The organism is Desulfovibrionales bacterium (assembly GCA_028715605.1).
GTDB lineage: Bacteria > Desulfobacterota > QYQD01 > QYQD01 > QYQD01 > QYQD01.
Window position 1 is genome coordinate 1 of sequence record JAQURM010000014.1, and the last position, 45,910, is coordinate 45,910.

General features: G+C 49.7%; 45 protein-coding genes. 26 read left to right on the forward strand and 19 right to left on the reverse strand.

Annotated elements, in window-relative coordinates; translation table 11 throughout:
* The 12 genes from PHT49_10825 to nadC all read left to right on the forward strand — a co-directional run.
* On the forward strand, window positions 1-496 hold a 496-nt coding region (locus PHT49_10825; protein MDD5452375.1), incomplete at its 5' end, for an IS3 family transposase.
* Window positions 497-665: 169 nt separating this feature from the next.
* Entirely contained in the window at window positions 666-2,324 is a 1,659-nt protein-coding gene (locus PHT49_10830) for a putative DNA binding domain-containing protein (GenBank protein ID MDD5452376.1), read from the forward strand.
* Between the two features lie 104 nt (window positions 2,325-2,428).
* On the forward strand, window positions 2,429-2,605 hold the full coding sequence (locus PHT49_10835; GenBank protein MDD5452377.1) for a hypothetical protein: 177 nt from the start codon (window positions 2,429-2,431) through the stop codon (window positions 2,603-2,605).
* 72 nt (window positions 2,606-2,677) lie between these two features.
* Window positions 2,678-3,187, forward strand: coding sequence for a hypothetical protein (locus PHT49_10840; protein MDD5452378.1), 510 nt, complete (start codon window positions 2,678-2,680; stop codon window positions 3,185-3,187).
* Window positions 3,180-3,365 carry a hypothetical protein gene (locus tag PHT49_10845; GenBank protein ID MDD5452379.1) on the forward strand — a complete coding sequence of 62 codons (186 nt, stop codon included), beginning with the start codon at window positions 3,180-3,182 and terminating at the stop codon, window positions 3,363-3,365. The genes PHT49_10840 and PHT49_10845 overlap by 8 nt, the downstream gene beginning before the upstream one ends.
* 63 nt (window positions 3,366-3,428) lie before the next feature.
* Window positions 3,429-3,566, forward strand: a complete 138-nt coding sequence (locus PHT49_10850) for a hypothetical protein (protein ID MDD5452380.1) — start codon at window positions 3,429-3,431, stop codon at window positions 3,564-3,566.
* Between the two features lie 88 nt (window positions 3,567-3,654).
* Window positions 3,655-3,888, forward strand: a complete 234-nt coding sequence (locus PHT49_10855; GenBank protein ID MDD5452381.1) for a ribbon-helix-helix protein, CopG family — start codon at window positions 3,655-3,657, stop codon at window positions 3,886-3,888.
* Window positions 3,875-4,108 (forward strand): type II toxin-antitoxin system RelE/ParE family toxin, encoded by a 234-nt coding sequence (locus PHT49_10860; protein MDD5452382.1) that lies wholly within the window; start codon window positions 3,875-3,877, stop codon window positions 4,106-4,108. Before PHT49_10855 ends, PHT49_10860 begins: the two co-directional genes overlap by 14 nt.
* A gap of 115 nt (window positions 4,109-4,223) precedes the next feature.
* Window positions 4,224-4,571, forward strand: a complete 348-nt coding sequence (locus PHT49_10865) for a DUF3024 domain-containing protein (GenBank protein MDD5452383.1) — start codon at window positions 4,224-4,226, stop codon at window positions 4,569-4,571.
* 88 nt (window positions 4,572-4,659) lie between these two features.
* On the forward strand, window positions 4,660-5,208 hold the full coding sequence (locus PHT49_10870) for a nucleotidyltransferase (protein ID MDD5452384.1): 549 nt from the start codon (window positions 4,660-4,662) through the stop codon (window positions 5,206-5,208).
* Window positions 5,209-5,459: 251 nt separating this feature from the next.
* Window positions 5,460-6,236, forward strand: coding sequence for an MBL fold metallo-hydrolase (locus PHT49_10875; protein ID MDD5452385.1), 777 nt, complete (start codon window positions 5,460-5,462; stop codon window positions 6,234-6,236).
* A gap of 20 nt (window positions 6,237-6,256) precedes the next feature.
* The gene (gene nadC, locus PHT49_10880) at window positions 6,257-7,132 is read left to right on the forward strand and encodes a carboxylating nicotinate-nucleotide diphosphorylase (GenBank protein ID MDD5452386.1); all 876 of its coding nucleotides are present in this window, start codon (window positions 6,257-6,259) and stop codon (window positions 7,130-7,132) included.
* Here nadC and PHT49_10885 read toward each other — a convergent pair.
* The 3 genes from PHT49_10885 to PHT49_10895 all read right to left on the reverse strand — a co-directional run bounded on the left by PHT49_10885 (window position 7,086) and on the right by PHT49_10895 (window position 11,343).
* Window positions 7,086-9,956: an OmpA family protein gene (locus PHT49_10885; GenBank protein ID MDD5452387.1), complete on the reverse strand. Its 2,871-nt coding sequence runs from the start codon at window positions 9,954-9,956 to the stop codon at window positions 7,086-7,088. The two genes, nadC and PHT49_10885, sit on opposite strands and share 47 nt — an antisense overlap.
* A 219-nt stretch (window positions 9,957-10,175) precedes the next feature.
* Complete coding sequence (locus PHT49_10890; protein ID MDD5452388.1) at window positions 10,176-11,036, reverse strand: site-2 protease family protein; 861 nt, start codon at window positions 11,034-11,036, stop codon at window positions 10,176-10,178.
* A gap of 22 nt (window positions 11,037-11,058) precedes the next feature.
* A complete protein-coding gene (locus tag PHT49_10895) occupies window positions 11,059-11,343 on the reverse strand; it encodes an integration host factor subunit beta (protein MDD5452389.1) in 285 nt (94 codons plus the stop codon).
* 340 nt (window positions 11,344-11,683) lie between these two features.
* Here PHT49_10895 and PHT49_10900 point away from each other — a divergent pair, with 340 nt between their 5' ends.
* From PHT49_10900 to PHT49_10915, 4 genes are read left to right on the forward strand one after another with little or no spacing between them, the layout of a single operon-like run.
* Window positions 11,684-12,316, forward strand: a complete 633-nt coding sequence (locus PHT49_10900) for a CerR family C-terminal domain-containing protein (GenBank protein MDD5452390.1) — start codon at window positions 11,684-11,686, stop codon at window positions 12,314-12,316.
* A 1-nt stretch (window position 12,317) separates the two neighbouring features.
* Entirely contained in the window at window positions 12,318-13,781 is a 1,464-nt protein-coding gene (locus PHT49_10905) for an efflux transporter outer membrane subunit (protein ID MDD5452391.1), read from the forward strand.
* A gap of 38 nt (window positions 13,782-13,819) precedes the next feature.
* Window positions 13,820-14,965 (forward strand): efflux RND transporter periplasmic adaptor subunit, encoded by a 1,146-nt coding sequence (locus tag PHT49_10910; protein MDD5452392.1) that lies wholly within the window; start codon window positions 13,820-13,822, stop codon window positions 14,963-14,965.
* A gap of 45 nt (window positions 14,966-15,010) precedes the next feature.
* On the forward strand, window positions 15,011-18,139 hold the full coding sequence (locus PHT49_10915) for an efflux RND transporter permease subunit (GenBank protein ID MDD5452393.1): 3,129 nt from the start codon (window positions 15,011-15,013) through the stop codon (window positions 18,137-18,139).
* Between the two features lie 93 nt (window positions 18,140-18,232).
* On the opposite strand, the gene PHT49_10920 is transcribed toward PHT49_10915, so the two are convergent.
* The 6 genes from PHT49_10920 to PHT49_10945 all read right to left on the reverse strand — a co-directional run bounded on the left by PHT49_10920 (window position 18,233) and on the right by PHT49_10945 (window position 27,308).
* A complete protein-coding gene (locus PHT49_10920; GenBank protein ID MDD5452394.1) occupies window positions 18,233-18,988 on the reverse strand; it encodes a pseudouridine synthase in 756 nt (251 codons plus the stop codon).
* Between the two features lie 29 nt (window positions 18,989-19,017).
* Window positions 19,018-19,611, reverse strand: coding sequence for an SMC-Scp complex subunit ScpB (scpB, locus tag PHT49_10925; GenBank protein ID MDD5452395.1), 594 nt, complete (start codon window positions 19,609-19,611; stop codon window positions 19,018-19,020).
* Window positions 19,612-19,613: 2 nt separating this feature from the next.
* Window positions 19,614-23,096 (reverse strand): DNA polymerase III subunit alpha, encoded by a 3,483-nt coding sequence (gene dnaE / locus PHT49_10930; protein ID MDD5452396.1) that lies wholly within the window; start codon window positions 23,094-23,096, stop codon window positions 19,614-19,616.
* Between the two features lie 17 nt (window positions 23,097-23,113).
* Window positions 23,114-24,676: a glutamine-hydrolyzing GMP synthase gene (gene guaA, locus PHT49_10935; GenBank protein MDD5452397.1), complete on the reverse strand. Its 1,563-nt coding sequence runs from the start codon at window positions 24,674-24,676 to the stop codon at window positions 23,114-23,116.
* Window positions 24,677-24,897: 221 nt separating this feature from the next.
* The gene (gene guaB, locus PHT49_10940) at window positions 24,898-26,361 is read right to left on the reverse strand and encodes an IMP dehydrogenase (GenBank protein ID MDD5452398.1); all 1,464 of its coding nucleotides are present in this window, start codon (window positions 26,359-26,361) and stop codon (window positions 24,898-24,900) included.
* The gene (locus PHT49_10945; GenBank protein ID MDD5452399.1) at window positions 26,346-27,308 is read right to left on the reverse strand and encodes a hypothetical protein; all 963 of its coding nucleotides are present in this window, start codon (window positions 27,306-27,308) and stop codon (window positions 26,346-26,348) included. The genes guaB and PHT49_10945 overlap by 16 nt, the downstream gene beginning before the upstream one ends.
* A gap of 80 nt (window positions 27,309-27,388) precedes the next feature.
* Between PHT49_10945 and PHT49_10950 the strand changes: the two genes are divergently transcribed.
* A complete protein-coding gene (locus PHT49_10950; GenBank protein ID MDD5452400.1) occupies window positions 27,389-28,000 on the forward strand; it encodes an L-threonylcarbamoyladenylate synthase in 612 nt (203 codons plus the stop codon).
* Here PHT49_10950 and PHT49_10955 read toward each other — a convergent pair.
* The 5 genes from PHT49_10955 to hisC all read right to left on the reverse strand — a co-directional run bounded on the left by PHT49_10955 (window position 27,989) and on the right by hisC (window position 32,928).
* Window positions 27,989-28,267, reverse strand: coding sequence for an integration host factor subunit beta (locus PHT49_10955; protein MDD5452401.1), 279 nt, complete (start codon window positions 28,265-28,267; stop codon window positions 27,989-27,991). The genes PHT49_10950 and PHT49_10955 overlap by 12 nt on opposite strands.
* A gap of 51 nt (window positions 28,268-28,318) precedes the next feature.
* The gene (sppA, locus tag PHT49_10960; GenBank protein MDD5452402.1) at window positions 28,319-29,209 is read right to left on the reverse strand and encodes a signal peptide peptidase SppA; all 891 of its coding nucleotides are present in this window, start codon (window positions 29,207-29,209) and stop codon (window positions 28,319-28,321) included.
* 16 nt (window positions 29,210-29,225) lie between these two features.
* Window positions 29,226-31,001, reverse strand: a complete 1,776-nt coding sequence (locus PHT49_10965; protein MDD5452403.1) for a 30S ribosomal protein S1 — start codon at window positions 30,999-31,001, stop codon at window positions 29,226-29,228.
* 108 nt (window positions 31,002-31,109) lie between these two features.
* Window positions 31,110-31,835 (reverse strand): (d)CMP kinase, encoded by a 726-nt coding sequence (gene cmk, locus PHT49_10970; GenBank protein MDD5452404.1) that lies wholly within the window; start codon window positions 31,833-31,835, stop codon window positions 31,110-31,112.
* Window positions 31,828-32,928, reverse strand: coding sequence for a histidinol-phosphate transaminase (hisC, locus tag PHT49_10975; protein MDD5452405.1), 1,101 nt, complete (start codon window positions 32,926-32,928; stop codon window positions 31,828-31,830). The genes cmk and hisC overlap by 8 nt, the downstream gene beginning before the upstream one ends.
* 387 nt (window positions 32,929-33,315) lie before the next feature.
* Here hisC and PHT49_10980 point away from each other — a divergent pair, with 387 nt between their 5' ends.
* Window positions 33,316-33,462, forward strand: a complete 147-nt coding sequence (locus PHT49_10980; GenBank protein MDD5452406.1) for a hypothetical protein — start codon at window positions 33,316-33,318, stop codon at window positions 33,460-33,462.
* A gap of 178 nt (window positions 33,463-33,640) precedes the next feature.
* Here PHT49_10980 and PHT49_10985 read toward each other — a convergent pair whose 3' ends face one another.
* Entirely contained in the window at window positions 33,641-35,473 is a 1,833-nt protein-coding gene (locus tag PHT49_10985; GenBank protein MDD5452407.1) for an ATP-binding protein, read from the reverse strand.
* A complete protein-coding gene (locus PHT49_10990; protein ID MDD5452408.1) occupies window positions 35,473-36,330 on the reverse strand; it encodes an HDOD domain-containing protein in 858 nt (285 codons plus the stop codon). The genes PHT49_10985 and PHT49_10990 overlap by 1 nt, the downstream gene beginning before the upstream one ends.
* Window positions 36,331-36,592: 262 nt before the next feature.
* Between PHT49_10990 and PHT49_10995 the strand changes: the two genes are divergently transcribed.
* From PHT49_10995 to pgsA, 5 genes are all read left to right on the forward strand, one after another.
* A complete protein-coding gene (locus PHT49_10995; GenBank protein MDD5452409.1) occupies window positions 36,593-37,762 on the forward strand; it encodes an NAD(P)/FAD-dependent oxidoreductase in 1,170 nt (389 codons plus the stop codon).
* A gap of 2 nt (window positions 37,763-37,764) precedes the next feature.
* Window positions 37,765-38,097: a septum formation initiator family protein gene (locus PHT49_11000; protein ID MDD5452410.1), complete on the forward strand. Its 333-nt coding sequence runs from the start codon at window positions 37,765-37,767 to the stop codon at window positions 38,095-38,097.
* Between the two features lie 8 nt (window positions 38,098-38,105).
* Complete coding sequence (efp, locus tag PHT49_11005; GenBank protein ID MDD5452411.1) at window positions 38,106-38,669, forward strand: elongation factor P; 564 nt, start codon at window positions 38,106-38,108, stop codon at window positions 38,667-38,669.
* 146 nt (window positions 38,670-38,815) lie between these two features.
* Window positions 38,816-39,649, forward strand: coding sequence for a YihY/virulence factor BrkB family protein (locus tag PHT49_11010; protein ID MDD5452412.1), 834 nt, complete (start codon window positions 38,816-38,818; stop codon window positions 39,647-39,649).
* 6 nt (window positions 39,650-39,655) lie between these two features.
* Window positions 39,656-40,195: a CDP-diacylglycerol--glycerol-3-phosphate 3-phosphatidyltransferase gene (gene pgsA / locus PHT49_11015; GenBank protein MDD5452413.1), complete on the forward strand. Its 540-nt coding sequence runs from the start codon at window positions 39,656-39,658 to the stop codon at window positions 40,193-40,195.
* 9 nt (window positions 40,196-40,204) lie between these two features.
* Here pgsA and PHT49_11020 read toward each other — a convergent pair whose 3' ends face one another.
* Window positions 40,205-41,614 carry a mannose-1-phosphate guanylyltransferase/mannose-6-phosphate isomerase gene (locus PHT49_11020; protein ID MDD5452414.1) on the reverse strand — a complete coding sequence of 470 codons (1,410 nt, stop codon included), beginning with the start codon at window positions 41,612-41,614 and terminating at the stop codon, window positions 40,205-40,207.
* Between the two features lie 285 nt (window positions 41,615-41,899).
* Between PHT49_11020 and fabL the strand changes: the two genes are divergently transcribed.
* Both fabL and PHT49_11030 read left to right on the forward strand, forming a co-directional pair.
* Window positions 41,900-42,652: an enoyl-[acyl-carrier-protein] reductase FabL gene (gene fabL, locus PHT49_11025; protein MDD5452415.1), complete on the forward strand. Its 753-nt coding sequence runs from the start codon at window positions 41,900-41,902 to the stop codon at window positions 42,650-42,652.
* A gap of 126 nt (window positions 42,653-42,778) precedes the next feature.
* Entirely contained in the window at window positions 42,779-43,564 is a 786-nt protein-coding gene (locus PHT49_11030; protein ID MDD5452416.1) for a DUF3108 domain-containing protein, read from the forward strand.
* 11 nt (window positions 43,565-43,575) lie between these two features.
* Here PHT49_11030 and PHT49_11035 read toward each other — a convergent pair whose 3' ends face one another.
* Entirely contained in the window at window positions 43,576-44,202 is a 627-nt protein-coding gene (locus tag PHT49_11035) for a hypothetical protein (GenBank protein MDD5452417.1), read from the reverse strand.
* 225 nt (window positions 44,203-44,427) lie between these two features.
* Entirely contained in the window at window positions 44,428-45,156 is a 729-nt protein-coding gene (gene rph / locus PHT49_11040; GenBank protein MDD5452418.1) for a ribonuclease PH, read from the reverse strand.
* Window positions 45,157-45,306: 150 nt separating this feature from the next.
* On the opposite strand from rph, the gene PHT49_11045 reads away from it, so the two are divergent.
* The coding region (locus PHT49_11045) for a response regulator (protein ID MDD5452419.1) at window positions 45,307-45,910 on the forward strand (604 nt) is incomplete at its 3' end.

The window sequence follows — 45,910 nt, forward strand, 5'->3', positions numbered from 1 at the left end:
AGAGGTCTGGGGTGCTGATATTACCTATATCTCAACCGATGAGGGCTGGCTGTATCTGGCTTCAGTAAAAGACTTTCACACAAAGGAGGCCGTTGGGCAGGCCATGGGCCCCAGGATGACAAAAGGCCTGGTTCTGGATGCGCTTAGAAAGGCCCTCAAATATCGTCGACCTCTCCCAGGATGTATTATGCATACTGACCGGGGAAGCCAGTATTGCTCGGCAGATTACCAGGAAATGGTAAAGGCTGCCGGAATGCGTCCTTCTATGTCACGTCGCGGCAACTGCTATGACAATGCCCCGACTGAAAGTCTATGGAGTACCTTAAAAATGGAGTTGGTGTATCAGCGCAAGTTTGCAACACGAATGGAGGCTGAAGCAGCGATCAAAGAATACATTGAAATATTTTACAACCGTATCCGGAGACACTCAGCTATAGGCAACGTTGCTCCGGCTGTATTCGCACAGAAATATTTTATTAAAAGGAGAGCTGCCTAAAGTGGCCCTGTCCACTATTGACAGTACACCCCAAAGAGTTATGGGGTTAAGAAGTGCTCCGGGACGCCCTTAAGTAATGCAATAACTCAACATCGACAGGCGGGAAGAGGGGAGATGAATAAAATTCTTCTATTAAAACTTTCGTGGAAGGGATGGATTTTAAGACGATATGAACGAAAAGGAATTGCAAGATAAACTGAACGAACTCCGCAGGCTGCCCTCTGAAACAGAGGTGTTTGAATTTAAAGAGGCGAAGAATGATTTTGGCTTCGGCAAACTGGGCAAATATTTTTCGGCCTTGTCAAATGAGGCAAATCTTAAGGGCAAACCATACGCATGGCTGATTTTCGGTATCAAAGACAAGGGCAGGACGATAGTCGGCAGCCGATTCCGCTCAAACCGCAAAGACCTCGACAGCCTTAAAGGCGAGGTAGCCAATAAAACTACTAATCGTATCACTTTTATCGAAATCTATGAACTGCATTTGCCGGAAGGCCGGGTACTTATGTTACAAGTACCGGCGGCTCCCAAAGGAATACCCATTACATTTGACGGGCATTATTACGGGCGTGACGGAGAAGAATTGTCACCCTTGAATCTGGAGGAGATCGAACGAATCAGGGCGCAGGCAGTTACAGAAGATTGGAGCGCAGCCATTGTGCATGGCGCGACCATAGAAGACCTTGACCCGGAGGCCATTGCAACAGCACGGGAAAACTTCAAGAATAAGTTTCCTGAGCAAGCAAAGGATGTAGATCAGTGGGACGACATCACTTCCCTGAATAAAGCCAAATTAACCATTAAAGGCAAGATTACCCGTGCAGCGATAATCCTGTTAGGGAAATCGGAATCGGAGCATTTTGTCAGTCCGGCTGAAGCAAAAATACGCTGGCTGCTTAAAGATGCTAAAGGAAATGATAAGGACTATCACATTGAAAGCTGTCCGCTGTTGCTGGCGGTTGACAAGATATATACAAAAATCCGCAATCTGAAATACCGCTATATCAAAGACGGCACACTTTTCCCTGATGAAGTTGACCAGTATGAACCATTTGTAATCCGCGAGGCTATAAACAATTGTATCGCACATCAGGACTACACCAAGGGAGGCCGTATTAATGTGGTCGAAATGGAAGACCAGTTGATATTTACAAATCTCGGCAGTTTTATCCCAGGCTCTGTAGAAAAAGTGGTCAAAGAAAATGCGCCGGAAGAGCACTACCGCAACAAATTTCTTGCAACGGCCATGTTCAATTTGAAGATGGTTGACACGGCAGGCGGTGGCATAAGAAAAATGTTTAATTACCAGCGGGAACGTTTTTTCCCAATGCCTGAATATGACTTGTCCGGCGGGAGAGTAAAGGTAACAGTAATCGGCAAGGTTTTGGATATGGACTTTGCGAGGGTATTGGCCCGAAATCCTAAACTTTCGTTAGAACAAATTATTGAATTGGACAAAGTACAGAAGAAAAAAAAGCTGACAAACGAAGAACTTAAGAACCTTAAAGACCTTGGATTGATAGAAGGGAGAAAACCCAATTATTTTATTTCCGCCAAAGTAACTGCCTCTGTTTCCAACGAGGAGCTAAAGGCCCACTACATCAAGCAGCGGGGACTGGATGATGAATACTACAAAAAATTAATTATCGAGTATTTAAATAAATTTGGAAAATCTCCCAGAAAAAATATTGAGAAGCTACTCTGGGACAAATTGCCTGATGTTTTAACTGAGGCTCAAAAGAAAAATAAGATTGGCAATTTGCTGTCAATTTTAAGAATGAATGGAACGATTCGGAACAACGGTTATTCTGACTGGTCTCTTATTTAAGAGAGTTTTAAGAGAGTTTTAAGAGAGTTTTAAGAGAGTTTACTGAAATATTATTTAAAATCAAATAGATAAAGACTCTTACAAAAAGGCTGAAGATATAATTTATGAAACTCCACTTCGACAGCAACCAGGAATACCAGATAGAGGCCATTAGGGCCATCACGGATATATCAGGGGAAAGCGGGACGCGCTTAAGTAACGCAATAACTCAACATCGACAGGTGGGAAGAGGGGAGATGACCATAAAATTCTTTCCGGCTAAGGAGGATAATTTAAAATGAAAACCAAAAAGATATCCTGGAAGCAATGACCAGTATTGAAACGTTCGTGGAAGGGATGGATTTTAAGACGATATGAGCGATAAATTAAACTTCCTTAAACTGTTTTCAACCCTGAACAATAAGAAGATTCGCTATCTCGTCGCCGGTGGAGTGGCTGTCAATCTTTATGGGATTGAGCGTGCCACAGGCGATATAGATATCGTTGTTCATCTGGAGCGACATAATCTTGAAAAGTTTGTGGAGGTCATGAAGGGGTTAGGCTTCAAGCCCAAAATTCCGGTGAAACTTGAAGATCTGTGCAGTAAGGAGATGAGGGACAAATGGGTTCGTGAAAAGGGGATGAAGGTTTTCAGCGTTTATGACCCTCAGAATCCTTATTTCCTATTGGATGTATTTGTAGAGGAGCCGTTTGACTTTGATAAGGTCTATGAAGAACGGAAAAATATCAAGGCCGGAAATGTAAGGATTCCACTTGTGCCTATAAAACGGCTTATTGAGATGAAGAAGAAAGTCGGCAGACCACAGGATATTGCCGATGTCTATTATCTTAGAAAAATAGAAAAGGAGTGGGGCGATGAATAAAAAGCCACTGTTATATTATAGGACGATAGAGCAGATAGAAGAGTACCGGAAACGGCCGGCTCTTCAAAAGATTAAGTGGCTTGAGACACAGATGGAGTTCTTCTATTATGCCATGCCTGATAAGGCCAAGAAGATCAGGGAACGTATGCGCGCAGAAAAAAAGACCGCAACCCTTTAATAGATAGACTCACTCGTGGATAGCAGGAATATGTCCTCATAGAAAAAGGGTAGGGGTATTTACATGAAACTCCACTTCGAGGGCAACCAGGAATACCAGATAGAGGCCATTAGGGCCGTCACGGATATATCAGGGGAAAGGGACGGGACATTCTTGAAAATTATCACTTTTAGAACAATGGGCATTTCATGTCTGCCGTGATTTACAGATGTTGGGAACAGAATCGATAGCGTCTTGACGTTATATCACCATAGCGTTATAATGTTGCTCAAAAACATGGAGGGGCATGATGTCTGCATTGACAAAAAGGGCGACGATTTATTTGGACCCTATGTTGCACAAGGCCTTGCGTCTGAAGGCGGCGGAGACATCCCGGTCTATGTCCGAGCTGGTCAACCGTGCCGTGCGCCTTTCCCTGGCAGAGGATGCAGAAGACCTCGCTGCCTTTGAAGAGCGGGCAGGCGAGCCGCTGGTTGCCTTCGAAGACCTGCTGAAAGACCTTAAGAAGCATGGCCGGATATAACATTTTTCTGCGGCATTCCGTCGCGAAAGACCTTGACGGCATTCCAAAGAAAGACCTCAGGCGCATAATTGACCGTATCCGGTCACTTGTTCATGACCCAAGGCCCTCCGGCTGCGAGAAGCTTTCCGGGCAGGAACGATACCGGATTCGGCAAGGAAGATATCGTATTGTTTACTCCATCCAGGACAATAATCTTACTATTTGGATTGTGAAAGTGTGACACAGACGGGATGTATATCGATGCCTGGGATAGACTTCAGGGACGTCAGTAGTAAGAGGATACTGTGGGTGATATCGCGGGGATTGATAACGAGCATAGTATCAGGAGGTTTGATATGCCGCTGCCGGTCTTGGTAAGAAACCTTGTCGACAAAAAAGTAGATGGGTTCTGCAAAAAAACGGTTCCACCCCATGTGCTGCACCAGGTAAATCTTTCCTTCAGAATAAGGGGCAACAGTGTCACTATCTTTGAAAATCGGGCGCCGTGGCACGAAGGTATTAAGGAATGGACATCCATGAAGATCGCGCAATTCCGGTATGATGAAAAGAGCGACAAGTGGAGGCTTTATTATCCTGACCGGAATGAAAGATGGCGGGAATATCGGGGTATGGAACCAACAAAAAATATAGACAAAATATTAGCTAAAATAGATGAGGACCCTACAGGGATTTTCTGGGGTTAGAGAAGAATGCAAAGACGGAGAGGCGGGACATTCCAGTGCACGTTTTAAATAAAAATGTTGCAGGAGTTACAGAGGCTGTAAGGGGTATATGGATTTTGAAACGGTTTTAGAAAAGGTTTTGACGGCATTTGAAAAAGCCGGTATTCGCTATGCCTTGATGGGTGGGTTTGCCCTCGGTATCTGGGGCGTTCACCGCGCCACAGTGGATGTGGATTTCTTAATCGACAGGGATGACCTGGAGAAGGCCCACAGGATTATGTCTGACTTGACGTATCAACGTCTCCATCACACAGAAAACGTCTCTCAATATGCATCACCCCTAAATATCTTTGGCGAGGTGGACTTCCTTCATGCCTTCCGTTCGGCATCGCGGCGGATGCTCGAACGGTCTGAAGAGAAAAAGATATGCGGCGGAAAGCTGACTATAAGGGTCTTAATACCCGAAGATTTGGTTGGATTAAAAGTACAGGCCATGGTAAATGACAATTCAAGATGGACGAGCGATCTTGCTGATATTGAGGGAATAATGGCTTTACACAAGGCGGAGTTAGACTGGTCAATTATTGAGGAGTATTTTGCCTTGTTTGGTCTGGAGGAGATGGGACAAGAGTTAAGGAGAAGATACTGTGGCACTTGAGCAAGAAGAGAGACAGGAGTTGCTAAAGCTCGCCAAGTCGTCCACGCTAAGGGAAGATATGCATCGGTTGGCTTCCAGCCGACGTAATCCCTTATTGATCGATGGCCGGGTTGACCTAGATAGGTGGTTAGCATTTCTTAACAATTACAACGAGTTTGTCAACCATACTCCTAAGCCCTTCCGCCCCATGTCAGACCGGGTTATGAAGTTATAGGGGGCAGGGGACGTATGGGATTCGGCGGAGGTCGGAGGTGATCCGATTTTGTGTACTGGCCAGTGGCAGTAAGGGAAATTGTACGTATCTGGAATCTCAGGGGGCGCGCTTCCTGGTCGATGCGGGATTAAGCGCAACGGAAATCACGAGGCGCTTAAATGCTATCGGGGTTTCTCCGGATTCTCTGAGCGGTGTCATAGTCACCCATGAACATAATGATCATATCCGCGGGGTCGGTGTTATCTCGCGCCGTTTTGCCCTGCCCGTTTATATGACATCTGCTACCTATCGGGCGGCGGCCAGATATCTGGGCCGTATAAAAGAGGTATGCACTGTCGAAAGCGGCCGCTCTTTCACTATCGATAGTATTACCGTTCACCCCTTTTCTATCCCTCATGATGCCGCTGATCCGATCGGCCTTTGCGTCAGTAACGCCCGGGTTAAGCTGGGCATCTCCACGGACATGGGGATGGTTACACACCTTGCTTCTAATGAACTAAAGGGATGCCATGCTTTGATTATGGAGGCCAATCATGACCCGGAGATGCTGGAATACGGTCCTTATCCGTGGCATCTGAAACAGAGAATAAAGGGACGATTAGGCCATTTATCAAATTATCAGACCTGCCAGTTACTGGAAGAGATACTCCATCCCGGATTGCAGCACATAGTACTGGCCCATTTGAGCCAGGTGAATAATCACCCGGAGAAGGCCTATCAAACCGTCAAAAATTTCCTTAAACAGTCTTCGGCTACCACCGGTCTTTCGCTATCCTGGCAGGATCGGATAGGGAAGTTGGTGGAGATAAGCTAACCGTTATAAGGATGATGTCTATGGATATATCTACATCGGTAAAATTTCTTATCGAACAGGCCCTGGCTGAGGATATTGGGACGGGGGATCTGACCACGGAGGCCCTGATCGATCCTGAACTCCAGGGACAGGCCACCATCGTAGCCAAACAGGACTTCCTGGTCGCCGGGCTTGAAGTCGCCGGGCAGGTCTTTCGTACGCTGAATCCCGTTATTGAATTTAAAGCCCTCCTCAAAGACGGGGGGCGCGTTGCGTCCGGGGAAGTACTGGCCGAGGTTTACGGGCCGGTCGCTGATTTACTCAGAGGCGAGAGGGTAGCCCTTAATTTCTTGCAGCATCTTTCGGGTATCGCCACCCACACCCATAAATTCGTTGAGGCCGTGGCCGGGTTGCCGGTTAAGATATTAGACACCCGGAAGACCACCCCCGGCCTGCGCCTTCTGGAAAAGTACGCCGTCCGGATGGGAGGCGGCCATAATCACCGTTTTGGCCTCTATGACGCCATTTTAATCAAAGATAATCATCTATCCGCCGTTAACTCACTGGCCGGGGCAATCCGGCGGGCCAAGGACTATGCCCCGCATGTAGCAAAAGTTGAGATAGAAGTCAGCAGCATAGACCAGCTTAAGGAGGCCCTGAAAGCCGAGGCCGGGGCTATTCTCCTGGACAACATGGACATCCCGACCCTGAAAGAGGCCGTGGCCCTGGCCGGAGGAAAGGCCATCCTTGAAGCCTCCGGCGGGGTAAATTTAAAGAACGTGCGGGAAATAGCAGAGACCGGTGTGGACTTAATCTCCATCGGGGCACTTACCCACTCGGCTCCGGCCTGCGATATAAGCATGAGGCTGTCTATTCTCTTACCTCATACTCCAGGTAAACAGTCACCGTCCGGTTGAGGGCCCGGCCCTCCGGCCGGCCGTTATCATAAAGGGGATCATGGGGGCCTACGCCCGCATAGGTGATTCTATCATCTGCCGTAATCCCTCCGGCCAGTATCTGATCGTAAACAGCCCTGGCCCGCCTCTCTGACAGCCTCAGGTTGTAATCTTCTTTGCCTATAATATCCGTATGGCCGACGATCTTCACCCCGGCAGCCGGGAGTTGTTTTATCCTTCCGATTATCTGATTCAGGACGGCCTTATTCTGTTCCTTTATATCCGCGCGATCAAAGTCAAAGAGTATAAGCGCATATTTTTCCAGCACCTTATGGCCCGTCTTCTGGGCAACCTGTTCCTCGCGCCTTATGAACGTAACAGAAGAAGGCGCGGAAACGGTCTTGTAGCTCTGCCCTTTTTCGTCTATGACCTCCATGCGAACGCTGAGATTTTTGTAGGCGCCGATCTTGCGGAGATCAAGGTCTTTCAGATCGAAGGCGTAGGCCGGCGCAGGTTCTCCCTCGCCATCTACAGACCGGATTACGGCGTCATCACCCATTATCTCTATATCCCAATGCGCTACGCCATACCCGGCCTGGATCTGTGGTAAGAGTCGGATATCTTTGGCGTCGCTCACCGCCTCCATATATGTGCTTTTTATGGTGTCAGCTATGGCCGGGGAATCAGAATATATCTCTGCGCGCTGGTTTTCGGCCCTCCCCTCGTTTACCCGGTTGGTACTGGCCATGGCCGGCAGACTGCGGGTCTCAATATCCATCCGGGTTGGGTCTATGCCCCATATATCCTTTAAATAAGACTGTACGGCCCCGGCCCTCTGCCGGGAGAGGTTAAGTTTACCCCGCTCCACGCCATAATGCGCGTTACAGCCGACAATTTTTATACGGGCCTCCGGATGCCCGGTCATGCGTTTCCCTATGACATTCAGGATATGATGATACTTATCCATCGTGCCTTCCAATTCACTCTCTTTAAAGGCCCCGGTCCCTGCCTTATCTGTGAAAAGGACATACCGCCCGGGGATTACACCTTCGCCTGTCTCAAAATATACATAATTAAGCAATGGAGAGCTGTCGACCGTGGTTACTTCCTCGATGGTTATCTTATCCGGCTCCGTGTTCAGCGATCCATAAGGCGGGGGCACAAGCTCATGTATCACTTTTTCCCTGGAAACCCGGACCGGACAAGGACCCGCGGTGGTTTCATGGGTATCACCATAGACGTCGGTTACTTTGATACGGGACTCAAGGTTACCGAAAGCAGCCAGCTTTGCCCGGCCCAGTTCGTCCAGAGGAAACGTATATAACGGTTTTAGGTCACCTGTGCCCCTTATGGTCTTTATAGGTTCATTATCGCCGAGGAGGGTGAGTTCCCAATCGGCAATGCCATATTCGGCCGCTATCTGCGGCCGGATTTTTATCTCATCTATGCCCCTCGTCCTGACTATAAATTCATTTACCGCGTCCGCCTGCATAGTCGGCAGATCGTATATAATTTCTACCCGCTGATTTTCCGCCCGTCCGCCTAATACATCCATAGCCGTGGCCTGCGCCGGCAGATTGCGGGTCTCCACCTTCATGCGCAGGGGATCCACCCCCCAGACATTATAAAGATAGGTCCTTACCGCCTCGGCCCGGCGGCTCGAAAGATCAAGGTTATTCTTCTCTACACCGGTGTCTGAGTTACAGCCTACGATACGTACCCGGGCCATAGGAGTTTGGGTCAGGCGTCTGCCCACGATATTGAGCAGGTGGTAATACCGCTCCGGCGCAGATTTCAGGGTCTTTTCATCGAAGGTCTGCGTCTGCGTCCTGTCCTTCAGCAGGACATACTTTCCGGGAATCTCACTTTTGCCGGCCTCAAAGAATACATGATTCAATACCGGCGAGCCGTCGGTCATGGTAAACATGTCAAAATTTAAATCCGCAGGCTCCAGGGACAAGGTTCCCTGCGGAGGATTGAGAAAACGATACGTAACTACGTAGCGATGAAACAGGGTCGTAGAAAAGGACTGGAAAATGGGCAGAAGTTCAGTGGCGGAAACAGCCTTCCATATCTTGCCTCCGTGGGCCTCGGCAAACGATTTAAGGAAGGGGTCCGGAGCCGTCACCGGCATATAGTCTATGGAATAGGCCGCGAGATTCACTACCCCCCTGGCCGCGGCCTCCACCGCCTTACGGTCCAGGATGCTGTTGAGATCCTCGCCATCCGAGAAGACCACGAGAAACTTATTGCCCTTTTCCGGCATCTTTTGGATTAAATCCAGCCCGGCCGCCATGCCTTCGTAGAGGAAGGTCTGATTGGTTAATCCGCGATCAAAGCTTTCCCGGAAAAAGTTCCTGAGCCTTGAGACATCGTTGGAACGAAAGGTCTTGACGTGCAGGTTGCGTTCTTTGACCCTTATGGTATGCGCGTCATCAAAGACCACCACCTGAATATCGTCGATGGGCCGCGCTATCCTGAGGAATTCTTCCAGGGCCGAGAGGAGCGGCTGCACGGCATGGCGCTCTTTCATGGAAAAGGAATTATCTACAACCAGAACCACGTTCAGTCCTACATCCTTTCTGGTTTCAAGGGGCTCCGCCGATAATATCCTGGCTTTTTTTCGCCCCCTTTGCACTACAAAATCTTCGGCATTCAGTCCCTCAACAGGATTATCTTCAGCATCCAGGGCCGAAACCAGCACCTTGTTTTCGCCTATAACCTGATAAGACAGCTTAACGGCGCGGGCCGGGGCCAGGACCTGAAAGCCTTCCTCAGCATAACAGTTACAAAAATAAAAAATGCCGATGACTATTGAGCAAAAGAAGATCATTACCTTTTTCATCGTGTCCCCCCCATGAATTATATTTAGTTTCCATCCGGAAATCCCGGTCTTGCGGATGGAGCAGTCAGCATGAAGCCGGTTCACCGTTCACTGTTGACCGTTTACCGAAAGAAAATGTCGGACAACGGTTGACGGTTAACGTATAACAAACATGCTGATAGCTGATAGCGTGAATCCGGCCTTAGGCCGACCGTGGGCCGGAAACGGTAGTTCCCGGACTTAAAACCCGCTGAACGGTGTCGGAGTAAAGGTCACCACAAAAAGGATCAAGGCCAGTACCCCAAGCCACTTTCGTTTTGTGTCCAGTGGAATGGCGGGATTAAGCGGCGGGGGATGCTGCCAGCCCATAACGTAGAGCAGCCCCGCCCATATAAACCAGCCGGACCAGCCCACCAGGCCAAGAATTATAAGGGCAATAAAACAGCCAATGGCGAGCCTCTTTGATTTTTCTCCCAGGATGGCGTAGGCGATATGTCCGCCGTCGAGTTGGCCGACGGGGATGAGGTTAAGAGAGGTCACCAAGAGCCCGATCCAGCCGGCAAAGGCTACCGGGTGGAGAACGACCTGATAATAGTCAGGCAGCTTGCCCAGCGCGAGCCGGACCATCTGGTCAAGGAGGATGGAAGAACCAAGTTCCACGCCGGTGGGTTTAGGCATTACCTGGATAGTGGACATCTTAAGCCCGATATAGAGCACCGGGATGGCTACGACGGCTCCTCCCAGTGGTCCGGAGAGGCCGATATCCAGGAGCGCCCTTCGGTTTTCCATGGGTGATTTTATCCGGATAAAGGCCCCGAAGGTGCCGATTACCGATGGGGCAGGGATGAAAAAAGGCAGGGTAACCTGTACGCCGTGGTATCGGGAGACGAAATAGTGACTCATCTCGTGGGTTATGAGTATGGCCAGGAGGGTAAAGGAAAAGGGAATTCCTTTGGTTAACAGGGTCCAGTCTTTAAGCAGGGCGGCTAAGGAGACTCCCTGCTGGAGGGCCCCGGCCACCGTGGTTGAAATGACCGTCAGCAAAAAGAGAAGTATGTTGACTGCGATGGATGAACCCTTAGGCTTAAGCTTTAGCGTCACGCCAGGATAACAATGCAATGATTTATGGCTTTTTGGAATTGACCCGTTCTTTTAATTCCTTACCCGCCTTAAAGAATGGAAGTTTTTTGGCAGATACGTCGATATTCCGGCCTGTTTTGGGGTTACGGCCTGTGTAGGGTTTGTAGTCCTTTACTACAAAACTACCCAGTCCCCTTATCTCAATACCCTCGCCGGCCACCAACGCCTGACTCATGGCCTCAAAGACAGTGTCAATTACTTCTTCGGCTACCTGCTTGGTCAGGGCAGTCTCTTTGCTCAGGGCCGCTACTAAATCTGACTTGTTCATGGCACTATCCTCACTACCTGTCTTAGCTTAGGTAATACATATACCAAAGCTTGTATAAGCTTGTAAAGAATAATTTGGCGGTTTCGTGAAAAACCATCGCCACAAAGACGCTAAGGCATTAAGATATGTAACATTTCTACATGACTTCTAATTTTGGCCAAGAGTTAATGACATATAAAGATGTGACCTGACCGTATGTCCTTCCTGCGCCCCCCTTCCGCCATTCTCCTGTATTCACGGAAGCAGGAGAGTAGTGCAGTTTCCTGGGCACCAAATAATCTCTTGACACAATCCAACAACTATTTTAAACATCTGTTTTAAAAATGAGTATAAAAGATAGATGAACAAAATAGCGGAAAGAAGCCTGGACACTCGGAGCCGGTTGCTCCAAGCTGCCGGTGAGGTATTTGCTAGTCATGGATTTCGGGCCGCCACCGTACGTGAAATTTCTCGCCGTGCAGATGCAAACATTGCCGCAGTCAATTATCATTTCGGGAATAAAAAAAGGCTCTATTCCGCAGTCTTACATCATACGCTCAGGTCTGCCATCGAAAAATACCCCCCTGATTTTGGCTTGGATGAGAATTCTACGCCCGAGCAGCGTCTCCATGCTTTCATCCGCTCATTACTCTTCCGGCTCCTGGACAAGGGCCGTCCCGCCTGGCACGGAAGATTGATGGCTCGAGAAATAGCCGAGCCGACAAGCGCACTTGATCAATTAGTAGTAGAAGTGATGAGGCCCCTTTACGAACGACTCACTTCCATAGTGCTGGACCTTACCGGTAAGCATGCCGATGAGGAATCAGTAAAGCTTTGCGTAATGAGTGTTATGGGGCAGTGTCTGTTTTATCACCATGCCCGGTCCGTTGTGTTAAGACTTTATCCTCAAGAGTTTGGCCCTGCAGAAATAGAGCGGCTGGCAGATCATATCTGCCGCTTTTCAGTGCAGGCCATAAGAGGCTTCCAGGAATGAAATGAATTTTCCGTCCTGCTCCATTGCCGGTAAGGCCAAAAAGATGTCCATCTTGGGAATAGGTCATGTCTTAATTGGCCTGGTATTCATGATAAGTCTCGTGAGCTGCATGGTCGGTCCAAATTATCGCCCTCCAGAGCCTGAAATGCCCGCCAATTGGAGTGAGTCGGATAAAACCCGGGTTTCTGACTCGCTCATGGAAGCTACACAGTGGTGGACCATATTCAATGACCCCGAACTTAATTCCCTTATTGACCGGGCAATTCGGTCGAATACGGATTTGCGGCTCGCTGAGGCCCGGATCCAGGGGGCGCGTGCTGCTCGCAGAGTCGTAGCCGGCGCGGAATACCCCGGAGTCGATGCCACTGCGGATTATTCACACAGTCGGCAGAGTCAGAATACTGGAAATTCTACCAGTGCACCGGTTGAGCACGACCTTTACCAGGCGGGCTTCGATGCCGGTTGGGAGATCGATATTTTTGGCGGCGTGCGGCGCGCAGTCGAAGCGGCAGATGCCGAAGTCGGCGCTTCAGAGGAAAACCGCCGTGACGTGCTGGTTACGTTGCTTGCCGAAGTCGCCAGAAACTATCTGGAGGTGCGTGGCAATCAGCACCGTCTGGCTATAGCCAGGCAAAATATCCAGGCACAACGTCAGGTAGTCGAGCTGACGCATGGACGCTTTGAAGCCGGTATAGGAAGTGCTCTGGATATTGCGCAGGCCGAAGGGCAACTGGCAAATACGGAGGCGCGTGAACCGGCCTTAGAAAGCTCTATAAGGCAAGCCATCCACCGTCTGGGAGTGCTGCTTGGGCAGGAACCCGGTGCGCTGTTGGCAGAGCTTTTAAAAGAGGCTCCCATTCCAACGACTCCACCAGAGGTGCCAGTCGGTCTGCCTTCGCAGCTGCTTCTCCGCCGCCCTGATATTAGGCGGGCGGAGCGGGAATTGGCGTCTGCAACTGCCCGTATCGGAGTTGCCACTGCCGATCTCTTCCCGCGATTCTCTCTTACGGGCCTGGCGGGCTTCCAAAGCACAAATCTTACTGATCTCTTCGGTTCTGGAAGCGGCTACTGGGTTTTGGGACCGACTGTAAGGTGGCCTATCTTTAATGCCGGCCGGATACGCGCCAACATCGAGGTCCAGAATGCACTTCAAGAACAGGCTCTAATTCGATATGAGAAGACCATCCTCAACTCGCTTGAGGAGGTAGAGAACGCACTTGTGGCATACTCAAAAGAGCAATTGAGCCGCCGTGCCCTGGCCGAAGCAGTTGATTCTAGCCGCAAAGCTGCCGATATTGCCAACGAGCTTTACACAAAGGGTCTGGTAAATTTCCTGAACGTACTCGATAGCGAACGATCATTGTACCAGTCGGAAGATCAGCTTGCACAAAGTGATCAACGAATTGCAACAGACCTGATAGCACTCTTTAAGTCTCTCGGCGGGGGATGGGAAATACCAAGGTGATGGCTGAAAATGAAGGATTACTCAAAAGAGGAACTAAGATGAGGTCAATTATAAAACAACAAAAACTCGGGACTCCTCTTATTTTTATGGCCGTGATCATTTTTGCCATTCTTACAGGCTGCTCCCGGGATGGATCGAAAGAGGCACGGGCTGAGGATCCGAGGAAAGCCCCAGTGCCTGTAACCATTGCCGCTGCGGAAGAAAAATCCGTCCCCATAGAGCTGCGTGCGGTAGGGAATGTAAGGGCATTCTCGACGGTCTCAGTAAAGGCCCAGGTAGGCGGAGAATTGATAGCCGTACATTTCAAAGAGGGTCAAGAAGTAAAGTGTGGAGATCTGCTTTTTACAATCGATCCCGCCCCCTTTGAGGCTCATCTCAAGCAGGCCGAAGCCAATCTGGCCAAACACCAGGCTGAATTGCAGAATGCCCAAAAGCAGGTGGAACGGTACGGGTCTGTTGTCAAAAAGGGTTATGTATCGAAAGAAAATTATGACCAGGTAAGTACCGATGCTATAGCTCTTGAGGCCGGTGTGCTCGCGGACAAGGCCGCAGTTGAAAACGCCAAGCTCGATCTTAGGTATTGCTATATCCGGTCTCCGATTACCGGTTATACCGGAGAGCTTAAGGTGCATCGAGGGAACCTGATCAAGGCTAATGATAACGATCGTCCCATGGTAACGATAAACCAGACCAGTCCAATATACCTTGCTTTTTCCATCCCGGAAAGAAATCTCCCGGAGGTGAAACGGCACATGAAAACTCGAAAGCTTGACGTTCTGGCGGAAGTTCCCGGCATGGAGGCCCGGCCTCTCCGTGGTGAGCTGGCCTCTATTGATAACACGGTGGACTCTGGAACAGGTACCATCCAGCTCAAGGCCATCTTCCCCAATCGGGATACGAGCTTATGGCCGGGACAGTTTGTTAATGTGACCTTGACGCTCGGAAAGCAGGATGCGGCAGTGATAGTTCCTTCCCATGCCGTTCAGGCCGGGCAGCAAGGGCAATATGTCTTCGTAGTCAGGCCTGACCTTATTGCAGAGGTTCGGTCCGTAGTCGTGGAAAGGACGCTTGGAGATAAGGCGGTGATAGATAAGGGAATCAGGCCAGACGATCGGGTAGTGACCGATGGCCACGTGAAACTCTTCCCGGGTGCAAAGGTTAAACTTGTAAAGGGTGTTGAATAGAACCCTAAGGATAGTGACTTCGAAAGAGGTCAAGGATAATCCCTGATGAATATCCCCGAACTATTCATAAGACGTCCGGTCATGACCACGCTTGTCATGTTTGGTGTCTTATTATTCGGTATTGTTGCTTACCGGCTTCTCCCGGTAAGTGAGCTGCCGAATGTGGATTTTCCCACGATTCAGGTCTCAGCAACTCTTCCTGGATCCAACCCCGAAACCATGGCCTCTTCCATTGCGACTCCTCTCGAGCGCGAATTTTCCACAATCGCCGGACTCGATTCCATGACCTCGACCAGCGCCCTGGGAAATACCCAGATCACGCTTCAATTTTCTCTGGATCGGGACCTTGATGCCGCGGCCCAGGATGTCCAGACTGCCATATCCAAGGCCCAGCGACTTCTTCCGGCCGATTTGCCAAACCCCCCCTCGTTCCGGAAAGTCAATCCCGCGGACGAGCCGATCCTCTACCTCGCATTGAGCTCGCCCGTTCTGCCGCTTTCTACTGTAGACGAGTATGCCCAAACATTAATGGCCCAGCGTATATCCATGATAAGCGGTGTGGCTCAGGTCCAGGTTTATGGATCGCAGAAGTACGCGGTTCGTATTCAGGTGGACCCGAACGCTCTATCTTCCAAAGGAATCGGGCTCGATGAAGTGGAAAAGGCCGTCATGAGGGGCAACGTTAACCTCCCTACCGGAACACTGTACGGGAAGCATCAGGCCCTTACTATACAAGCGACGGGACAACTCACAGATGCAGCATCCTACCGCACGCTTATAGTAGCTTATCGCAATGGGGCTCCGGTCCGGCTGCAGGAACTGGGCAAGGTCGTTGACAGCGTTGAAAACGATAAAGTGGCCAACTGGTTCAATACCGCATCCGAGAGCCGCCGCGCCATAGTCCTGGCCATTCAGCGCCAGCCTGGGACCAACACGGTTGAGGTAGTAAACGCCATCAAGAAGCTCATACCCACTTTCCGGCTTCAGATACCTGCTTCCATCGACCTCAATATCCTGTATGACCGTTCCGAATCCATCGGTGAATCGATTGCGGATGTCAAATTTACGCTTTATCTAAGTATCTGTCTTGTGGTTTTGGTGATCTTCCTTTTCCTCAGGAACCTCTCAGCTACGATCATACCGAGCCTGGCGCTCCCCATGTCGATCATCGGCACCTTCTCGGTCATGTACCTTCTGGGTTACAGCCTGGATAACCTGTCTCTAATGGCGCTGACTCTTTGTGTAGGTTTCGTGGTAGATGATGCCATTGTAATGCTCGAGAATATAGTGCGGCATATGGAGATGGGCAAGGGGAAACTTCAGGCCGCTCTTGATGGATCCAGAGAGATTGCTTTTACCATTGTGTCCATGACCATCTCACTTGCCGCGGTATTTATCCCGCTTCTCTTTATGGGAGGCGTTCTGGGACGATTGCTCCACGAATTTGCTGTGACTATTGGAGTAGCCATCTTGGTGTCAGGAGTGGTTTCGCTTACTCTTTCTCCGATGCTTTGCAGCCGCTTTCTAAAGCCCCATGGCGCGGAACAGCATGGCAAGTTCTATGCTGTTTCCGAACGCTTTTTTAATGGCATGCTCAACGCCTACGATGTTACTCTTAAATGGGTGCTAAAACATGGTCTGGCCACTCTGATCCTATCCATTCTCCTTATCTTTGCCACGGGATATCTCTTCATGATAGTCCCCAAAGGATTCGTGCCGGATGTGGATACCGGCCAGATACGGGGGTTTACCGAAGCTGCTCAGGATATCTCTTTTGATTCCATGGTTCGGCATCAGAAAGCGGTTGCTGACGTGATCCGGCAAGAGCCTGCAGTGGACGGCTTTATGTCTAGTGTTGGAGCGAGCAGTATGAGTCCGACCGGCAATTCCGGACGATTCTTCCTTCGTCTAAAACCGATGTCCGAGCGAAAAGTGGATGCCAACGAAATAATCCAACGGCTTCGGGCAAAATTGGCAAGGATTCCGGGGATCAGGGCCTTTCTCCAGAATCCCCCTTCGATCCGCATCGGGGGACGTACGACCAAGAGCCTCTACCAGTATACTATTCAGGGCCCGGATATGAAGGAACTATATCAGTGGGCCCCCTTACTTGAAAATAAATTGCGTGAGCTTCCGGAACTGCAGGATGTGAATAGTGACTTACAGATCGCAAGTCCCCAGGTGTTTGTGGATATCGATCGTGATAAGGCACAAGCTTGCAGTATTACGGCAGATCAGATTGAAAACACACTTTATAACGCCTACGGCTCCAGACAAATCTCTACTATCTATACACCAACCAACCAGTATCAGGTTATTATGGAGGTACAGCCACAATTCCAGCTTTCGCCAGACTCCCTTTCCATGCTTTATATCCGTTCGGCATCCGGCCAACTTGTGCCATGTGATACGGTGGCCAGATTGAAGCGGACTATTAGCCCGCTAACCATCAACCACACGGGCCAGCTACCTTCTGTGACCATTTCCTTTAATCTTAAACCGGGGGTTGCTCTTGGTGACGGCGTGAGCCGGATACAGAAGCTGGTCCGGGACCTTCGCCTGCCCGCTACCCTCAGCACCAGTTTCCAGGGAACCGCGCAGGAATTTCAATCGTCCTTAAGAGGTATGTGGATCCTCTTAGTTATGGCCATCCTGGTCATTTACATAATCCTTGGGATACTATATGAAAGTTTTATTCATCCGTTGACGATCCTTTCAGGGATTCCTTCAGCTGGTGTAGGGGCTCTTGTCACGCTCCTTATCTTCCGAATAGATTTGAGTATTTATGCCTGGGTTGGGATCATAATGCTCATAGGAATCGTGAAGAAAAACGCCATCATGATGATCGATTTCGCCTTAGCTGTTCAGCGACGCGAGGGAAAGCCACCGGCCCAGGCTATCTACGAAGGTTGCATCCTTCGTTTCCGGCCAATCATGATGACCACCATGGCTGCGCTTATGGGAACTCTTCCAATAGCGCTTGGCTTTGGCGCCGGAGCCGAAGCAAGGCGGCCTTTAGGTCTGGCCGTGGTCGGCGGGCTGCTGCTCTCTCAGCTATTGACGCTCTATATCACACCGGTTGTTTATATCTATATGGAAAAGCTTCAGGAAAGAACGAGAAGATTATTCCGGATTGGGAAAAACCACAAAAATAGTGTAATCCCGGATTCCTAGATCTTCTAGAAAGTCAATTTTACCAGTCATGGGCTTCTTGTGTGACACTGCTTCTGTTCATCAAACTGAGAGCATTATTTTTTAGTTTTATTCTTATCCATTCTTTGCGTCTTGGCGCCTTTGTGGCTGCATCATTACGTAATTTTTGAGTTTTCTGACCTCTCCCGTATTGAGAAGCCGGTACTGACCAAGGGCCAGATGACCCAATTTGAGATCGGCAAAGGCTGTACGGCGCAGATTAAGCACGGGATGCCCGATGGTCGCGCACATCTTTTTTATCTGCCTTTTCCGGCCTTCCCGAATGGTTATCTCCAAAAGAGATGAATCTTCTCCTTTCCGGAGGCACTTAACCAGGGCAGGCTGCGTCTTACGGCCTTCTATAATAACTCCGTTTCTCAGGCGATCAATAGCCTGCTTCGCGGGTCTCCCTTTTACCTCTGCTTCGTAGGTCTTGTACGCCTTAAAACGCGGATGCTGGAGTTTAAAGGACAAGTCCCCGTCGTTGGTAAGCAATAGAAGGCCCTCGGTGTCGTAATCCAGCCTTCCCACCGGACAGACACGGACGGATATATCTTTCAAGAGGTCGGTAACTATCGGCCTTTTTTGGGGATCCCGCAGCGTGGTCACAAATCCTTTGGGTTTATTTAAAAGGGCATAGATAAGAGGCGCCGGAGGCGGTAATGGCCGGTCATCGATGAGGATCATATCCTTTTCGGTGTCCACCTTTATACCCATGGCAGTAACTATGCGGCCATTTACTGTAACTCTGCCCTGGCGGATGAGATCTTCGGCGTGTCTTCGCGAGGCGATCCCGATCCGGGCCAATGCCTTGTGCAGTCTTTCTTCCATAAAACATTCCAGCTATCAGCGTTTGGCCGTCAGCTATCAGCGCCGGTTCCCTCAGACCGGTCAAAGAGGTCCGGAGTCCTTTCTTTGCCCTCGACAGTATCGGGGGTAAGGGCCTTGATTTCTTTAAGATTGGGAAGGGAGGACAGATCCCTTAGATCAAATACCTCTAAAAATCTTTGGGTGGTCCCGTAGATAAGGGGTTTCCCGGCTAATTCCTTGTTGCGTCCTACGATGCGAATAAGTTTTTTCTCCAGAAGCGATTTCAGGACGCCGCTTACATCTACCCCGCGGATCCTTTCTATTTCAGACCGCAATATGGGTTGCTTGTAGGCAATAATGGCCAGCGTTTCCATGGCCTCGCGGCTGAGCCGCGCCGGAGCGGATTTTTTCAGGCGGGCAATCCAATCCCTGTATTCAGGCCTTGTCCTGAACTGGAAGCCTTCGGCTACCTCATAAAGGGCGAAACTGCGGCCTTCGGCATCGTATTCGTCCTTGAGTTGAATCAGGGTCGCCCCTATCTCCTCCTTTTTGTATTCCGGGAGGACATCGATAATCTTATCCCGGCGGAGCGGTGTTTCGGAGACGAATATCAAGGCCTCCAGAATTTGCTTTAGTTCAGACATAACTAGCTGGATGCACCGTTAATCTGGGAGTTTTGAACGGCTGGATAGCCCAAAAAGGCCTCGATCTCCTTTATAAACCCGGCAGAAGGAGCGACCTTAAGCGCGGATGGGAGACTTATGGTCACTTCGCCCTTGCCGGGGAGATTAAAATGGAGAAACAATGGGCAATGGCCCTTGTGCCCCTCGACTATATTCTTTAAGCCTATGATCTTTTCCGGCGTTAATCCCACCAGGGAAAGCCGCACATCCAATGCGGCGACACTTTTTTCCAGCGCCTGGCTGAGACCGAGAATCTCAGACGCTATTATCTTAGACCCTCTTTCATCACCGGCGATCTTACCTTTTACCAGTAAGGGCTTATCGCTTTTAAGCAGATCCCGGCAGTCGCGGTAACTATCCGCAAAAACTACTATTTCAACCACCCCCTGGAGGTCTTCCAGAGAAAGGAAGGCCATCCGTTCACCATTTCTGGTGCTTATCTCTTTTATGCTCCTGACCAGGCCCGCCAGGGTAACTTCCTTACCCTCCGGGAGGGCAGCGACCTGAACAGTATTGGCCGTAACCAACTTTTCCATCTCATGGGTATATCCGTTGAGGGGGTGCTCACTTATGTAGAGACCCAGCGCCTCCTTCTCAAAATTTAGCAACTGATCTCGAGGCCACTCTTCCATGATAGGCAGGGTGATGGATGAACCGGTATCCGAAAGGGTCTTTTCGCTAAATATAGACATTTGACTGGATTCCTTTTGACGCTGCCTGCTTTGGGCCAAGCCTATCGCGTCATCCAGGGCAGCAAAAAGCTGGGCACGCCTGGCGCCCATATAATCAAAGGCCCCGGCCTTTATCAGGCTTTCCGTCACCCGGCGGTTGACCCGCCGCAGGTCAACCCTGAGGCAGAAGTTTTCCAGAGAGGTAAACGGGCCTTCCTGGGTCCGGGCGGCGATTATGGAGTCAATGGCTCCCATCCCCACATTCTTTACGGCGGCCAGACCAAAGCGAATCTTTCCTTTAACTACACTGAAGTCGCTGTCGCTTTCATTGATGTCCGGCGGCAGGATCTCAATCCCATGTTCACGACACTCTGCTATATGTTTAACCACGTTATCCGTGGAGTCCATGTCGCTGGTAAGCAGGGCGGCCATAAAGGGCAGGGGATAATGGGCCTTGAGATAGGCGGTCTGGTAAGCGATAAGGGCGTAAGCCGTGCTGTGGGATTTATTGAAGCCATAACCGCCGAATTTTTCCATGAGGTCAAACAGCTTTTCCGCCTTTTTCCTGGGGACGCTGTTTTTTACGGCGCCGGTGACGAACTTTTCCCTTTGTGCGGCCATTATTTCGGGTATCTTCTTCCCCATAGCCGCCCGCAGGACATCGGCGTCACCCATGGAGTAATTGGCCAGGGCGCCGGCGATCTGCATGACCTGTTCCTGATAGACGATCACCCCGTAAGTCTCTTTGAGTATCTCTTCCAACTGGGGTACGGGATAGCTTACCTCAATCTGGCCGTGTTTGCCCTTTACGAAGTCATCGACCATGCCGCTTTCCAGCGGGCCCGGGCGGTAGAGGGCCACGGAGGCGATGAGGTCTGTGAAGGTCTGGGGTTTCATCTTGATAAGCAATTCTTTCATCCCCGCGCTTTCAAGCTGGAAGACGCCGGTTGTGTCTCCGCGGGAAAGTAGTTCATAGGCCTTTTGATCATCCAGGGGTATTTGCTCGAAATCCAACGCCTCGTTATATTCTTTTCGAATCAATTCCTGGGCATGACGGATGATAGTCAGGTTTTTCAGACCCAGGAGATCAAATTTAACCAGGCCGATCTTGTCCACGGCCTTCATGTGATATTGGGTAAGGACTTCACCCTTGGGACCCCGATACAGCGGCAGATATTCCACTATGGGTCTGTCTGAAATGACCACGCCCGCCGCGTGGGTAGAGGCGTGCCGCGGCAATCCTTCCAGGGCCATGGAGACCGTAATCAAGTCTTTCACCCTGGGGTCCTGTTCCGCCAATTCCCTGAGCCGAGGCTCTTTTCCCAGGGCCTCTTCCAGTCTTATATTCAGTTGATTGGGAATCAGCTTGGCTATCCGGTCCACCTCGCCGTAAGGTATGCTCATGGCCCGCCCCACATCCCGTATCACGGCCCGGGCCTGCATCTTGCCAAAGGTTATAATCTGGGCCGTATAGTCCTTACCTCCATATTTTTGCGATATGTATTCCAGGACTTCTTCCCTTCTATCCTTGCAGAAATCGACATCAATATCCGGCATGCTGCGCCTTTCGAGGTTCAGAAAGCGCTCAAAGAGGAGGTCATAAGGCAACGGGTCAATGTCCGTAATACGCAAGGCATAGGCCACCAGGCTGCCGGCGGCCGAACCGCGTCCCGGCCCGACCGGGACGCCCTTCTTTTTGGCGTAGTTGATAAAATCGGATACGATGAGAAAATAACCGGAAAAACCCATCTGCCGGATAACGTCCAGTTCGTAGGCCAGTCTCTCCCGGTAAACCCCTTCTTTTTTTTCATCCGGCCCTTCCTTCCGGGTTATAGCATCAAGCCGTTCTTTAAGCCCCTCCTTGGCTTCCTCTGCCAGTTTACTGTCGAGCGTTTCTCCCTCCGGCACAGGATAGACGGGGAAATGATATTCCCCCAGTTCGAGCTCCAGATTACAACGCCGGGCGATTTCTACGGTATTTTGTAAGGCCTCCGGGGTATCGGAAAAGAGCGACTCCATCTCGGCCGGTGAACGCAGGTAAAGCTGGTCGGTAGAGAATCTCATCCTGTTCTGATCTCCCACGGTCTTTCCGGTCTGCACACAGAGGAGGACATCATGGACGCGGGCGTCTTCCCGGCGCAGGTAGTGGCAGTCATTGGTAGCTACCAGGGGCAGGGAGAGGCGATCGGCGATCACTTTGAGGCCGCTGTTAACCGTCTTCTGTTCGGCTATGCCGTTTTCCTGGAGTTCCAGGTAAAAGCGATCCGGAAAGATGCGGGCGTATGCAGCGGTTTTTTCCATGGCGGCCTTTTCGCCTTCGTGGAGGAGGGCAAAAGGGATCTCGCCATGCAGGCAGGAGCTAAGGGCGATAAGCCCGGCATTATATCTTTCCAGGAGTTCTTTATCGACGCGCGGCTTGTAGTAAAAGCCCTCGAAGTATGCGGCGGTTACCAGCCGGCAGAGGTTTTTGTATCCCTCCTGGTTCTGGGTGAGGAGGACCAGGTGAAAGGCGGTCTCTTCGTTTCCCCGCGCGGTTTTATCCGAACGGTTTTTGGGCGCTACATAGACCTCGCAGCCGATGATGGGTTTTATATCGTTTTGCCGGGCCATCTGATAAAAATCCACGGCGCCGAACATATTGCCGTGGTCGGTCATGGCTATGGCCGGCATGCGGTATTCTTTGGCCGTGCGGAATAGATCCCTGAGGCGGATGGCACCGTCCAGGAGGCTGTATTCGGTATGGACATGCAGATGGATAAAATTGGCACGTTCCATGATACGGTAGTATTATCCTATTCCCATTCTATAGTGCTGGGCGGCTTGGAAGAGATGTCATAAACTACGCGGTTTACGCCCGTTACCTCATTAATGATGCGATTGGATATGGCGCTGAGCAGGTTATAGGGTATCTTGCTCCAATCAGCAGTCATGGCATCGAGGCTGTCCACCACCCGAAGGGCTATGACATGCTCATACGTCCTCTGGTCGCCCATAACTCCCACCGTCTTGATAGGTAAGAGGACAGCAAAGGACTGCCATACCTTTCGGTATAGACCAGCCTTTTTCACCTCTCCGAGGACGATGGCATCGGCCTCCCGCAGGATAGCCAGCCTTTCTGCGGTTACCTCCCCAAGGATACGGATGGCCAGCCCCGGTCCGGGAAACGGCTGTCGATAGACGATATCTTTGGGCATGCCCAGCTCCAGGCCGACCTTGCGCACTTCATCCTTGAATAGTTCCCGGAGGGGTTCAATGAGTTCAAGCTTCATGATTTCCGGCAGGCCGCCCACATTATGGTGGGTCTTGATTACGGCGGAAGGGCCTTTAAAGGAGACGCTTTCAATAACATCCGGGTACAGGGTGCCCTGGGCCAGGTACTTGACCTTACCTATGCGCCGGGCCTCCTTCTCGAAGATATGTATAAAGCCGTGACCTATGATACGCCTCTTGACCTCAGGATCAACGACCCCTTTCAGTTGTTTAAGGAAATACCCTGAGGCGTCCACATCGGCGAGTTTAATATTATAATGCCGCGTGAAGAGATTGCGGACGCTTTCCGGCTCGCCCTTCCGGAGCATCCCGTTATTTACGAAGATACAGGTAAGCTGCGGGCCGATGGCCTTATGTATGAGCACGGCTACCACTGAAGAGTCCACACCGCCGCTGAGGCCGCAAATAACCCGATCCGGGCCGACCTTTTCTCTAATGGCCTCCACCGTGTTCTCAATGAAGGATTTCATGGTCCAGCGCGGCCTGATCTTACAGATGCGGATTATGAAGTTTTTCAGGACATGATTTCCGATGGAGGTGTGCGCCACCTCGGGATGGAATTGCACCCCAAATAGAGGCCTTTCCCTGTGCCGCAGGGCGGCAATAGAGGAGTGCGCCGTGTGGGCGACAGGCGCGAATCCGGCCGGGAGGCGGTTAACCTTATCCCCGTGGCTCATCCACACCGGGTGGGTCTTCTCCCGGCCCGGTTCCAGGCCGTAAAACAGGTCTCCGGCGTCGTCGATGAAGAGATCGGCATGGCCATATTCCCGCTTTGCGGCATGCGCCACCTTTCCGCCGAATTGATGGGCCATAAGCTGCATACCATAACAGATGCCCAGTACCGGTACGCCAAGATTATAGATTTCCGGTGTGCTTATGGGGGCGCCTTTATCATAGACCGAGGACGGTCCTCCGGAAAGTATAATACCCTTCGGCTGGAAGGCGCGGATTGCGGCTAAGGACAGGTTAAAGGGGTGAATCTCGCAATAAACCTTGTTTTCGCGGATGCGCCTGGCAATAAGCTGGGTATATTGCGAACCAAAATCCAGGATCAGTATTTTTTCGGCGTGAATATTATTTTTCATGCTCGCGTAAACCTTACTTTACTTTTGCATTTTTCCTTGTAAAACAGCATCCGTCTCCGGCCGACCTGTTTACGATCCGCCGCAGGAGGAGAGACTTGCTGAGACTTCTGGTCGCACCCGGAAGTATCCGTTTGCCGTTATCAGTTAACCGTTGTCCGTAAAAACCCGAATATCTTTTTTCGGTGAACGGTGAACGAACAACGGTGAACGGTTACGCATTTTTATTGCTCCACTCTATAATTTGGGGCCTCTTTGGTTATGATGACGTCGTGGACATGGCTTTCTCTCAGGCCGGCCGGGGTAATCCTGACAAAAGTCGCTTTATGGCGGAGTTCCTCTATGGTTTTACAGCCTACATAGCCCATGCCCGCCCTCAGGCCGCCTATCAATTGATATACCGTGGCTGCCAGGGGACCGCGGTAGGGAACCCGGCCTTCAATGCCCTCCGGCACAAGCTTGGACAACTGTTCGATATTTTCCTGGAAGTAGCGATCCTTACTTCCTTTTTTCATGGCCTCTAAGGATCCCATGCCCCGATAGACCTTGTAGGTCCGCCCCTGATAGAGCACGGTTTCACCCGGGCTTTCTTCCGTGCCGGCAAAAAGGCTTCCTATCATCACAGAATGGGCTCCGGCGCCTATGGCCTTGGTTACATCCCCGGAAAACTTGATGCCGCCGTCCGCAATGACCGGTATGTCATACTTATTGCATACCAGCGCACAGTTGTGTATAGCCGTCATTTGTGGTATTCCGATGCCGGCGACGATGCGTGTTGTACAGATGGAGCCGGGGCCGACCCCCACCTTTACGCCGGTTGTCCCGGCTTTAATTAATCGTTCAGCGCCTTCCGCGGTGGCTACATTACCGGCGACAAGTTCCAGCCCGGAAAAATGCTTTCTGATATCTTTTATCGCTTTGACGACGTTTTCTGAGTCTCCATGGGCAGAATCAATAACTATAACGTCAACTCCGGCCTCCACCAAGGCATTTACGTGTTCAATCCGTCCCGGACCCACGCTAACGGCCGCGCCTACTCTGAGCCGACCCAGGCTATCCTTGCAGGCCATGGGATATTTTATTATTTTTTCAATATCTTTTATGGTGATCAAACCCTTCAGATTTCCTTCATCATCAACCACTAATAGTTTTTCAATACGCTTCTTATGCAGAAGAACCTTTGATTCTTCCAGACTTATTCCTACCGGAGCGGTTACCAGGTCCTCCTTGGTCATTACTTTTTCCACGTCCTGATCCAGATTGGTCTCAAAGCGAAGGTCTCGGTTAGTGACAATGCCGACCAGCTTTTTCCCTTCTACTACCGGCACGCCGGAGATGCGGTATTGCTGCATGATGTTCAATACCTCGTATATCTTCTGTCCCGGGCTGACGGTCACCGGATCAACAATCATGCCGCTTTCAGACTTCTTGACCTTTTCCACCTCCAGCACCTGGCTTTCGATCGGCATGTTCTTGTGTATGATTCCCAATCCGCCTTCCCGGGCCATGCTGATGGCTGTATGGGCCTCGGTTACAGTATCCATAGCGGCGCTAATCAGGGGGATACTGAGCTTAATGTTGCGTGTCAACCGGGTAGCCGTATCCACATCCTTGGGTAAAACTGATGAATTCTGGGGTACCAGCAACAGGTCGTCAAAGGTATAAGCTTCCTTTATTTCGTGTAACATATTTCTTTATTCCTTTCCCACAGATCTATGGCTATTCCCTCCAGGATACCGTTGTGGCTGACGGTCATTTCCGGGAGGGAAAAGGCCTTCAGTATCCCTATCCATATTATTAATCCGGCCAGGATAATATCTTCTCTCCCTGGTTCGAGGCCGGCCAGGACTAATCTGTCCCTGGCCTTTTTTACCCCTAACCGGTCGAATAGTGCAAGCAGTTTGTTTATGGTCAGGACATGCCCATGCACCAGATCAGAGATATAATTACAGAGGGCCAGGTCCATGGCGGCCAAGGTGGTCGCTGTTCCCGCGGTGCCAACCAGCCTGTATCCTCCTTCACATATAATATCTTTAAACGGCGCGAGCATTGTGACCTTGCCTAATTGTTCGGCCACACAAGCCCTAAGACCCTCTATCTCCTTTTTCGGCGGGGGATCATGCTCAAAATAGGTCTCGGTGAGATATACTGCCCCCAGGTCAATGCTATGAACGGCTTCGATTCTGTAATCTCTGACTATAATGAGTTCCGTGCTGCCGCCGCCTGAATCCACTACCATAGCCCGATTACAGGATTGCGGGAAATTCCATAAGATACCCTTTACAGAGAGACTGGCCTCTTCTTCACCGGATATTATATCGATAGGGACGCCTGTTTGATTATAGAGCCGTTGTATGATTTCTTCCCCATTACCGGCCTTGCGAAAGACACTGGTTCCTATGGCCCGGAGGTCATCGACTGAGCGCCTTTCCATTGCCTCCCTAAAACGCACCAGAATCGGCACAGCCCTGGCTACAGCTTTCTCGTTTATAACACCCTGCTGTTTGAGACCTTCTCCTAATCTGACGTTGGCTCTGTCCGTATGAAGGGTGAGGATTTTTTTGTCTTTGATTTTACCAATCCAGAGACGTAGGGTGTTTGTGCCGACGTCTATAGAGGCTAAATTTTGTTGCATCATGGAGACAGGGCTAGGCTTGACATTAAGTTTCATATATTACTATATTCACAGACAAAAGGAAAGGGAGGCGATACCTTTTGATTATTACCGTTAATACTGTCAATCCCCAACCCAGATTGATTAATCGAACAGTAGAGGTACTTCGTTCCGGCGGGATTATTGCTTATCCGACTGATACTGTATATGGGATAGGCTGTGATATTTTTAATAAAAAGGCTATAGAGAAGATTTACCAGATAAAACATAGGCCAAGGCATAAGCCCTTTAGTTTTATCTGCGCCGACCTTAAAAATATCAGCGAATATGCCCACGTTTCCAACTTTGCCTATAAGATTATGAGAAAGTTGCTGCCCGGGCCCTATACATTTATCCTGGAGGGGTCCAGCCTGGTGCCAAAATTAATGCTTACCCGCCGCAGAACGGTTGGGATCAGAGTTCCTGACCATACCGTTTGTCTGGCTATAGTACGGGCATTGGGGCATCCTATTGTCAGCACCAGCGCTGCTGTAGGAGATTCTCAGATAATGACCGGGGACCCCGAAGAGATAGAAGAGAAATTAGGGCCTTCTTTGAATCTGGTTGTTGATGGGGGAATACTGTATCCCGAGCCTTCTACAGTAGTTTCGCTTATTGATGACAGCCCGGAAATAATACGCGCAGGAAAGGGAGGTATCAGTCTATTTAGCTAAGGACTTTTTAAGTTCTCTACCCATCTTGAATAGGACTGTTCTCCTTGCCTTTAATTCCATTGCCGCCCCGGTCTTTGGATTTTTACTTAGGCGTGATTTCCTCATCCGGGGATTAAAAGTGCCAAAACCTCTTATTTCTACACGCCTACCTTGAGATAGAGATTTTTGCATGGTTTCAAAGATGGTATCCACTATGACCTGTATATCTTTTTTGTAATATTTAGGAAACCGTTCGCTTAGTTGATTTATTAGATCGCTTTTAACCATAAGATGCACCTCGTCATTCCAATATTTCATTATTCCAATGGGGGAGAACCCCTAACTTCCTAATCCGGCTTCGAAAGAAAGTTTGTAGGGAATGTAGAAAAGCCCCTCTAGAACGCCCTCCCTAAAGGTGGTGTCCAGGATAAGTTCCCAGAAGGATACTCCTTTTTTCTTGGGGTATATCACTTCGGGCTCTTCTTTGAGGCCCGCCATCTGTCCGGCCGCGGCTATGGCCTCTTCCATATTCCCGAGTTTGTCAATCAGGCCCATCTCCATGGCCTGTTTACCGGAGAAGATCCGGCCATCGGCTATTCCCCGGATTTTTTCTTGAGGCATTTTGCGTCCGCTGGCCACAACTTCTACAAATTGGGATTGTACATCATCTATGACTCCCTGAACCATGGCCTTTTCTTTGGCCGTCATTTCCCGAGTTGGGGAGCCTGCGTCCTTTAATTCGCCGCTTTTTAAAGAGCTTACTTTCAGGCCGATTTTACGTAATAGTTCCTCTGCGTTGGCAAACTTCATAATAACACCGATGCTGCCGGTTATCGTCCCGGGATTGGCTATGATCTTATTTGCCCCTACCGCTATATAGTAGCCGCCGGAGGCAGCTATGGAGCCGCAGGAGGCGACCACCGGTTTTACCTGGCCGGCCCTCTTTACCTCAGTATATATTTCCTGAGCAGCGCCCACTATGCCGCCCGGACTGTCGATACGGACAACAATGGCCTTAATCTGCGGGTTTTTACGTAAGGCCGAAAGGTCCTGGATGGTTTCTTTAGAGTCTGTGATTAACCCGTTTATTTCAACTATGCCAATTTTTTCGCCCGGCGCTAATAGCCGCCCTTGGTCGCCGACCCAGGCAAATATAAAGACAATAACAATGAGTCCGAAAAAAATAGAGGCCAGAATGGCTAACCCGAATAAAATCGGATGCTTTTTCATGTCTTATGGCGTTTTATTAATGGTTATTGGCGAGTTCTCTTTTTAAAAGATCTCCCAGAGTAGATGTGGCGTTTTCATCCTTGGCGAGATAGCCATTAGCTGAAGATTTCTCTTCTTCTGTTTCCAGCCTCTTTATGGATAAACCGATCTTCTTTTTTTCCGGTGAGATATTTATCACCTGGGCAGTAACCATATCACCCGTCTTGTAAAGTTCACGTATATCCTTCGATTTATCCCGGCTGACTTCCGATGCATGCACCAACCCTTCAATGCCTTCTTCCAACTGGATAAAGATACCGAAGTCCGTGATGTTTGTTATAGCGCCGGTTACCCTGGTTCCTGCGGGATAGACGCTGGAGACCTTGCTCCAGGGATCGGGCTGCAATTGCTTGACTCCGAGGGAGAATTTTTTATGTTCGCTGTCTATACCCAGGACAATGGCCTTAATAAGCTGCCCCTTTTTGTAGAGTTCGGCCGGATGTTTAATCTTTTTCGTCCAGGAAAGGTCAGAGATATGTATCAGGCCGTCAATCTCTTCCTCTATACCGATAAATATCCCGAAGTCCGTAATGTTCTTGATCTTCCCTTCAATTACCGTTCCTACCGGATATTTTTCTGCTATAACGTCCCATGGGTTAGGTTTCACCTGCTTTAACCCCAGAGAAATGCGTTTGGCCTTGGCATCCGTATTCAGGACCATTACCTCGACAGTGTCGCCCATGGACAGCACTTGATGCGGATGGCGAATCTTTTTGTTCCACGACATCTCTGAAATGTGTACCAAACCCTCCACACCTTCTTCCAACTCCACGAAGGCGCCGTATTCGGCGAGGCTGACCACCCTTCCCTGAACCCGTGCACCGGGCGGATATTTATCTGTAACTGATTCCCATGGATCAGAGATTAGCTGTTTTAATCCCAGCGAAATCTTTTCGTTACCCCGGTCAACGCTCAAGATTTTTGCCTTTATGGCGTCGCCGGGCCTATACACACTGGAGGGATGCTCTACTCTCCCCCAGGACATATCGGTTATATGTAAAAGGCCATCAATGCCTCCCAGATCGACAAATATACCGTAGTCAGTGATATTTTTGACCTTTCCTTCTACTGTTTGTCCTTCCGCAATTGTAGAAAGCGTTTTGTTTTTCAATGCCTTTCTTTCTTCGTTTAAAAGGGCCCGCCGTGAGAGAATGACGTTAGAGCGGTCTCTGTTTATTTTTAATATTCTGAAACGATATTTATTGCCGATGAGACTCTCCGCGTCCTTGATCGGCCGTAAATCGGCTTGAGATGCGGGCAAAAATGCATTGATGCCGATATCTACATTAAAGCCGCCCTTAACCTTCCCTACTATCTTGCCTTCTATACTGGAACCCTCGCTGAAGTTTTGCTCGATGGTATCCCAGGACTTGATTCTATCGGCCCGTTTTTTAGACAGTAAGGATAAGCCATCCTCCCGGCCTCGCCTTTCCAGGTAAACATCTATTGTTTCTCCGACAGAGGCCCGCACCTGACCATCTTCGCCTGTGAATTCTTCAATAGGCACCTGACCCTCTGACTTACAGCCTACGTCAACCACCACATAGTCTCTGTTAATACTTATAATCTTGCCCTGAAGAATCTCACCTTTCTGGATCGTCTTCAGGCTCTCTTCATAAAGTTTATTAAATTCCAGCGATTCGGCGGCCTCCTGGCTGCGGTGGGCCGTGTCCTGTTTATTCTCTTCGCTGTCGGACTTAAGCAGGTCTGTTTTCGATATTTCTTCCGTTGTGGTGTGATCTTTTATATCCATTAATCAACAATTCTCCCTATTTTCAATAACTATTGTGTAGTATATAACAAACTGAGGCGGAAAGTTCAACCTGTTTCACGGATTTTATATCTAAAAAGCGGAGAGAAGCTATACCTGTTTGCGCGCAGCGCGCAGGCAAGCCTTGAGAGAGGCCTTTTCTTCTGTTTTGGCCAGCATGAAGGCAATTACCTCATCTATGCTTTTGTCTGTACTATCTACAAAAATAGCATCCGGGGCGGGTATTAACGGGGCTACGGCCCGGCTGCTGTCGTCAGCATCTCTTTTTAACATCTCTTTACGGACCTGTTCATAATCCGGGTTATTGCCTTTTTGCAGTAGTTCTTTGTGCCTTCTTGAGGCCCTTTCTTCCGGTGAAGCGTCCAGATAAAATTTGACATCAGCATCGGGAAAGACCACGGTTCCCATGTCTCTTCCTTCCGCCACTACGCCGCCCCTTTTACCGATGTCCCTTTGCATTTCCAACAAGGATTGTCTGACCATCGGCTTGGCCGAGATATATGATGAAAGCATGCTGATCTCCGGGGCGCGGATTTCTTCACTGACATCCTCTCCGGCCAGGATAACCGTTAGTTTGCCGCCGTTATGGGTCAGGGCGATGGCGGGCTTACGGCACAGCTTTTCCAGGTCTTTTCCCTTATCGGGGTTAAGATTATTTTTTTGGGCAGCAAGTGCTAAGGCCCTATATAAGGCGCCGGTGTCCAGATAGACATACCCCAGAATATCGGCTAATTTCTTACTCACAGTGCTTTTACCCGCACCGGCCGGCCCGTCTATAGTTATGAGCAACCCCTTCGGGATTCTATCATCAGCCACGGGGTTCCATGACCTCTTTAAATGCGCTCAGAAATCGCTTATTTTCCGCCGGGAGGCCGACGGTTATGCGGATGTAATCGGGTAATTTGTAGGCATGCATGGGCCTTACAATAACCCCTTTGCGAAGGAGCTTTTCGTAAACCGCCTTGCCGCCCGTTTTTATGTCTATAAGAAAAAAATTGGTCTGGGTGGGAAGACAGCGGTAACCAAGGCGTCCGACTTCACTCGTTAGATAATTAAGACCTTCCCTGACCATTTCCTTTGTTCCGGCCAGGTGCTCTTCATCACTCAGCGCCGCCAGGGCGCCCACCTGGGCCAGGGAATTGACATTAAAAGGCTGTCTGATGCGGTTTATATATTCGGAGAGTTCTTTTTTCATCACCCCGTAGCCGATACGAAGTCCGGCCAGACCATAGGCCTTGGAGAAGGTCCTTAAGGTTATGACCAGATAGGGGGAATCAAGGTAATCCAGCCCGCAGAAGGTGCTATCCGTGGTAACAAAGTCATAATAGGCCTCGTCGGCCACCACAATCACACCCGGCGGGATGTCTCTTAAAAATTGTTCAAAGGCCTTTTTTGCAACTACAGTCCCCATGGGATTATTGGGGTTGTCTAGAAATATTACCTTTGTCCCGGCGGCGACTGCTTTCGCTATCCCAGCCAAGTCATGGCTGCCTTTCTTCAGCGGCACGACTATATTTCGGCCGCCTACGGCCTGCACCATTTTTCTATAGACCAGGAAGGTGGGATCGCTGCTGATGGCCTCGTCGCCGGGGTTAAGAAAGGTGCGCACAATCAGCTCGATCAGTTCGTTAGAGCCGTTGCCGAGGACGATGTTTTCTGTACTAAGACCGAGTTTTTCGCTTAAGCCTTGTTTCAGATAATAGCCGCTGCCGTCCGGGTAACGGTGTAACTTACCTAGGGCTGCCTTAATAGCCTCTACGGCCTTTGGCGAAGGGCCCAGGGCATTTTCGTTTGAGGCCAGTTTTATAGAGTTTTTTACACCATATTCCCTTTCCAATTCTTCGATTGGTTTGCCGGGCGGGTAGGGGGTCAGATTTTGGATATAATCTGCGACCAGGGGCTTGGCCATGATCTCCATCTCCTTCGTTCGTCTGAGGCAGGTGGCTACCGGTTACGTAGCAATTTTGGTAGCCGCAGGCTTTGGCCTGCGTTTAAGTCCTTTACATAAGACGCATATTCATACTCCACCTCACCTTAAAAAGCAACCTGCTTTTGCCATGTTGCAGCCACATGATGCCGTCATAAAAACGGCGCGGAAAATGTCGCCTGACAGGTATTTTAAGAAAGGAGATAATAGACTTTTGGGGCGGTCTAAATGCAGGAAGAGTACTTATGAAGGAAAAGGGGGATACAGGGGGATTTTCAGGTGAAAATAGGGGCTTATAACCTCTATAGGCCGGGTAACATGGTCATTTATTTAAGTTTTTCCGGGATGTGCCGATAAGCATATAACATTATGAAGGACTTAGGTTATGTTCAGATTCTGACCCTGGTTACCTTTACCTTCCTTGGTGTCTGTTGGGTCGGAGTGGTTATCTATGGACTGGCTTCGCCCGTTTATGATTTTCTTAAGAGGATCGTAGAAAAATCCAGAGAATCATAACGAATAATTGTTCATCCGGAAACTACCGTTCCGCATTCTCCGTTAACCGTTGTCCGAAATTTTCTTTCGGTAAACGGTCAACAGTAAACGGTGAACCGGCTTCATGCTGATAGTTGAGCGCTGATTGCTCCATCCAGACTTTTTGCGTTTTCGGATGGGAACAAGTCAATTTCGGTTTTCATCCTTTATCCCTGTCTAACACCTCTCGAGCCTTTTTTAATAACTCGGCGGTCTTATATGGCTTATGGATAAAGGCGCATATCTCGCCTTCCAATCCCTTCAGTTCCTTGGTTTCAGCGTATCCGCTGGAGATGACGACTTTTGCCTGTGGGTTGATCTTTTTGAGGGCAGCCAGCGTTTCTTTCCCGTCCATGACCGGCATGAAGAGATCCAAGATAACCAGGTCAATCTTCCCCGGAGATGCGGCATAAATTTCTAGTGCCTCCCGGCCGTTCCGGCAGGCTATGACCTGATATCCATGCGCGGACAGGATTTCAGTGGCAAATCCCCTTATCACTTCTTCGTCATCAACAAGCAAAAGGGTTTCATGGCCCTGTGGATGGTCAGCTTTATCTTCTAAAGGTTCTAAGGGGCTGACCGTCGTCTTTTGCGCAGAAGAATGGGGCAGGTAGATATTAAAAGTGGCACCTTTTCCTATTTCACTGGTTACCTCTATGGCTCCCCGATGCTTTTTTATTATATTATAGACCATGGAAAGGCCGAGTCCGGTGCCCTTTCCCTTTTCTTTGGTGGTAAAGAAGGGATCGAAGATCTTTGCCACGGTCTCCTTGTCCATTCCCTGGCCGTTGTCGGCTATGGAAACGAGCACGTAGTTTCCAGGGACGAGGCCCTGCAAAGACGGGGAAGAGGTGTCCTCTACATAGATATTGCCGGAGGTTATGGTTATCTTGCCGTTTTCAGATACGGCATCTCGGGCATTAATGACGATATTTAACAGGGCCTGATGCATCTGGCCGCTGTCACAATCCACCATGCCTATATCCGGGGCCAGGTTTTTCTCTATGGTTATTTTTTTATCCACGCCTGTGGAGAAAAGGGCCAAGATCTCCCTGATGACGGTATTGAGGTTCGCAGGCTCAAGGGCGGTCTTTTTAGACCGGGCAAAGAGCAGCAGTTGCTGGGTCAGTTGTGCGCCGCGCGACGCTGAAGTCTCAATGGTGTCAACGTATTTATGGAGTTTGGCGTCCTGTGCCACCAAGTTCTTGAGGAGAGAGGCATAGCCCAGGATCCCTACCAATATGTTGTTAAAGTCGTGGGCGATGCCGCCCGCCATTATGCCCAGACTTTCCATTTTCTGGGCCTGGAGGAGTTCAGCTTGAGCCGCAGAGAGTTCTTCCAGTGTCTTTTCCAGGTAGTTATTTTTTAGAGATAATTCATTATGCAGCAGGGCATTGTTGATTACTGCGGCGGTAAAATTAGCCACCATCTGCATGATTCTGACGTCGTTGTCTGTGAAGGCATTTATATCGGGGTGGCTTAGGTTAATGACTCCCATAGCCTTTTCGTTGACGACCAGGGGGATAGCCAGGAGTGACCGAACTTTGATGCGGCTTGAATCTACCTCCGTAAAGAATCCCGATGCGGCGGTGTCAGGGACATAGATGGCTTTGCCTTCTTTAAGGGCCGTGCCGGCCACACCTTCACCCACGCTGAAGGAGTAGAGTCGCTTTTCCTTGTCCCCGATAGCATTACTGTCCAGAAGGTACCTTTTGTCCATCTGGTCATTGGCAGCCAGGAGATAAAGCCGGGACTGTTCGTTATCCAATAGCATAATAGAGCAGTTTTCAGCCACAGTCTCTTCTGCGATAATGGTTACAACCTTTGCAGAGAGCGACTGGAGGGCGTGGATATGTTCCAGGCAGGCGCTTATCCGGGTGATTACGGACAGTTCGATGATCTTCTCCTGGAGGGTTATGGTAGTCTCCTGGAGGGCCCGCTGGAGGTGTGCGTTTTGTAACCTGAGAGATTCTACTTCCTGCATCTTTTTCATTATTTCATGGACTGCACAAAACCGTTGATTTTTTCCCGCATCTCTTCTAATTTTTCGCCCAGTTGAACCAGGCGATCCGGTTTAATCTGCAATGACTTAAAGGCTGTTTCGTTTAAGTTTATTTCCGGGACCAGAGATAATCCTATATCTTTCAGATGACACAGATAGTTAGCCGTTACGATTACCGCTGTCTCTATGGCATATTCGGCCGGGCACGATTCCAGGTTGTGGTGATATTTCAAGCGGTTAATTATAGACGACGGGATTTTCCAGCGGGTAAGAAGCATGCTGCCCACCTCCGCATGGTTAAGGCCGAATGCCTCTTTTTCCAGACTATGGAGCGGCTTCTCTTCTTCTTTGGCCTGCCTTACGACGGGTATATACATGTCGTTTAGATAGCGGTCAAAAATTATCTTGCCCAGGTCATGGAAGAGGCCGGAGACGAAGAAAGATGGGTCATTGGACTTCAGGATTTCTTTGGAGATTATATTTGCGGCCGTGCCCACTCCGATGGCATGTATCCAGAACCCCTCCCGATCGAAGACGCTCTCCTCATCGGATTTTAAGTTGGAAAAGACACTGGTCCCGAGCGCGAGATTTTTGACGGTTTCGAAGCCGAGGACCACCACCGCCCGGTCTATGGCCTCGACCTTGCCTGAAAGATTGTAGTAGGCCGAGTTGGCAATCCTTAAAACAGCCGAAGATATGGCCTGATCCTGGGATATATAGGCGGCCACATCCCGGGCCGAGGAGGAATTTTTTTGCACCAGGGTCAAGATATTGGCGACAACGGTGGGCAGCGTAGGCAACGACATTATCCGGTTATTTATTATGTAGCGAATGTCTTTGTTTTCCATAAGTAATCAAAATGACTAATACGATTGTTGCGAGCTAAGCGATATTTACCGTATCGGAACTAATCCCGGAATTGTTAAGCTCTTATCTCCTATTTTATTACTCCGGCAATTAAGAAGCCTAAATCCCCCCTTTTGTAACACATAACCCCCTGGATTCCCTCTGGAGTTTATCCGTCGCAGGTGGGCGGGAATGACAAGACCGATGCCAAGAAGTAATTGTCAGATATATAGTTTTATGTTACTTAATGTCGTATAGGAGAGCATGGGAGAGACTCTTTTTGACTGTGTAGTAGTAGGTTTGGGGCCGGCGGGGGCCATCACTGCCCATACCCTGGCCCGGGCCGGGTGGTCTGTTCTGGCCCTGGATAAGCGGGTACATCCACGATCCAAGATCTGCGGTGGTTGTCTGTCCCGAAAGGTAGATGCTATCCTGCCTTTTTCTATATCTCCGGTGATTGAGCATACTATAAATGAAGCGGCCTTTACCTTCAAAGGGCAGGGCGAGATCGCATATAGGTTAAAAGAGCCCTTTGCCTATATTGTCCGCCGGGAAAGGTTCGATCAATTCCTGGCGGCAAAGGCGGTCGAGGCCGGCGCTATTGTACGCCAGGGAGAGGGGGCTATTTCATTAACCGGGAGCGAGAACGGCGTATCGGTTGAGACCAAAACGGGTTGTTACCGCGGCCGGGTTCTGGTCGGGGCGGATGGGATACAGGGCATCGTGGCCAGAAGATTGGGAGAGGAATATGGACATTCAAGCTCTCTTGCGCTGGAGGCGGAAACAGATATAAGCAGGATGTCCTATGCCCCGGCGCATCCTCGACCGAAAGATCGTATCTGGATTGATGTGGGATGGGTTGATTTTGGGTATGGCTGGATATTTCCCAGGCGCCCTTCATATTCGGTGGGGATAGCTGATTCCGGGGCCGGGGGGCACAGACTGAAGCAGGCGTTTTTCAACCTGTTTGCCAGTCACGGACTTTTAACCGGAGAGAAGCCGGCGGCTATTAAGGGCTACCGGGTTCCCCTTTCTACAGCCGAGAATCGCGGGAAGAAAGTGGTCAGTAATCGCGTGGCGCTGATCGGTGATGCGGCCGGGCTGGTTAATCCATTAACCGGAGAAGGGATTTATTATGCCCTGTGGAGCGGAATGACCCTGGCCGCCTGTCTTATTGAGCACAGTAAAGATTATTCCCGGGCCTTAAGCAATTATGAGCGCCGGATAAGGACAGAACTCCATCCCCAGTTTGCGGTGGCCGAGCGCGTAGCCAGGCTGCTCTACAGCCATCCCCGGGCAAACTTTCGTCTCATTGGAAAGTACCGGGAATTGATAGGCCTTTTTATTGAGGGGTTGACAGGCAAAGAAGGCTTCTCAAATCTGCTGTCTATGCTAAAGTGCAAAATGGGTCTGAAGGATAAGATAGCGGGTTAACTATGCGGAAGAGATCCTACCAGAAGTGGATCACGGGTAATAAGCTCTGTTGGTTCCTGGCGGTATTCTGCCTGGTGCTTTTTTTCGCCTATATTTTATTTTCCGCCAGGGGGATTTTTTATCTCCGGAAGCTGGAGGAGAACAATAAGAAATTGCAAAAAGTAAACGAGGAATTGTTAAAACGAAACAAAGAGCTAAGTGAAAAAATAGGGCGCATCAAGACAGACCGCAGCTATAGGGAAGAGATCGCCCGCAGGGATTTAGGGCTTGTCAGACCGAATGAGGTTATTTATAGTTTCGAGGAAAAGAAAAGAAAATCGGAAGGAAAGAGGTAGAGGGGATAATGTATTCGACATCGGACTTTCGAAAGGGCTTGAGAATCGAATGGGAAGGCAAACCTTATGAGATTGTAGATTTTTTGCATGTCAAACCGGGCAAAGGCGGCGCATTCGTTCGGACTAAGTTGCGAAACATGCTGACCGGAGGGGTCGTTGACCAGAATTTCCGATCGGGAGAGCGGGTAGGGCGTCCGGACCTGCAGGAACGGGAGATGCAGTTCTTATATAAGGATGAGGAAAATAATTATCACATGATGGACAATGAGACCTATGAGCAGCCCTTTTTAACGGCAGAGCAGTTAGGCGAGACCAGGGATTTTTTCCATGACGGGATTGTAGTCAAGGTGCTTTACTATAAGGACCGACCTATTGGTGTGGATCTCCCGACCTTTGTAGCATTGACCGTGACCAACACCGAACCGGGCCTAAGGGGTGATACGGCCAGCGGCGGCAGTAAGCCGGCTGTTTTAGAGAGCGGCGCGATCATACAGGTGCCGCTTTTTATCAATGTAGGTGATAAGGTGAGGGTCGATACGCGCAGCCATAGCTATATAGAACGGGTGAAGTAAGAAGGGCGATTGGAAGACAGAAGACGTCAGAATGTTCGACGTTCGAAACGTTCGAACGACTAAACGACTCGAACATCTCGAACAATTCGAACGCCAGATGATGGCTCATAGCTGATAGCTGACAGCTTGGAAAAAAGGCCGATTTGATGGGCATAATTCGTACGGGATGGCATGTATTGTGTGGTGCGGTTAAGACTTTCCTCAGGAAGGACGGCTTTGATCTTGCCGCATCTGTTTCATTTTATTCTGTATTATCTGCTTTTCCGTTTCTTTTTTTAGCGATTTATATAGTTGGCGTGGTTCTGGGCGCCTCTGAGGAATTCGTTCGCGGCGTAACCATGCTCTTAAAGCAGATTCGGCCGTATCTGGCAGACTTTTTCCTTGAAGAACTGAGAAACATTACCATTCATAGCAGTTCGCTGGGCTGGCTCGGATTCGGCTTTCTCCTATGGACAGCCACCCTGATCTTTCATTCACTGGAGAGGGCCTTTGGTGAGATATTTGAGACTCACAAGGGGCGTCATTTTATCCATTCGGTTTTTTGTTCTCTGATTATGATCCCCGTTATGGGAGCCCTCCTTTTTGGGGCTGTAGTTATTATTACTATCTTGAAGGCCATGAGCCAGTTTCAGGTAGAAATTGTCGGAGGATCTTTCGTGACTCCGTCGGTGGTAGAGATGGGCATAGGGCGCATGGTGCCCGTTTTACTGGTGATTGTCTCATTTACCGCCCTTTATAAATTCGTTCCGGCGGCCAAGGTGCCGTTTAAATATGCCTTATTAGGCGGTGTGCTTGGCACTGTCCTGTGGGAGACGGCCATGCGCATCTTTATCTCCTACGCCCTGACCGCCGAGACATACGGCACTGTATTCGGTTCATTTAAGACGGCCATCGTAATACTGTTCGCCTTTTACTATTCGGCGTGTGTGCTTCTGTTCTGTGGCGCGATTGTCGCCCAATGCAGCCAAATACGAAGATAAGGCCCCATGAATCTGCCCAACCTGATAACGGTCATACGTATATTACTAACGCCCGTATTAATCATACTTCTTTTAAACGCCTCTTTTAATAAGGCGTTGGCTGTCTTTGCGCTGGCCGGTTTGAGCGATGGCCTGGATGGCTTTCTGGCGCGTTACCTGAGACAGAAAACCGCTCTGGGCGCTTACCTGGACCCCATAGCAGACAAATTGCTCCTGTCCGCTACTTTTATAGCCCTGGCTACCTTGGAACTTGTACCGAGCTGGCTGACTGTAATAATTGTCAGCCGGGACGTAATTATAGTCCTGGGTATAGCTATGTTATTTGTCAGTGGTTCCGAGGTGCCTATAAGACCGAGCATAATAAGCAAGCTCACTACCCTTTTACAGATAATGACTGTTTTTGTTATCTTGAGCAGGGATCTCTGGGCGGTTATATGGCAGATGCGGGATACCTTGGTATGGTTGACCACGGTGTTTACCGTGTTGTCCGGATTACATTATATCTATTTTGGGGTAAAGATTTTCAGTCGTGCGAATGGGAAATGAGATATGGTATCAGCTTTTGGCCAGCCGGCCATACTGGTCGTCGAACCGAATGATATCGTCTTCGCCCAGATAAGAGCCGTTTTGCACTTCTATTAGTTCGAGGGTTATGATGCCGGGGTTTTCCAGCCTGTGTTTTTCTCCGGCCGGGATATAGGTTGATTCGTTTTCCCTCAGCAGAAAGACCTCCTCGCCTCTGGTCACCCGGGCTGTGCCCCGGACTGCAATCCAGTGTTCGGAGCGGTGATGGTGCATCTGGAGCGAGAGCTGTGCCCCGGGCTTTACAGTAATACGTTTGATTTTAAATCCGGGATGTTCCTCAAGCACCGTATAAGTCCCCCAGGGACGGTGGGCGGTCTGGTGCAGGAGATATTCCTGGCGATTTGCGGCCTTTAGGTCCGGGACTATTTTCCTGACCTCCTGCGAGCGGTCCAGGGGCGCTACCAGGACTGCATCGTGGGTCTCAACCACAAGCATGTTTTCCAGGCCTACGGCGGCTACCAGCCTTCCTTCGGAATGAATGAGACTGTTAGCCACGCCTTTCAGGATCACATCACCATGGATGGCGTTTCCCTGGGCGTCCTTATTCAAGACCTCATACAGGGCTGCCCAGGAGCCTACGTCGCTCCAACCCAGGTCCGCCGGTACGACGGCAACGCAGTCTGACCTTTCCATCAGGGCGTAGTCAATGGATTCAGAGCGGCAGTCATTAAATGCCTCCATGTCCAGATGGATAAACCCGTCGTCATTCTTGAACCGGGCCACGGATAATTCTGCCTGGCGCAGGATTTCAGGGGCATGTTCTTCCATTTCTTCCAGGAAGCGACTGATTAAAAAGGCGAACATGCCGCTGTTCCAGTAGTAATTACCTTCTCTTACATAGCGCCCGGCCGTAGCCATATCCGGCTTTTCGACAAAGGCACTCACTTTAAAGCCTTCTCCCTTTTTGATATAACCGTAGCCGGTCTCCGGCCGGTCGGCCATGATGCCAAAGGTGACTAAATCCCCCTTCAAGGCCAGATCCATGGCCTGCGCCACTGCCTCATGAAATGCCGGTATATTTTTGATAAGATGATCGGCGGGAAGGATGAGCAATACGGCGTCATCGCCGGAGATGTTTCGGGAGAGCAGGGCGGCCGCAGCTATGGCCGGCGCTGTGCTGCGGGGAAGGGGTTCCAGGATAATATAGGGGCTGATCGGGAGGTTTAGTTCGGCGCACTGATCTTTAACCAGGAAGTTTTGTTCCTTGCCCACCACGACCATAGGCGTTACCGCTCCGGGGATATTTACTGCCCGCAGGATCGTATCCTGCAGCATGGTGCGGTTGCCCACGAGATTTAAGAGTTGTTTGGGATACATCTGGCGGGATAAGGGCCAGAGCCGCGATCCGCTCCCGCCGGCCAGGATTACCGGTTGCAATATTTTCTGAACGGTCTCATCAGACATAGTTGTTTTTATGTGATTCAAATTCGTAAGGAATGGCTAAGATATACAGGTTTTTAGAATTTATGTCAATTTACCGGCTTTATTATCTTCTCCTTCCTATGTGCGCAGGGTCAAGGATTAGGACCTTCCAGAGAGTCTGTTTTTCTCTTCGGCGTTGTCCTGAAAAAAACAAATCGTGTGAACTTTTTCATTAAATTGCTGCGCGGCACATGATGGTGTATAGTAGTTGAACCTTTAATCTGTACGATAGCGGGGTAGGATATGCTGGATCTTCAAGGTAAGGTTGCACTGGTTACAGGCAGTTCCCGGGGTATTGGCAAGGCTATTGCGCTTAGCCTGGCGGAAAATGGCGCTAATCTGGTGGTCAACTATTTTCGCCATCGCCAGGAGGCGGAAAATACCGCCAACTCTATCCGCTCCAGAGGGGTGCGATGTTTAACCGTAAAGGCTAATGTGGCTGACGATGAAGATATCAAAAATATATTCGAGCAGGTTAAAAATGAATATGGAAGGTTGGATGTACTGATAAGCAATGCGGCCTCAGGAGTGCTCAAGCCGGCCCTTGAACTTACGGAAAAACACTGGCAGTGGACGATGAATATCAACGCCCGTGCCCTCCTCCCACTGGTACAACATGCGGTGCCGTTAATGCAAAGCGGGGGGCGCATTATTGCCGTTTCCAGCTTGGGGTCCGTGCGGGCTATCGAGAATTACGCTGCGGTGGGGTCCTCCAAGGCCGCTCTGGAATCTCTGGTACGCCATCTGGCTGTAGAGCTGGCCCCGCGAGGGATTAATGCCAACGTGGTCTCTGCCGGCGCCGTGGATACCGAGGCCTTAAAACACTTTCCTACCCGGGAAATTATCCTCGAGAATACCCGGCAGCGCACACCTGCCGGCCGGCTGACGACGCCGGAAGATGTGGCCAACGTAGTGCTTTTGCTTTGCAGTAATCTGGCCTCCATGATCCACGGCCAGACGATAGTGGTTGATGGCGGCTACTCTATCCTGGCGTGAGCAAAGAAAAAGAGAAAAGAGACCGATAAGATATAAGTGGGGCAGTAAACCATGCCCTTATATGTTGGTTACGCTGTTGATATCGGGACTTGATGCCGTCTCGAATATTGAGAAGAGGGCTTTATAATGGCCGGCCAAAAATTTTTATATGTCCTTCTCGCAGCGATTCTATCTGTATTTGTTGTTGATTTCGTAGCCCATACAGCAATTGAGCCTCATGTTACTTCTCCTGATCTGACATTGCTCAAGACAGCCTTCCCCAAAAACGAAAGAATCGTCTATGACCTTACATGGTTTGGGATAAAGGCCGGGGACATAACCCTCACAGTCAATAACATTGGTGGCGATAAACGGCGTATAGTTGCTGAGGCTAAATCATCCCCGCTTTTTTCATTATTTTATCCGGTGGAGGACAGATTTGTGACCGAGGTTTCGGGCCCGCAGATGCTTCCACGCTGGATAGTAATACGGCAGAGAGAAGGTAATTATAGAAGCCTTAAACGTGTAATTTTTGATCAGGCCGGTCTGAAGGTTCTATATGAAAAGGATGACGAGGCACCGGTGAGTTATGATCTCCCCAGACCCGCGCATAACGAGATATCGTCTTTTTATATAATGAGGGCGCTGCCGATGTCTATTGGACAGTCGGTTTTTGTGGAGACTTTTGCCTCTAAAAAGAGCTATACAGTCCAGGTGCAGGTACTCCAAAAGGAACGCTTCCAGACAAAGCTGGGAGAGGTAGACACTATCAAAGTAAAGCCAGAGCTGCTCTTCGAAGGGGTGTATCAAAGGAAGGGGGATGTCTATGTCTGGCTTACCAACGATGAACGCCGCATCCCGGTCAAGGTAAAAGGGGCCATCCGTATAGGATCATTGGTGGCCACATTGGCAGATTGGCAAATACTGGAATAAAAGAGCAGTTATTAATGGATTGTTTTGAGGTCAGCATTATGATTCGGTATAATTCCCTGAGCCCTTAACAGGCCCTCATCCCGGTGACTTTGAGTTTTTATCCATCTTTCGTACAATCTTAGGAGCCCGCCATTATTCTCTATCTCAGTAGTGTCCCTTACTTCCGCAAAGATATCAATAAATGTTTTGAACTTGTCGGTCAACTCCGCGAACAATGCACTCTTATTTTTATCCCAGTATTCATAGTCATAGATGTGGGAGAGCGCATTGTAAGATTTTATGCCAAAGGCTATATAGTAGTCTATATCAAATAGCTTACGCATTAAGCTGTCTGAAAAAAAACCGGATGTAAACAGCGTAAAGTCACCGATGGCCTTGTAACCTTTTATCCTTTGGGGCAGGGACTGTTTTATTAGCTCATGATAAACGATACAGACCGGCGTTTTTTCCAAGTCAAGCTCGCTGGCATTGATGTCTGAGTCGTAAGCGATGGCGTACCGGGAGAGGAGATTTACGGCGTACCATTCAGAGATTTCAGACAGAGAAACTTTCTGTTTCTGAATGGCATTTTTGACCTGCTCATAGAAAAATTCAGTTACAGTTGACGTTACCTCGATATCTTTCTGCTGGCCTTCCATGCTACACCTCCGTGTGCATCAAGGTGGGGTTGCCGGGTTCTCAGCATGTTATTATAACTTATCGGCCAGGTTCATTCAGAGGATTACAAATTAAGGCTCTATCCCTAAAAAGAAACCACAGAGTACACCGGAAAGAGACGGTTTCAACCGGTTGAACGGTTTAAGCCGCTTGAACTGTTATTAGTGAAAGGGCAGGGCTTACGGAAGGATTGAAAAATTTTGGTGTTATCTCAGGCGTGGTTGGGCGATTATTTCTTTCTGCATCTCTATAATCTTTTTTATTCCCTGACCGGCCATTCGTTCCATTTTTCCGAATTCTTCGGCGGAAAAGGGCCTTTTCTCCGCAGAGACCTGGATCTCGACGAACCTTTCATCGTCGGTCATAATAAAATTGGCGTCCACTTCGGCCTGGGAATCCTCGTCGTAGTTCAGATCAAGAAGGACTTCTCCCTTTACTATGCCCACGCTTATGGCGGCTATGTGGTTCTGCACCGGTATGTCCATAATCTCACCGCGGTTATACAGGAGGGTAAGGGCGTCATAGAGGGCGATGTATGCGCCGCTGATGGCGGCCGTGCGTGTTCCGCCGTCAGCCTGGATGACGTCGCAGTCCACCCAGAAGGTTCGTTCCCCCAGGGCCGGAAGAGCAACCACTGAACGCAGGCAGCGGCCGATAAGGCGCTGGATTTCATGAGTCCGGCCGCCTACACGTCCTTGAGTTGACTCCCGCAAATTGCGTGTAAGGGTGGCCCGGGGGAGCATGGCATATTCGGCTGTGACCCATCCTGTGCCGCTTCCCTTAAGGAAATTCGGCACCTTATCGTCCACCGATACCGCGCAGATTATCCGGGTATTTCCCATTTCAATAAGGACTGATCCTTCTGCGTGGGAGATATAATTACGGGTAAGTGAGATATCCCTGATTTCGTGCGCGGCCCGGCCATTAAAACGCATAAAAAATCTCTCTTATTGACAGAATGCATCCTAACTAACTAAAATTAGCCTGAGTTGTCAATGAGAATAAGCCGCTATGAAGAAGATTTAGTTTTGTCACCTGGTTGACACATAGATGGAAAATAATGACTGCGATCGGTGGTTATAATTATGGCTGATAAAAAGGCGTTTATACTTGTCGTTGAAGATGAGACTGATATCTCCGGCCTGATTTCCTATAACCTGGAAAAAGCAGGTTTCGAAACGGCCGGGGCCCAGGACGGACGCACAGCGCATTCTCTTATCCAAAAGAGAGCGCCGGATCTCATCCTTCTGGACCTTATGCTTCCGGATGCCGACGGCACGGATATCTGTAAGGGTCTTAAGAGTAATGAGAAAACACGCCATATTCCGGTAATAATGGTAACCGCAAAGGGTGAAGAGATAGACCGGGTGGTAGGTTTTGAATTAGGGGCGGATGATTATATCGTAAAACCTTTTAGCCCGCGTGAACTGGTCTTGCGTGTAAAGGCGGTCTTGCAGCGAATCAGCCCCCCGGAGCCGCTTCCCAAAATACTTGATGCCGCCGGGATTAAAGTCGATCCGGAACGTCACCTGGTAACGGTTGACGGGGTTCCGGTATCGCTTACTGTAACCGAATTCAATCTCCTGCACACCCTTTTGAAGGGCCGTGGACGGGTGCTGACACGTGAGATTTTGCTTGACCAGGTGTGGGGATACCACTTTGACGGTTATGCCCGCACTGTGGATACCC

Coding starts and splice junctions, on each gene's coding strand:
- PHT49_10915 (MDD5452393.1), top strand. CDS start 15,011: ATGAATATCCCCGAACTATTCATAAGACGTCCGGTCATGACCACGCTT.
- PHT49_10850 (MDD5452380.1), top strand. CDS start 3,429: ATGAAACTCCACTTCGAGGGCAACCAGGAATACCAGATAGAGGCCATT.
- sppA (MDD5452402.1), bottom strand. CDS start 29,209: ATGAAAAAGCATCCGATTTTATTCGGGTTAGCCATTCTGGCCTCTATT.
- PHT49_10855 (MDD5452381.1), top strand. CDS start 3,655: ATGTCTGCATTGACAAAAAGGGCGACGATTTATTTGGACCCTATGTTG.
- PHT49_10945 (MDD5452399.1), bottom strand. CDS start 27,308: ATGCAACAAAATTTAGCCTCTATAGACGTCGGCACAAACACCCTACGT.
- guaA (MDD5452397.1), bottom strand. CDS start 24,676: ATGAAAAATAATATTCACGCCGAAAAAATACTGATCCTGGATTTTGGT.
- PHT49_10905 (MDD5452391.1), top strand. CDS start 12,318: ATGAATTTTCCGTCCTGCTCCATTGCCGGTAAGGCCAAAAAGATGTCC.
- PHT49_10865 (MDD5452383.1), top strand. CDS start 4,224: ATGCCGCTGCCGGTCTTGGTAAGAAACCTTGTCGACAAAAAAGTAGAT.
- pgsA (MDD5452413.1), top strand. CDS start 39,656: ATGAATCTGCCCAACCTGATAACGGTCATACGTATATTACTAACGCCC.
- PHT49_10840 (MDD5452378.1), top strand. CDS start 2,678: ATGAGCGATAAATTAAACTTCCTTAAACTGTTTTCAACCCTGAACAAT.
- PHT49_11000 (MDD5452410.1), top strand. CDS start 37,765: ATGCGGAAGAGATCCTACCAGAAGTGGATCACGGGTAATAAGCTCTGT.
- PHT49_10885 (MDD5452387.1), bottom strand. CDS start 9,956: ATGAAAAAGGTAATGATCTTCTTTTGCTCAATAGTCATCGGCATTTTT.
- PHT49_10900 (MDD5452390.1), top strand. CDS start 11,684: ATGAACAAAATAGCGGAAAGAAGCCTGGACACTCGGAGCCGGTTGCTC.
- PHT49_10845 (MDD5452379.1), top strand. CDS start 3,180: ATGAATAAAAAGCCACTGTTATATTATAGGACGATAGAGCAGATAGAA.
- PHT49_10980 (MDD5452406.1), top strand. CDS start 33,316: ATGAAGGACTTAGGTTATGTTCAGATTCTGACCCTGGTTACCTTTACC.
- PHT49_10990 (MDD5452408.1), bottom strand. CDS start 36,330: ATGGAAAACAAAGACATTCGCTACATAATAAATAACCGGATAATGTCG.
- PHT49_10830 (MDD5452376.1), top strand. CDS start 666: ATGAACGAAAAGGAATTGCAAGATAAACTGAACGAACTCCGCAGGCTG.
- PHT49_10860 (MDD5452382.1), top strand. CDS start 3,875: ATGGCCGGATATAACATTTTTCTGCGGCATTCCGTCGCGAAAGACCTT.
- PHT49_10870 (MDD5452384.1), top strand. CDS start 4,660: ATGGATTTTGAAACGGTTTTAGAAAAGGTTTTGACGGCATTTGAAAAA.
- PHT49_11030 (MDD5452416.1), top strand. CDS start 42,779: ATGGCCGGCCAAAAATTTTTATATGTCCTTCTCGCAGCGATTCTATCT.
- hisC (MDD5452405.1), bottom strand. CDS start 32,928: ATGGCCAAGCCCCTGGTCGCAGATTATATCCAAAATCTGACCCCCTAC.
- rph (MDD5452418.1), bottom strand. CDS start 45,156: ATGCGTTTTAATGGCCGGGCCGCGCACGAAATCAGGGATATCTCACTT.
- PHT49_10965 (MDD5452403.1), bottom strand. CDS start 31,001: ATGGATATAAAAGATCACACCACAACGGAAGAAATATCGAAAACAGAC.
- scpB (MDD5452395.1), bottom strand. CDS start 19,611: ATGTCTGAACTAAAGCAAATTCTGGAGGCCTTGATATTCGTCTCCGAA.
- PHT49_10895 (MDD5452389.1), bottom strand. CDS start 11,343: ATGAACAAGTCAGATTTAGTAGCGGCCCTGAGCAAAGAGACTGCCCTG.
- PHT49_10920 (MDD5452394.1), bottom strand. CDS start 18,988: ATGGAAGAAAGACTGCACAAGGCATTGGCCCGGATCGGGATCGCCTCG.
- efp (MDD5452411.1), top strand. CDS start 38,106: ATGTATTCGACATCGGACTTTCGAAAGGGCTTGAGAATCGAATGGGAA.
- PHT49_11010 (MDD5452412.1), top strand. CDS start 38,816: ATGGGCATAATTCGTACGGGATGGCATGTATTGTGTGGTGCGGTTAAG.
- PHT49_10910 (MDD5452392.1), top strand. CDS start 13,820: ATGAGGTCAATTATAAAACAACAAAAACTCGGGACTCCTCTTATTTTT.
- fabL (MDD5452415.1), top strand. CDS start 41,900: ATGCTGGATCTTCAAGGTAAGGTTGCACTGGTTACAGGCAGTTCCCGG.
- PHT49_11035 (MDD5452417.1), bottom strand. CDS start 44,202: ATGGAAGGCCAGCAGAAAGATATCGAGGTAACGTCAACTGTAACTGAA.
- PHT49_10995 (MDD5452409.1), top strand. CDS start 36,593: ATGGGAGAGACTCTTTTTGACTGTGTAGTAGTAGGTTTGGGGCCGGCG.
- PHT49_10835 (MDD5452377.1), top strand. CDS start 2,429: ATGAAACTCCACTTCGACAGCAACCAGGAATACCAGATAGAGGCCATT.
- guaB (MDD5452398.1), bottom strand. CDS start 26,361: ATGTTACACGAAATAAAGGAAGCTTATACCTTTGACGACCTGTTGCTG.
- PHT49_10985 (MDD5452407.1), bottom strand. CDS start 35,473: ATGAAAAAGATGCAGGAAGTAGAATCTCTCAGGTTACAAAACGCACAC.
- nadC (MDD5452386.1), top strand. CDS start 6,257: ATGGATATATCTACATCGGTAAAATTTCTTATCGAACAGGCCCTGGCT.
- dnaE (MDD5452396.1), bottom strand. CDS start 23,096: ATGGAACGTGCCAATTTTATCCATCTGCATGTCCATACCGAATACAGC.
- PHT49_10955 (MDD5452401.1), bottom strand. CDS start 28,267: ATGGTTAAAAGCGATCTAATAAATCAACTAAGCGAACGGTTTCCTAAA.